This is a genomic window from Lysobacter sp. Soil_N_23, from assembly GCF_057656135.1.
Genome location: NZ_JBDGKY010000020.1, coordinates 1 through 57462, shown reverse-complemented (window position 1 = coordinate 57462; position 57462 = coordinate 1). Strand labels below are relative to the sequence as shown.

General features: G+C 67.5%; 50 protein-coding genes and 1 pseudogene (1 of these 51 only partly in view). 36 read left to right on the top strand and 15 right to left on the bottom strand.

Translation table 11 applies throughout. The features are described 5' to 3' along the window. Together murL and AC3A3X_RS14405 are read right to left on the bottom strand one after the other, a co-directional pair. Positions 1-226, bottom strand: the beginning of a protein-coding gene (gene murL / locus AC3A3X_RS14410) for a UDP-N-acetyl-alpha-D-muramoyl-L-alanyl-L-glutamate epimerase (RefSeq protein WP_487583710.1). Its footprint begins 1154 nt before the window's first position; the window shows 226 of its 1380 coding nt (coding positions 1-226); its start codon is at positions 224-226; the stop codon falls past the left edge of the window. Beyond that, the gene (locus AC3A3X_RS14405; protein ID WP_487583709.1) at positions 223-2835 is read right to left on the bottom strand and encodes a bifunctional aspartate kinase/diaminopimelate decarboxylase; all 2613 of its coding nucleotides are present in this window, start codon (positions 2833-2835) and stop codon (positions 223-225) included. The genes murL and AC3A3X_RS14405 overlap by 4 nt, the downstream gene beginning before the upstream one ends. Before the next feature lie 212 nt (positions 2836-3047). Between AC3A3X_RS14405 and AC3A3X_RS14400 the strand changes: the two genes are divergently transcribed. Then, complete coding sequence (locus AC3A3X_RS14400; RefSeq protein ID WP_487583708.1) at positions 3048-3944, top strand: PhzF family phenazine biosynthesis protein; 897 nt, start codon at positions 3048-3050, stop codon at positions 3942-3944. Between the two features lie 56 nt (positions 3945-4000). Here AC3A3X_RS14400 and AC3A3X_RS14395 read toward each other — a convergent pair whose 3' ends face one another. Beyond that, complete coding sequence (locus tag AC3A3X_RS14395) at positions 4001-4687, bottom strand: alpha/beta hydrolase (RefSeq protein WP_487583707.1); 687 nt, start codon at positions 4685-4687, stop codon at positions 4001-4003. 8 nt (positions 4688-4695) lie between these two features. After that, entirely contained in the window at positions 4696-5133 is a 438-nt protein-coding gene (locus AC3A3X_RS14390; protein ID WP_487583706.1) for an OsmC family protein, read from the bottom strand. 256 nt (positions 5134-5389) lie between these two features. Between AC3A3X_RS14390 and fusA the strand changes: the two genes are divergently transcribed. The 5 genes from fusA to AC3A3X_RS14365 all read left to right on the top strand — a co-directional run bounded on the left by fusA (position 5390) and on the right by AC3A3X_RS14365 (position 10672). Further along, the gene (gene fusA, locus AC3A3X_RS14385) at positions 5390-7447 is read left to right on the top strand and encodes an elongation factor G (protein ID WP_487583705.1); all 2058 of its coding nucleotides are present in this window, start codon (positions 5390-5392) and stop codon (positions 7445-7447) included. Between the two features lie 145 nt (positions 7448-7592). Further along, positions 7593-8882, top strand: coding sequence for a DUF2272 domain-containing protein (locus tag AC3A3X_RS14380; RefSeq protein ID WP_487583704.1), 1290 nt, complete (start codon positions 7593-7595; stop codon positions 8880-8882). Between the two features lie 75 nt (positions 8883-8957). Next, a complete protein-coding gene (locus AC3A3X_RS14375) occupies positions 8958-9551 on the top strand; it encodes a YceB family lipoprotein (protein WP_487583703.1) in 594 nt (197 codons plus the stop codon). A 1-nt stretch (position 9552) separates the two neighbouring features. Next, positions 9553-10236 (top strand): hypothetical protein, encoded by a 684-nt coding sequence (locus AC3A3X_RS14370; protein ID WP_487583702.1) that lies wholly within the window; start codon positions 9553-9555, stop codon positions 10234-10236. Between the two features lie 4 nt (positions 10237-10240). Continuing rightward, entirely contained in the window at positions 10241-10672 is a 432-nt protein-coding gene (locus AC3A3X_RS14365; protein ID WP_487583701.1) for a putative toxin-antitoxin system toxin component, PIN family, read from the top strand. A 658-nt stretch (positions 10673-11330) separates the two neighbouring features. On the opposite strand, the gene AC3A3X_RS14360 is transcribed toward AC3A3X_RS14365, so the two are convergent. From AC3A3X_RS14360 to AC3A3X_RS14350, 3 genes and pseudogenes are all read right to left on the bottom strand, one after another. Then, entirely contained in the window at positions 11331-13562 is a 2232-nt protein-coding gene (locus AC3A3X_RS14360; RefSeq protein ID WP_487583700.1) for a DUF5916 domain-containing protein, read from the bottom strand. A 351-nt stretch (positions 13563-13913) separates the two neighbouring features. Next, complete coding sequence (locus tag AC3A3X_RS14355) at positions 13914-14711, bottom strand: 3-hydroxybutyrate dehydrogenase (protein ID WP_487583699.1); 798 nt, start codon at positions 14709-14711, stop codon at positions 13914-13916. Between the two features lie 356 nt (positions 14712-15067). Beyond that, a pseudogene (locus AC3A3X_RS14350) lies at positions 15068-15529 on the bottom strand (SET domain-containing protein); the annotation flags it as partial. 17 nt (positions 15530-15546) lie between these two features. Between AC3A3X_RS14350 and AC3A3X_RS14345 the strand changes: the two are divergent. The 16 genes from AC3A3X_RS14345 (at position 15547) to AC3A3X_RS14270 (ending at position 32870) form a co-directional block, all read left to right on the top strand. Beyond that, positions 15547-15900, top strand: a complete 354-nt coding sequence (locus AC3A3X_RS14345) for a hypothetical protein (protein WP_487583698.1) — start codon at positions 15547-15549, stop codon at positions 15898-15900. 119 nt (positions 15901-16019) lie between these two features. Then, the gene (locus AC3A3X_RS14340; protein WP_487583697.1) at positions 16020-16475 is read left to right on the top strand and encodes an SUF system Fe-S cluster assembly regulator; all 456 of its coding nucleotides are present in this window, start codon (positions 16020-16022) and stop codon (positions 16473-16475) included. Between the two features lie 44 nt (positions 16476-16519). Next, positions 16520-17983, top strand: a complete 1464-nt coding sequence (sufB, locus tag AC3A3X_RS14335; RefSeq protein WP_487583696.1) for a Fe-S cluster assembly protein SufB — start codon at positions 16520-16522, stop codon at positions 17981-17983. Positions 17984-18120: 137 nt separating this feature from the next. Beyond that, entirely contained in the window at positions 18121-18885 is a 765-nt protein-coding gene (gene sufC / locus AC3A3X_RS14330) for a Fe-S cluster assembly ATPase SufC (protein ID WP_487583695.1), read from the top strand. A 1-nt stretch (position 18886) separates the two neighbouring features. Next, positions 18887-20182, top strand: coding sequence for a Fe-S cluster assembly protein SufD (gene sufD, locus AC3A3X_RS14325; protein ID WP_487583694.1), 1296 nt, complete (start codon positions 18887-18889; stop codon positions 20180-20182). Beyond that, entirely contained in the window at positions 20179-21414 is a 1236-nt protein-coding gene (locus AC3A3X_RS14320; RefSeq protein WP_487583693.1) for a cysteine desulfurase, read from the top strand. The genes sufD and AC3A3X_RS14320 overlap by 4 nt, the downstream gene beginning before the upstream one ends. Then, positions 21411-21980 (top strand): GNAT family N-acetyltransferase, encoded by a 570-nt coding sequence (locus tag AC3A3X_RS14315; RefSeq protein WP_487583692.1) that lies wholly within the window; start codon positions 21411-21413, stop codon positions 21978-21980. Before AC3A3X_RS14320 ends, AC3A3X_RS14315 begins: the two co-directional genes overlap by 4 nt. Positions 21981-22074: 94 nt before the next feature. After that, positions 22075-22398: a Rieske (2Fe-2S) protein gene (locus AC3A3X_RS14310; protein ID WP_487583691.1), complete on the top strand. Its 324-nt coding sequence runs from the start codon at positions 22075-22077 to the stop codon at positions 22396-22398. A gap of 132 nt (positions 22399-22530) precedes the next feature. Further along, on the top strand, positions 22531-24855 hold the full coding sequence (locus tag AC3A3X_RS14305; protein WP_487583690.1) for a TonB-dependent receptor: 2325 nt from the start codon (positions 22531-22533) through the stop codon (positions 24853-24855). A 172-nt stretch (positions 24856-25027) separates the two neighbouring features. Beyond that, positions 25028-27376 (top strand): TonB-dependent receptor, encoded by a 2349-nt coding sequence (locus AC3A3X_RS14300; protein ID WP_487583689.1) that lies wholly within the window; start codon positions 25028-25030, stop codon positions 27374-27376. Between the two features lie 96 nt (positions 27377-27472). Then, entirely contained in the window at positions 27473-28159 is a 687-nt protein-coding gene (locus tag AC3A3X_RS14295; protein ID WP_487583688.1) for a Fe2+-dependent dioxygenase, read from the top strand. A 13-nt stretch (positions 28160-28172) separates the two neighbouring features. Next, complete coding sequence (locus tag AC3A3X_RS14290; RefSeq protein ID WP_487583687.1) at positions 28173-28817, top strand: PepSY-associated TM helix domain-containing protein; 645 nt, start codon at positions 28173-28175, stop codon at positions 28815-28817. Positions 28818-28852: 35 nt separating this feature from the next. Further along, on the top strand, positions 28853-29362 hold the full coding sequence (locus AC3A3X_RS14285; protein WP_487583686.1) for a DUF2271 domain-containing protein: 510 nt from the start codon (positions 28853-28855) through the stop codon (positions 29360-29362). A gap of 51 nt (positions 29363-29413) precedes the next feature. After that, positions 29414-30223: a DUF4198 domain-containing protein gene (locus AC3A3X_RS14280; RefSeq protein WP_487583685.1), complete on the top strand. Its 810-nt coding sequence runs from the start codon at positions 29414-29416 to the stop codon at positions 30221-30223. A gap of 32 nt (positions 30224-30255) precedes the next feature. Then, positions 30256-31224, top strand: a complete 969-nt coding sequence (locus AC3A3X_RS14275) for an FAD:protein FMN transferase (RefSeq protein WP_487583684.1) — start codon at positions 30256-30258, stop codon at positions 31222-31224. Beyond that, positions 31221-32870, top strand: coding sequence for a sulfite reductase subunit alpha (locus AC3A3X_RS14270; RefSeq protein WP_487583683.1), 1650 nt, complete (start codon positions 31221-31223; stop codon positions 32868-32870). The genes AC3A3X_RS14275 and AC3A3X_RS14270 overlap by 4 nt, the downstream gene beginning before the upstream one ends. Positions 32871-32985: 115 nt before the next feature. Here AC3A3X_RS14270 and AC3A3X_RS14265 read toward each other — a convergent pair whose 3' ends face one another. Both AC3A3X_RS14265 and AC3A3X_RS14260 read right to left on the bottom strand, forming a co-directional pair. Further along, positions 32986-33597, bottom strand: a complete 612-nt coding sequence (locus AC3A3X_RS14265) for a HutD/Ves family protein (protein ID WP_487583728.1) — start codon at positions 33595-33597, stop codon at positions 32986-32988. A 285-nt stretch (positions 33598-33882) separates the two neighbouring features. Continuing rightward, entirely contained in the window at positions 33883-34284 is a 402-nt protein-coding gene (locus AC3A3X_RS14260) for a ComEA family DNA-binding protein (RefSeq protein WP_487583682.1), read from the bottom strand. A gap of 297 nt (positions 34285-34581) precedes the next feature. On the opposite strand from AC3A3X_RS14260, the gene AC3A3X_RS14255 reads away from it, so the two are divergent. Further along, a complete protein-coding gene (locus AC3A3X_RS14255) occupies positions 34582-36072 on the top strand; it encodes a M20 family metallopeptidase (protein WP_487583681.1) in 1491 nt (496 codons plus the stop codon). Positions 36073-36224: 152 nt separating this feature from the next. Then, positions 36225-36473: a GlsB/YeaQ/YmgE family stress response membrane protein gene (locus AC3A3X_RS14250; RefSeq protein WP_487583680.1), complete on the top strand. Its 249-nt coding sequence runs from the start codon at positions 36225-36227 to the stop codon at positions 36471-36473. 508 nt (positions 36474-36981) lie between these two features. Here the strand turns inward: AC3A3X_RS14250 and cysN are convergent. Both cysN and cysD read right to left on the bottom strand, forming a co-directional pair. Continuing rightward, complete coding sequence (gene cysN / locus AC3A3X_RS14245; RefSeq protein WP_487583679.1) at positions 36982-38868, bottom strand: sulfate adenylyltransferase subunit CysN; 1887 nt, start codon at positions 38866-38868, stop codon at positions 36982-36984. Then, entirely contained in the window at positions 38868-39782 is a 915-nt protein-coding gene (gene cysD / locus AC3A3X_RS14240) for a sulfate adenylyltransferase subunit CysD (protein WP_487583678.1), read from the bottom strand. The genes cysN and cysD overlap by 1 nt, the downstream gene beginning before the upstream one ends. Before the next feature lie 198 nt (positions 39783-39980). Between cysD and AC3A3X_RS14235 the strand changes: the two genes are divergently transcribed. From AC3A3X_RS14235 to AC3A3X_RS14225, 3 genes are read left to right on the top strand one after another with little or no spacing between them, the layout of a single operon-like run. Beyond that, positions 39981-41825, top strand: coding sequence for an assimilatory sulfite reductase (NADPH) flavoprotein subunit (locus AC3A3X_RS14235; RefSeq protein ID WP_487583677.1), 1845 nt, complete (start codon positions 39981-39983; stop codon positions 41823-41825). 29 nt (positions 41826-41854) lie between these two features. Further along, a complete protein-coding gene (cysI, locus tag AC3A3X_RS14230) occupies positions 41855-43573 on the top strand; it encodes an assimilatory sulfite reductase (NADPH) hemoprotein subunit (RefSeq protein ID WP_487583676.1) in 1719 nt (572 codons plus the stop codon). Beyond that, positions 43570-44310: a phosphoadenylyl-sulfate reductase gene (locus AC3A3X_RS14225; RefSeq protein ID WP_487583675.1), complete on the top strand. Its 741-nt coding sequence runs from the start codon at positions 43570-43572 to the stop codon at positions 44308-44310. Before cysI ends, AC3A3X_RS14225 begins: the two co-directional genes overlap by 4 nt. Before the next feature lie 231 nt (positions 44311-44541). On the opposite strand, the gene AC3A3X_RS14220 is transcribed toward AC3A3X_RS14225, so the two are convergent. After that, positions 44542-45525, bottom strand: coding sequence for a LysR family transcriptional regulator (locus AC3A3X_RS14220; RefSeq protein ID WP_487583674.1), 984 nt, complete (start codon positions 45523-45525; stop codon positions 44542-44544). Between the two features lie 187 nt (positions 45526-45712). Here AC3A3X_RS14220 and cysG point away from each other — a divergent pair, with 187 nt between their 5' ends. The 4 genes from cysG to murU all read left to right on the top strand — a co-directional run bounded on the left by cysG (position 45713) and on the right by murU (position 50078). Next, positions 45713-47137 (top strand): siroheme synthase CysG, encoded by a 1425-nt coding sequence (cysG, locus tag AC3A3X_RS14215; protein WP_487583673.1) that lies wholly within the window; start codon positions 45713-45715, stop codon positions 47135-47137. 44 nt (positions 47138-47181) lie between these two features. Then, positions 47182-48162, top strand: coding sequence for a cysteine synthase A (gene cysK / locus AC3A3X_RS14210; RefSeq protein ID WP_487583672.1), 981 nt, complete (start codon positions 47182-47184; stop codon positions 48160-48162). A 195-nt stretch (positions 48163-48357) separates the two neighbouring features. Beyond that, positions 48358-49380 (top strand): aminoglycoside phosphotransferase family protein, encoded by a 1023-nt coding sequence (locus AC3A3X_RS14205; protein ID WP_487583671.1) that lies wholly within the window; start codon positions 48358-48360, stop codon positions 49378-49380. Then, positions 49377-50078, top strand: a complete 702-nt coding sequence (gene murU / locus AC3A3X_RS14200) for an N-acetylmuramate alpha-1-phosphate uridylyltransferase MurU (protein ID WP_487583670.1) — start codon at positions 49377-49379, stop codon at positions 50076-50078. Before AC3A3X_RS14205 ends, murU begins: the two co-directional genes overlap by 4 nt. Before the next feature lie 128 nt (positions 50079-50206). Here the strand turns inward: murU and hda are convergent, their stop codons facing one another. From hda to AC3A3X_RS14185, 3 genes are read right to left on the bottom strand one after another with little or no spacing between them, the layout of a single operon-like run. Continuing rightward, a complete protein-coding gene (hda, locus tag AC3A3X_RS14195) occupies positions 50207-50908 on the bottom strand; it encodes a DnaA regulatory inactivator Hda (RefSeq protein ID WP_487583669.1) in 702 nt (233 codons plus the stop codon). A 44-nt stretch (positions 50909-50952) separates the two neighbouring features. Continuing rightward, entirely contained in the window at positions 50953-52098 is a 1146-nt protein-coding gene (locus AC3A3X_RS14190) for an AI-2E family transporter (protein WP_487583668.1), read from the bottom strand. A gap of 15 nt (positions 52099-52113) precedes the next feature. Further along, positions 52114-53214, bottom strand: coding sequence for a DUF2066 domain-containing protein (locus AC3A3X_RS14185; RefSeq protein ID WP_487583667.1), 1101 nt, complete (start codon positions 53212-53214; stop codon positions 52114-52116). Positions 53215-53308: 94 nt separating this feature from the next. Here AC3A3X_RS14185 and purM point away from each other — a divergent pair, with 94 nt between their 5' ends. The 5 genes from purM (at position 53309) to AC3A3X_RS14160 (ending at position 57263) form a co-directional block, all read left to right on the top strand. Continuing rightward, positions 53309-54445, top strand: a complete 1137-nt coding sequence (purM, locus tag AC3A3X_RS14180; protein WP_487583666.1) for a phosphoribosylformylglycinamidine cyclo-ligase — start codon at positions 53309-53311, stop codon at positions 54443-54445. A gap of 36 nt (positions 54446-54481) precedes the next feature. After that, positions 54482-55111: a DUF2238 domain-containing protein gene (locus AC3A3X_RS14175; RefSeq protein ID WP_487583665.1), complete on the top strand. Its 630-nt coding sequence runs from the start codon at positions 54482-54484 to the stop codon at positions 55109-55111. Then, positions 55111-55791: a phosphoribosylglycinamide formyltransferase gene (gene purN / locus AC3A3X_RS14170; protein WP_487583664.1), complete on the top strand. Its 681-nt coding sequence runs from the start codon at positions 55111-55113 to the stop codon at positions 55789-55791. Before AC3A3X_RS14175 ends, purN begins: the two co-directional genes overlap by 1 nt. Before the next feature lie 30 nt (positions 55792-55821). Beyond that, positions 55822-56529: a DUF3108 domain-containing protein gene (locus AC3A3X_RS14165; RefSeq protein ID WP_487583663.1), complete on the top strand. Its 708-nt coding sequence runs from the start codon at positions 55822-55824 to the stop codon at positions 56527-56529. 101 nt (positions 56530-56630) lie between these two features. After that, positions 56631-57263 carry a DUF3108 domain-containing protein gene (locus AC3A3X_RS14160; RefSeq protein ID WP_487583727.1) on the top strand — a complete coding sequence of 211 codons (633 nt, stop codon included), beginning with the start codon at positions 56631-56633 and terminating at the stop codon, positions 57261-57263. Positions 57264-57462: the final 199 nt, after the last annotated feature.

The following is a 57462-nucleotide window of genomic DNA, read 5'->3' as shown; positions in this document are numbered from 1 at the left end:
AGCTCACGCCGGTGAACAGGTGCAGCAGGCGCAGCGCGCGTTCGACCGCCACCGCGCGCTCGCCTTCGAGCACGAAGGGCGCGCCGGGCACGGTGACCGTCTCGATCAGCTCCGGGCCATCGTCGAAGGCGTATACCAACTGCGCCACGCCGGACTGCGCATCGAACTCGCAGCGCACGAACCGGAACGTGCGGATGGCGTCGCGTTTGAATTTCCACTCACTCATTCGATTACGTCCTCTGCCGGCAGGGCCCGCAGGTTGTAGGTGTTGGCCATCGCCATGCCGTAGGCACCGGCGTCGGCGACCAGCATCACATCGTCCTCGACGGTGTCGACCGGCAGCGTGCGGCCGCGGCCGAGCACGTCGCTGCTCTCGCAGACCGGCCCGACGACGTCGAACGCCGCGGTCTCGCCATCGTCGAGGCGGCTCAGGTTGAAGATGCCGTGGTAGGCCTCGTACATCGCCGGGCGCATCAGTGCGTTCATGCCGGCATCGCAACCGATACGCAGCACGCCGTCCTTCTCGATCACCTGGGTGACCGCCAGCAGCAGCGCGCCGCTCTCGGCGACCAGGTAACGACCCGGTTCGATCACCAGGCCGTAGCGCGGGTACGCCGACTTGATCTCCTCCAGGCCGCTGCGCCACAGCGCAAGGTCGAAGTCCGGCGCCTCAGGCGTGTACGGGATCGGCAGGCCACCGCCGATGTCGATCGTCTCGATCGTGCCGACGCTGTCGGCCAGGCCGGCCAGATGCGCGTAGACGCCGCGCCAGTGCTGCGGATCCTCGATGCCGCTGCCCAGGTGCGCATGCAGGCCGCTGATGCGCACGTCGAGCTTGCGTGCTTCCTCGATGAAGGCATCGAAGCGCGTCATCGGCAGGCCGAACTTGGCCGCCACGCCACCGGTACGGACCTTCTCGTGATGGCCCTCGCCGTGGCCCAGGTCTATGCGCAGCCAGATCGTGCGACCGCGGAACACCTCCGGCCAACGCTGCAGCGCCTCGATGTTGTCGAGGGTGACGATGATCCCGCGTGCGAACGCGGCCTCGTACTCGCGTCGCGGCGCGAAGCTCGGCGTGAACAGCACACGACCCGGCGACAACTCGGGAAGCGAAGCGAACACGTGCTCGAACTCACCTTGCGACACGCATTCCAGGCCGAAACCTTCGCCGCTGATCGCCTTGAGGATCGCCGGGTGCGGATTGGCCTTGATCGCGTAGAAGCAGCGGTCGACTGCGACCGTGGCGGTCAGCGAACGGGCGCGCTCGCGCACCGTTGCCAGGTCGTAGACATAACGTGGCGTGCCCTGCCCGGCCAGCGCGAGCAACTGCTCGCGGCGGCCGCGCCACCACGCCGGCGCACGCTGCGGCTTGCCGTGGGCGATCTCGCGCCAGCTCGGGCCGAACACGCTGGCATCGCGCACCGGCATCGCCCGCGAGCGGATCAGCTCGGCGTGCAGGTGCGGCAGCAGGCCGTCGGCATCGGCTTCGTCGATGACGAAGGTCAGGTTGAGGTCGTTGGACGACTGCGAGATCAGGTGCACGCGCTCGCGCCCGAACGTCGCCCAGATGTCGGACAACCGGTGCAGCAGCGAACGCATGCCGCGACCGACCAGGGTGATCGCCGCGCACGGCGCGATCACCTTGACCCGGCACACCTCGGCCAGGTCGGCGCTGAGTGCTTCCAGGACGTTGGTGGTGACCAGGTTCTCGCTCGGGTCGAGCGAGACGGTGACGTTGGTTTCCGACGAGCCGATCAGGTCGATCGACAGCCCATGGCGCTTGAAGCGTTCGAACACGTCGGCGAGGAAGCCGACCTGCTGCCACATGCCGATGCTTTCCATCGACACCAGCACGATGCCGTTGCGGCGGCTGATCGCCTTCACGCCCGGCACGGTCGCCGCGGTCGCATCGATGCGCGTACCTGGCAGATCCGGACGCTCGGTGTCGAGGATCGCCATCGGCACGCCGGCATCGCGGCACGGCGCGATCGAGCGCGGATGCAGCACCTTGGCGCCTGTGGTGGCGATTTCCTGCGCTTCTGCATAGTGCAGGCGGGTGAGCAGGCGCGCCTCGGGCACGTCGCGCGGGTTGGCGCTGAACATGCCCGGCACGTCGGTCCAGATTTCCACACGCTGCGCCTTCAGCAACGCGCCGAAGTACGCCGCCGAGGTGTCGGAGCCGCCGCGACCCAGGATCGCCGTGCCGCCGTCGCCATGACGGGAGATGAAACCCTGGGTGATGAGCATCGGCGCCGCCTGCGCCGAGAAGCGCGCGCGGAACGTACCTTCGCCGGGTGCGCCGTCGCCATCGAGCCTGCAGTTCACCGACAGACGCTGCGACCAGGCATTGGCGTTGGGCAACGACACCGCCTCGAGCCACTGGCGCGCATCGCACCAGCCGAAGTCATGCCCCTGCGTGCGCAGGTAGGCGGCGCCGAGCGTGGAGGAGAGCAGCTCGCCCTGCGCCAGCACTTCGGCCTGCCAGTCGAGCGTGCGCTCGCCGGCGCGGACGTCGGTCGCCAAGGCCTGCAGCAGCGCCAGGCGCTCGCCCAGCACGGTATCGGCATCGAGGTCGAGTTCGGCGCAGAATGCGCGGTGACGCTCGACCAGCGCGGCAATGCGCGCATCGATGCCATCGCGGGCTTCAATCGGTGCGCTCGCGATTGCCTGCAGCTCGTTGGTCACGCCCGACAGCGCCGAGACCACGACCAGCACGCGCACACCCTCCTCGGCCATGCGTTTTCCGGCGAGGCGTCCGATGGTGTCCCAACGATTGCGGCGGGACACTGATGTGCCGCCGAACTTGAGTACTACCCAGCGATTCGCTTCCGCCACCGCAACTGCCCTCTGAGGATGGATGTGAGTGATGTTCAGGATTGGTAAGTAATTTCGACTGCAACCGTACGGGCAACGTGCCCCTACAGAACCTAGAATGGCGCGCCAGCTGCGGGCAATGCCCGGGCTGGCCACAAAGAACGACGATTCTAATTGATACGGCCCTGATCGATACGACCCTGATCGATTCGACCACCTCGGACCCCCGCCGAATGACGCTTCGCCGCTACCTGCAACTGGATGTGTTCGCCGACCGGCCCGGCGCCGGCAATCCCCTGGCCGTGGTGCTGGACACCGACGGCCTCGACGACGACCGGATGCAGGCCATCGCCCGCTGGACCCGGCTGCCGGAAACCACGTTCGTCTTCGCTCCGACCCAGGCCGGCGCCAGCTACCGCATCCGCATGTTCAGCCCGCGCCGCGAAGTGCCCTTTGCCGGGCATCCGAGCGTCGGCACCGCGCACGTGGTGCTGGAGGCCGGGCTGGCCGATGCCAGTGGCGGCCAGTTGATCCAGGAAGGCGTGGCCGGCCTGTTGCCGCTGGCCGTCGACGGCAACGGCGCATCGCGCACGATCGCGGTGCGAACGCCGAAAGCACAGGTGGTCGAGATCGTCGATGGCAACGACCCGCGACTGCAGCCGGCGCTGTCCGGACTGGACCTGGGCGCGCTGCCGCCAGCGCTGATGGACGGCGGACGGCGCTGGTGGCTGGCCGAGTTGGCCAGCGAAGCGGCCTTGCGCGGAGCCAGCCCGGACTGGGACGCCATCGCCGCGCTGGCCGAGGGCACCGCATCCATGGGCCTGTGCGCCTTCGCCCGTGCCGATGCCGGGCGTGACTACGACCTGGTCGTGCGTGCCTTCGTCGGAGCGCCGGCGCGGTTCGAGGACGCAGCCTCCGGCGCCGCCAACGCCACTCTCGCGGCCTGGCTCAATCACAACCACGCCCTGCCCGGCCGTCCGCAGGAGGACGGAGGCCACCGCTATACCGTCAGCCAGGGACGTGAAGTCGGCTTCGATGCGCGACTGGAGTTGCGCGTGGACGGGGATGGCGAGGTCTGGTCGGGCGGCCAGATCTGCAACGTGGTCCGCGGCACGATCGACTGGGCCTGAGATTCCACCGTCATCAGATTTCATCGTCATCCCGGCGAACGCCGGGACCCAGGCCGTCACCCTCTCAGCCAAGCCACCACCTGCGCGGCCAAGTTCGCCGCGTCCCGCCCCAGCAGCGGACCAACATGAGTCGAACCTGGCAGCCGTAGCAGGCTGGCGTTCCAGGCAACCGCCATCGCCGCGGTGGTGTCCGCCGGCACGTCCTCGTCCAGCTCCGAGGCGAGCAGGAGCACCGGGCATTGCGGGACGACGACCGTCACCCCGGACTGCGCCTGGCGCAACACCGCCCCGGACTCGTCGCGCCAGCGCCGGAACGCGAACAGCGCGGTCGCATCGTCGGCGTCGGCCAGCGCGCGCCGCGTCGAGGCCAGCCGCGCGTCGCGGCGCCACGGCACGACATCCGGCCACTCGCGTTGTGGCAACTGCGCCGACCACGGCGCCGGTGGCAGCGCATTGACCAGCACCAGCGCATCGGCGGATGCGCCACAACTTGCCGCCAGCAGGCCGCCCAAGCTGGCGCCTATCAGCACGCGCGGTCGCGGCAGCGCTTCCACCGCCATCTGCACCTGGACCCGGTAGTCGTCGAAGGTGGTGGCGGCCAGTCCCGCAGCCACCGGCTGCAGGTCAACGCAAACGCACTCGATGGCGCGCGCAGCAAGCACGCGACGCCAGATGTCCCATTCCCAGCCGCCGCCACCGGCGCCGTGCACCAGCACGGCGTGGCGCACCTGCGCGGGCGGCATCGGTGCCGTCAGCCCTGCAGGGTGGCCGACAGCGTCACCGGCACCGACAGCGATCGCGAGATCACGCAGCCGGCCTTGGCCGCCTCGGCGATCTGCTGGAACTGCTCGGCGCTGATGCCTGGCACCTTGGCGTTGAGGATCAACTGCACGCCGGTGATGGTCGGCCCCGGGTCCATGCCTGGATCCATCGAGACTTCGGCGCGGGTCTGGATCCGCTCGGGCGTGAATCCGGACTTGCCAAGCACCGCCGAAAGCGCCATCGAGAAGCAGCCGGCATGCGCCGCGGCCAGCAGTTCCTCGGGGTTGGTGCCCTTCTCGTCGCCGAAACGCGTCTTGAAGGAGTAGTTCTGGTCGGCGAACAGACCGCTCTGCGGCGTGCTCATTGCGCCCTTGCCGGACTGCAGGTCGCCCTGCCAGACCGCTTCGGCGAAACGCTTGAAGGCCATGTCGTTGCTCCGTCTGCGTGCAAGAGCGCACAGCCTACCGTCCGGGACGTTAGCGCGACATCGCGGGCCCGCGCCGGGAACCAACGCCGAGGCTTGACCCACCCAGCCCCTTGCGCGAGGCTTGCCCTCCCGGCCCCCGCCGGCACCCGCCATGACCGCCCGCCGAGCGCCCAACGCTTCGGCGCGAAGCGCGGACAGCCATGACGGCCTTCCCTCCTATGCACCAAAAGGGTTTTGCACCCGGGAGAAGCCGCTCATGTCCTACAGCACACAATCCATCCGCAACGTGGCCTTGGCAGGCCACCCCGGCGCCGGCAAAACCACCTTGTTCGAAGCCCTGCTGCAGGCCGGCGGCGCAATCCAGACGGCAGGCAGCATCGAGCGCGGCAGCACCGTGTCCGATTTCGATGCCATCGAGAAGCAGCGCGGCCACTCGATCGATTCGGCCATTGCCAGCATCGACCACGCCGCGGCCAGCGGCCAGAGCATCCACCTCAACCTGATCGACACCCCCGGATACCCGGATTTCCGCGGCCCGGCACTGTCGGCCTTCGGCGCGGTGGAAACGGTGGTGATCGTGGTCGATGCCGACAGCGGCGTCGAATACGGCACGCGCCGGATGATGGAGTACGCCAAGGGGCGAAACCTGTGCCGCGCCCTGGTGATCAACAAGATCGACCACGAGGCCGCATCGGTGGAGCGCGTGCTGACCGAGCTGCGCGATACCTTCGGCCCGGAATGCCTGCCGCTCAACCTTCCCGCCGACGGCGGCAAGAAAGTCGTCGATTGCCTCGGCAACACCACCGGCGACAGCGACCTGGGCCCGGTCGCCGACTGGCACCAGAAGATCATCGACCAGATCGTCGAGATCAACGAGACGGTGATGGAGCACTACCTCGACCTGGGCGAAGGCGGACTGTCGGGCGAGGAACTGCACGACGCCTTCGAACAGTGCATGCGCGAAGGCCACCTGGTGCCGGTACTGTTCTGCTCGGCGCGCAACAACGTCGGCGTGAAGAAACTGCTCGATATCGCCGAACAATGGTTCCCCAACCCGGCCGAGTCCAATCCGCCACCGTTCGAGCGTGGCGCCGACCGCCAGCGCTTCCAGGCGGTGCCGGACCAGAAGGCGCACGTCGTCGCCGACGTGTTCAAGATCATCAACGACCCCTTCGTCGGCAAGCTCGGCATCTTCCGCGTCTACCAGGGGCTGGTGAAGAAAGACACGCAACTGTTCATCGACGACGGCAAGAAGCCGTTCAAGGTCGGGCACCTGTTCAAGCTCAAGGGCAAGGACCACGTCGAGATCGAACAGGCGCTCCCGGGCGACATCGCGGCGGTGGCCAAGGTCGACGAGCTGCACTTCGACGCGGTCCTGCACGACAGCCACGACGAAGACCAGATCCGCCTCGCTCCGCTGGATTTCCCCAAGCCGATGTTCGGCCTGGCGGTGGACGCGGCCAGCAAGGGCCAGGAGCAGAAGCTCGCCACCGCCCTGCACAAGCTGGCCGAGGAGGATCCGTGCTTCGTCGTCGAGCACGAGTCCGAGACCAACGAGACGGTGATCCGCGGCCTGTCGGACCTGCACCTGCGCATCAACCTGGAGCGACTGAAAGATCGCTATGGCGTCGAAGTGAAATCGCGTCCGCCGCGAATCGCCTACCGGGAAACGGTCAGCGGCAAGGCCGAAGGCCATCATCGCCACAAGAAGCAGACCGGTGGCGCCGGCCAGTTCGGCGAAGTGTTCCTGCGCATCGAACCGTTGCCGCGCGGCGGCGGCTTCGAGTTCGTCGACGAGGTCAAGGGCGGCACCATCCCCGGCCAGTTCATGCCGGCGGTCGAGAAAGGCGTGCGCCAGGTGCTCGGCAGCGGCGCCGTCGCCGGCTACCCGATCCAGGACGTGCGCGTGATCGTCTACGACGGCAAGCACCATCCGGTCGACAGCAAGGAGGTCGCGTTCGTCGCCGCGGGCAAGAAGGCCTTCCTCGACGCGATCGGCAAGGCGCGGCCGCAGGTGCTCGAGCCGATCGTCGAACTGGAGGTCAATGCGCCCGAACAGCACATGGGCGACGTCAGCGGCGGCCTGGCCAGCAAGCGCGCGCGCATCAGCGGCACCGACAGCGTGCGTGGCAACGAGATCGTGGTGAAGGCGCAGGTGCCGCTGTCGGAACTGGAAGGCTATGCGGCCGAGCTCAAGTCGGTGACCGCCGGGCGCGGGCGCTACTCCCTCGACTTCAGCCACTACGAGCCGGTGCCGGCCAACGTGCAACAGAAGCTGGTGGAGGCCTACAAGCCCAGGCAGGACGAGGACTGATCCCAAGGCCTTGTAGGAGCGAGCTTGCTCGCGAGCGGGCGCCCAGATAGCGGATGCGCCGATCGCGAGCAAGCTCGCTCCAACACAGATGCGGGCTTCACATGCCCTGACCCAAGCTGGCGCTTCCCCCGCACAGGAAGCACACATGCGCCACGGGCCCGGAGTTGTGCTGCACGCTGTGCTGGTCATCGTCATGTTCGCCCCCGCCGCCCCGACCTGGGCGCAGGCGGGCAACAGCCGCTCCATCCCCAACTTCCCGCGCCCGGCCGGATTCCCGGATCCTGCGCTGCGCGTGGAGTACGCGCGCGGCAGCGACGCACCGCCGATGATGGTGCGCACCGGACCCAACTCGTTCGAACCGCTATACCGGCGTGACGGCAACGGCTACACGCCGGCGCGCGCCGCCGGCTACCACATCGCGATGTCGTCGTGCCCGTCGATCCCCGACCGCGGCGGCAGTGCGACCACCCGCATGATCGACCTGGCCGCCGCCGAATGGGCGTACTTCGGCCTGCCGGTGCTGGACATGGCGGTGGAGCCGCAGGCGATCGTGCCGCGCATGCCGCAGGCCGCCGGCGTGGTCGACATCATTGCCCCCGGCCGCAACGCCTCGATCGGCGACCGCGTGCTGCGCCAGGCACCGCGACTGGGCCTGATGGAAGACGACTCGCCGGTGCAAGGCACCATCGCCGGCTACTGGGCCGCCACCGGCAGCGAGGAAGCCCTGCGCGTGCAGAGCATCGTCAACTACGGCTGGCACGAAGCCGGCTGGGCGATGCCCTGGTCGGCGGCATTCATTTCCTGGCTGGCGTGCGAGGCCGGCCTGTCGACCGAGCAGTTCCGGCGCAGCGGCGCGCATTACGAGTACGTGCGCGCCGCGGTGCGTGCCCGCGATGGCCAGGATTCCTCGCACGTTTATGTCGCCTACGACCTGACCGAAACCGTGCCCGCGACCGGCGACCTGTTGTGCACCTCGCGCGGCAATGCCACGTTCGCGTCGATCGCCGATGTGCGCGGTGGCATCAGCGACTCGCTGTCGCTGCACTGCGACCTGGTCGTCAAGACCGATCTCGAGCGCCGCCGGCTGTTCGCCATCGGCGGCAACGTCAACCATGCCGTGACGCTGTCGGTGATCGCGATCGACGGCAAGGGACAACCATTGACCGACCGCGACATCATCGGAGCCCACCGCTGGTTCGCCGTGCTCAAACCGCGCCAGGGTTCGGCGCCGACGCACGACCTCGACGGCACACCGACCGTGCAACAGCTGTACCGCGACTACGCCCGCTACTCCACCAGCACGCGGGCGCCGCCGCCGTTGCCGCTGGTGAGGCGTGGCAAACCCGCGAGTTCGACGACGACCCCGGCCGCCACTCCACCGTCCAAGGGGCAACCCAAGACCCCGCCCCCCAAGGAACCCCAGAAGACACCATGAACCGGGCGCCGGCTTGAGACTTTTCTGATTCATGCGGCACGCGTATCGTCGCGGGCATTACCCGTGGAGTTCCGGATGTCCTCGCGCCGCTCGTTCCTGATTGGTCCACGCAGTGTTTGGCGCGGCCTTGCCGTGGCCGCCCTCGCCTTCGTACTAGCCGCCTGCTCGACGCTCAACGGCCTGGGCGCACTGCTGGGCAACGAAGTCCGGTTCACGCCGATGCAGCTGCAGGCCTCGCTCGACCGCAACTTTCCCAAGCACTACGACAAGCTCGGTGGCCTGGTGTCGCTGACGCTGCTGAACCCGCGCCTGACGATCCCGCAGGGTTCGAACCGTCTGCGTGTCGACTTCGACCTGGGCCTGGGTGCACTGGGCAGCGACAGCAGCCGACCGTCCGGCCACTTCGCGCTGACCAGCGCGCTGCGCTACGACCTGGGCACGCGCGGCCTGCACCTGCAGGAGCCACGCATCGAACAGGTCGACGTGCCCACCCTGGGCGGCGCGATGAATGGCAGCTCGCGCGCCCTGCTCAATTCCTGGCTGGGCGAGTACTCGCGCGAGGAGCCCATCTACCGCTTCGACAACAGCCTGCTCGACAAGCTCGGCTCGCGCCGGATCGGCACCACGGCGATCGAGGGCGGCACGGTCGTCGTGCACCTGGACCAGTGACATGTCCACGTTTCGAACCCTGATCGCCTGCCTGGCCCTGGCCGCGTCGATGGTTGCCTGCAGCGATGACAAGCCACAAGGCCAGCGCAGCGGCGACAGTTCCGAAGCGTTGCCCGCGCCAGCCAGCAAGGCCGACGGCAGCGTGACCGGCATGCCGGACCAACCCGGACCGGGCCAGATCGGACCACCGCCGCAGGCAGTCGACGAGGTTGTGCTCGACGATCAGGGAAATCCCATCGTGTCGACAGACGAGGCCGGCCAGCCGATCCCTGAGCTCGATGCGGCCCCGGACGGCGCGGCGACGGACGAACCGACCGCGCAGGACGCGATGGCCGTCGTCCGCGACTACTACGCCGCCATCAACGGCCGCGACTTCGACCGCGCCTACGCGCTGTGGTCGGACGGCGGCCGTGCCAGCGGCCAGACCCCGCAGCAGTTCGCCGGCGGCTTCAAGGACACCAGCGGCGTCTCGGTCGAGATCCTCGCACCGGGCACCGTCGATGCCGCGGCCGGTTCGCGCTTCATCGAAGTACCGGTGGCGATGACCGCCACCGCCGCCGATGGCAGCCAGCGCAAGTTCGTCGGTGCCTACACCCTGCGTCGCGCAGTCGTGGACGGCGCCACCGCAGAACAGCGGGCGTGGCGGATCGGCTCGGCCGACATCCGCGAAGTCACCACGCCCTGATCCGTTGGACCACGCCCCGCCCCGGATCGTCCTCGACACGAACGTCTGCCTGGACCTGTTCGTGTTCGCCGACCCGCGCGTGGCGACGCTGCGCGCCGCGCTGCAGTCGGGCGACGTGGTCGCGGTGACCGACGCGGAGTGCCGCGAGGAATGGCTGCGCGTGCTGGAGTACCCGCAGCTGCGGCTGGATGAGGCGGTACGTACGGCCGCCATTGCTGCATTCGATGCACAGGTCCAGCTGCTGCCCACGGCTCCCGTGCCGGAAGGTGTGTTGCCGCGCTGCGCCGACCCGGACGACCAGAAGTTCCTGCACCTGGCGCATGCCTGCGGTGCGCGCTGGCTGCTCAGTCGCGACGATGCGCTGCTGGTGCTGGCGCGTCGCACGCAGCGTGATGGGCTGTTCGAAATCCTGACGCCGGATGCGTGGCGGCCGTAACCTTCCGACTTGTCACCGTCATCCCGGCGAACGCCGGGATCCATCTTGAGGTTGCCGTTGGCCTCCGGGCTTCTGCCATGGGAGCGGCGTTGTCCGCAGGGACGGGGAGTGCCCCGTCCCTTAGTCAGACATCCTGTCTGATGCGGGACGCGGGACATCCATGTCCCGCTGCGGCGCACTCCCAGCCCCTGCGGCCAACGCTCTGGCGATTGGCTGCACGGTCTTCGGCGAACGACAAGCAACGAGCAACGACGCTGGGTTCCCGCCTTCGCGGGAATGACGGGCAACTCACATCTCACCGTCATCCCCGCGCAGGCGGGGATCCAAGGACGTTGGCTTCGACTTCGGCTTTGACTCTGCTCTTCGACTTCGAGGTGAGCATTGCAGCCAGCAGCAGTCCCAGACCCGGAGGGCGCCGCACAGGACGTGCGGCGTTTTTCTAAGGGACATGGATGTCCCTTAGAAAAATCCCCTCTGCCACTCCGGTCGTAGGACTGGTTTGTCGAGGAGGCCGTTTCTTTTTGGTTACTTTTTCTTTTGGCCAGAAAAGAAAAAGTGACCCGCCGCTTTAGTGGCGGAAGCTGTTGATGTTGCCTTTAGATCCCACGAGCAGAGGCAAAGTCAAAATGGGTCCCGGCGTTCGCCGGGACGACGGTTGTCAGATCTCGAATCGATAGCTCAGCTTGACCAGCAACTGCTCGTCGTCACGCAGCTCCAGGCTGTCCCGCACCAGCTCCCCGGTGTCCTCCGAGAACGGCTCCTGCTGGTACCCACCGCGCCCATAGACCACATACAGATACGACAACGGCGCCAGCTCATAGCGATAACGAATCTGGAACCCCAGGTTGCGCACGTTGAAATCGTCGACCGCATCGGCGCTGGCGATGGAATTGCCGCCGCCATCGACCCGATAGGCCTGTCGCAACGGCGCATCCAGCCCCAGCGCCTGCAGCTTCACACGCAGCTCCTGCTTGCTGCCGATGTTCCAGTCCATGCCGGCGCTGATCTGCATCATCTTCTCGTCGAACTCGCCGACCAGATTGTCCTGCTGCCACACCAGCCAGCTCGGAATCTGCTCGTAATACGCCCCCAGGTAGACACTGAAGGCGTCATTGATGAAGTACGTCGGCTGCAGGCGGATGTCGAAGCCGATCCTGTCGTTGCCGGCGAGGCCACCGCTGAATGCGTCGGCCTCCAGCTCCCACCCCCAGGTGCCCTTGCGCGGGCGCTGGTACTCCAGGTACGCGTTGAAGTTCGGCGGCAGGTTGACGTTGCCGTTGCCACGCGTGAGCAGGTCGTCGATGAAGGCGCTGTTGATGTTGATCTGCGCGTACTCGAAACTGCCGTTGCGCAGGTTGCCCTGGCGGCTGATGCGCAGCTGCCGTTGCAGGCGCTGGCCGTGGTCGTTGTCGGTGCCGCTGATGCGACCACGCCAGTCCTTGGAGGCATAGCGCGACTCGACCGGCTGGTCGGTGAAACGGCGCATCACCTGCCAGTTGAAGTAGTTGAGATTGGCGCGCGAGAGATAGCCGAAGTCGTTGATCTGCAGCTCTTCGCCGAAATGCATCGCCAGCCACTGCTGGCGCCAGCCGTCGTCCATTTCGTAGTTGACCCACATGGTCGCGCCGGTGTCGTCGGTGGTGCGGCCGTCCTGGTCGATCTGGCTGCCGATGACGCGCGTCTCCACGCTGACACGCTCGTTCGGGCGCCAGTTGTGGTCCACGCCCATCACCGATGCCTCGCGATCGAGGAACGGACGCTCGACTTGGGTCAGCATCACGCCGAGGTTCTGGCTGGCGAAGTCGCGCACCACGCGCAAGGCGCCGAAGGTGCGCCCGACCTCGTCGGCCTCGTCGGCGGCAAACACACCGTACTTGGTCGCGCCGACGCTGCCGTTGAGCTTCACCGCCGCGGTGATGTCGCCGGCGCCATTGCCGTCGTCGGCCGGGCCACCGACACGGCGGGTGTAAAGCAGCTGGCTGAAGTCCGACGGCGTGGTGAACTCGAAGATGCCCTGGTTCTCGGTGAAGAACGGGCGCTTGTCGCTGATGAAGGTTTCGGTGGCGCTGAAGTTCACCACCAGGTCGTCGCTCTCGACCTGGCCGAAGTCGGGGTTGATCGTCGCCGACAGCTGGAACTGGCCGTTGGGCTTCCAGAAGATGTCGGCGCCGCCGTCGAAGTCGCTGTCGCCGCCGACGTTGTCGTACAGCCCGGACACGTACGGCGTGATCGCCAGCAGCGACTGGCTGTACTGCGCCATCTGCAGGGGCTCGAAGTCGGACAGGAAGCGCGGGCGCTCGAAGCTGGCCGCCGGCCACGCCGAGCGCTCGCCGGTGGAGCCGATGACGCGGTCGAAGTAGACCTTGACCGTGCGCATGCCATCGCTGCCATTGCGCATCGGCGCGATGTACCAGGGGATCAGCATCTCCACGTTCCAGCCGGTGTCGTCCTCGCTGACCGCGTGCCGCCAGTTGCCGTCCCAGTCGTCGTTGAACTGCGTTTCGTTGCTGATCACCGCGTCGGCGATGCCGTCGGTCGAGGAGACGGTGAAGTTGTAGCCGGTGCGGCCGTCGCCGTCGTAGTCGATCATCAGGTTGACGCGGTCGACCTGGGCTTCGAAGTCGCGCTGGACCTTCTGCCGTGTCCGCGTCTCGACCGGCTGGTTGTTGCGGAAGGCCACCGCCAGGCCCTCGGGCGTCGCCATCACCCATACCTTGGTCTGCAGCGTGGCCGGCTCGCGGCTGAGCGGCTGCACCTTGCGGAAGTCGGTGATTTCGCGCGCGCCCTGCCATTCGGCCGGATCGATGCGGCCATCGATTTCCACGCCCATCGCCGGGGTGGACAGGGCGGTCAGGATGGCCAGGGTCAACGTTGCGCGGGTGCCGTGCATTTGGAGGGGAATCTCGGAGGGCGGGGTTTCCAGGCCGGTCTTCCCGCCGCAACCGCCGCCATCGAAGGCAGCCATCCGACCAGATCATCCGTGCTGGGCTTGCTGGCGGCACCGTGGTGCCCGAGCGGTGCACAGCCTAAACGCAGTTGCCCCCTAAGCCAGACTGGCGTTAGTCATTGCAACCCTATTTCCCCGACATGCATCACGCCTCAGGTCAAGCAACGCTGAACCAGTCGAATGTCGTCCCGAGCGCAGCGAGGGACCTGTTGTTCGCCGCACAAACAGATCCCTCGCTGCGCTCGGGACGACAGAACAGGACTTGATAGCGTTGCCCGAAGCCCCCTCCACCACCTATTGCATATGCCAGCCGTGGCTGACCACGAAGCTCTGGCCCGTCAGCGCCGCGCTCGGGAACTCGGCGAGGAAACGCACAGTCTGGGCGACGTCCTCGACGGTGGTGAAGATGCCATCGACGGTGTTGCCGAGCATGACCCGGCTCACCACTTCGTCCTCGCTGATGCCCAGTTCCTTCGCCTGCTCGGGAATCTGCTTGTCGACCAGCGGCGTGCGCACGAAGCCGGGGCAGACGACGTGGCTGCGTACCGCGTGCTTCGCGCCTTCCTTGGCCAGTGTGCGCGACAGGCCCAGCAGACCGTGTTTGGCGGTGATGTAGGCCGACTTCAGCGGCGAGGCCAGGTGCGAATGGACCGAGCCCATGTAGATCACGGTGCCGCCGCGGGATTTGCCGTCGGCGCCCACGCCGTACATGTGCGGCAGCACGGCCTTGGTGGTCAGGAAGGCGCCATCGAGGTGGATGGCCAGCATCTTCTTCCAGTCGGCATAGGCGAACTGCTCGATCGGATTGACGATCTGGATGCCGGCGTTGGAGACCAGGATGTCGACGCCGCCCAGCTCGGCGATCACGCGGGCGACGCCGGCGTTGACGGCGGCCTCGTCGGTGACGTCCATCGCCAGGCCCAGTGCGCGTCCGCCGGCTGCCACGATTTCGCCCGCGACCGCTTGCGCGCCGTCGGCATTGAGGTCGGCGATGGCAATCGCCGCACCGGCACGCGCCAGCTCGAATGCGATTTCCTTGCCGATACCGCTGGCGGCACCGGTGACGATGGCGACCTTGCCTTCGAGGCTCATGAGGGGCTCCTTGGATGCGGGGTGGGCACGCCAGTATCGGCCGCGCGCGTTACCTCAAGTGTGGCCGTGCGAGAGGGCAACACACCATTGCCCGAAGGTACGCCTTGCCCGTCATTCCCGCGGCCGCCCTTCCCCGTCATTCCCGCGAAGGCGGGAACCCAGTGACTTCAGGCTCCGCCGACTACGGCAACCGCAAGATGGATCCCGGCTTTCGCCGGGATGACGGTGGCTGGCGGATCCCGGCGTTCGCCGGGACGGTGACCTGATCCGCCAGGAAATCAGGCCAGCTTGGCCCGCTTCGCCTCGTCAGCCATCTTCTTTTTCTTCTTCTCCTGCTTCTTTTTCTTCTTGTCCGACTTGGGCTGCAGCATCGTGCCGGTGCAACCCGGCGACCCGCAGCGGCACTCCCAGATCTTCTTCAGTTCGCTGGTGTGCTTCTCGACCAGGGTGATGCCGTAGTTGTACGACAGCTCCTCGCCCGGGGCGATGTCGCGGATCGCTTCGATGAACACCTTGTCCAGGCGGCGATCCTTTCCCTCGTCCTCTTCCAGCACGGCCTCGCAGTTCGGCGCGCAGCTGTGGTTGATCCAGCGCGCGTCGTTGCCCTTGAAGTTGGCGTCGATGACGTACTCGTCGTTGAGCGTGAACAGGAACGTGTGGCCGGTGTCGATGTCGCCGCTTTCGCCGGCGTCGACTTCCTCGTGGGTGCGGCGCTGGCCCTTGTATTCGATGACGCGCTCGCCCTTGGCGATCGGTTGGACGGCGAATACGCCGTTGCCATGGATGGCGGAGCGACGGGCGGCGATCTTGCGCGGCATGCGGAATCCGGTAGTCATTGCGGGAGGCGGACATTCTGGCCCGGATCGGTCGCGCCGCGCCATCGCGCCTGGCCGTGGGCACGACCTATCCGACCAACCTGCGCCTGAAGCTGTCGACCTTGACCGAGACGCAGTGGCTTGATTACAGCGCCAAGCTGCGCACGCGCCTGCTGATGCCCGATTTCGCGATCCGCGACATGACCCTCGAAGACCGTCGCGCGATCTACCGGTTCGTGCGCTCGCTCGGCCCCGCCGGGCAACCGGCGCCGGCCTTCATCCCGCGGGGACAGAACCCGCAGCCGCCGTACTTCGACCTGGTGCTGCCGGCCGCGCCGCCGGTGGCGTCGAGCGCGACCGCCAGCGAATCCTGAACGGGCTGTCTGAACGGGGTGTTCCAGGGGCGGTACGGAAGCGTTCCGCCCGGGTTCTTGGCTGTGCGGGGCCGAAACCGTACAATTCCGGTACGGATTAACCCGACCGGCCTGCCCCCATGCTCCGCGTCACCAAGCTCACTGACTACGCCACGGTCGTCATGACCGTGCTCGCACACCGTTCCGACGCTGTCCTCAGCGCCTCGGAACTGGCCGAGCGCGCCGGCCTGGAAGCGACGACGGTGTCCAAGGTGCTCAAGCCGCTGGCCCAGGCCGGGCTGGTCGAAGGTTTCCGCGGTGCCAACGGCGGCTACCGCCTCGCCCGCCGCGCCGAGGACATCGGCCTGCTGGAGATCGTGAACGCCATGGAAGGGCCGCTCGGCATGACCGAGTGCAGCGTCCATGCCGGCAACTGCGGCATCGAGCAGTCCTGTGGCGTGCGCGCCAACTGGCGCCGCATCAACGACGTGGTGATCGACGCCCTGCGCGGCGTGACGCTGGCGCAGATGCTGGTGCCGCCACCACCTCCCGAACCCACGGCCAAGCGCATCGACCTGCGCCTGGCCAACGCGTAGCGGGCCGCGCCCGCCATGCAACGACGAATCCTGTAGGCAGCCCAATGGCCACCGAAGTAATCGACACCACATCCTCTCAGAACAGAGAAATCCATGAGCAGCTTGGCCGCAAGTACGAGGCCGGCTTCGTCACGGACATCGAATCCGACAGCCTGCCGCCGGGCCTGAACGAGGACATCATCCGCGCGCTTTCGGCCAAGAAGGACGAGCCGGAGTGGATGACCGACTGGCGCCTGGCCGCGTACCGGCATTTCCTGACCATGCCGATGCCGCACTGGGCCAAGCTCAACATCGCCCCGATCGACCTGCAGGCGCTGAGCTACTACTCCGCGCCCAAGGCCAAGTACGCCTCGCTGGACGAAGTGCCGCAGGAACTGCTCGACACCTACGAGAAGCTTGGCGTGCCGCTGCACGAGCGCGCCAAGCTGGCCGGCGTGGCGGTGGACGCGGTGTTCGACTCGGTTTCCGTCGGCACCACCTTCCGCAAGGAACTGGCCGAGAAGGGCGTCATCTTCTGCTCGCTGTCGGAAGCCATCCACGACCACCCGGAGCTGGTGAAGCAGTACCTGGGCAGCGTCGTGCCGACCGGCGACAACTACTTCGCCGCGCTCAACTCGGCGGTGTTCTCCGACGGCAGCTTCGTGTTCATTCCCAAGGGCGTGCGCTGCCCGATGGAGCTGAGCACCTACTTCCGCATCAACGCCATGAACACCGGCCAGTTCGAGCGCACCCTGATCATTGCCGAGGAAGGCAGCTACGTCTCCTACCTGGAAGGCTGCACCGCGCCGATGCGCGACGAGAACCAGCTGCACGCGGCGGTGGTCGAGCTGGTCGCGCTGGACGATGCCGAGATCAAGTACTCGACGGTGCAGAACTGGTACCCGGGTGACGAGAATGGCGTCGGTGGCATCTACAACTTCGTCACCAAGCGCGGCGAATGCCGCGGCGCGCGCTCGAAGATCTCCTGGACCCAGGTCGAGACCGGTTCGGCGATCACCTGGAAGTACCCCTCGTGCGTGCTGCTCGGCGACGACTCGAGCGGCGAGTTCTACTCGGTCGCGCTGACCCACCACCGCCAGCAGGCCGACACCGGCACCAAGATGATCCACGTCGGCAAGCGCACCAAGAGCAAGATCATCAGCAAGGGCATCAGCGCCGGCCGCGGCCAGAACACCTACCGCGGCCTGGTCAAGGTGCTCGGCGGCGCCGAGGGCGCGCGCAACCACACCCAGTGCGACAGCCTGCTGATCGGCAAGAAGTGCGGCGCCCACACCTTCCCGTACATCGAGGTCAGGCACCCGACCGCGACCGTCGAGCACGAGGCGACCACCTCGAAGATCAGCGACGACCAGCTGTTCTATTGCCGCAGCCGCGGCATCGGCGCGGAGGACGCGGTGTCGATGATCGTCGACGGCTTCTGCAAGTCGGTGTTCCGCGAACTGCCGATGGAATTCGCGGTGGAAGCCAAGAAGCTGCTGGAAGTGAGCCTGGAAGGCTCGGTCGGCTGACATTTGATCCCTTCTCCCGCGCGCGGGAGAAGGTGCCCGAAGGGCGGATGAGGGCAGCTCTTCGCCATTGCCCTCACCCCAACCCCTCTCCCGCACGCGGGAGAGGGGCTCAAGAAAGAACAAACCGGAACCAACCCATGCTCAAGATCGAAAACCTCCACGTATCCGTCGCCGGCAAGGAAATCCTCAAGGGGCTGTCGCTCGACGTCCAGGCCGGCCAGGTGCACGCGATCATGGGCCCCAACGGCGCCGGCAAGTCGACCCTGGGCAACATCCTGGCCGGTCGCGAAGGCTATGAAGTCACCGCCGGTACGGTCACCTTCGACGGCCGCAACCTGCTCGAGCTGGAGCCGGAAGAACGCGCGGCGGCGGGCGTGTTCCTGGCCTTCCAGTACCCGGTCGAAATCCCGGGCGTGAACAACACCTACTTCCTGCGCACCGCCCTCAACGCCCAGCGCAAGGCGCGTGGCGAGGCGGAGCTGGACTCGATGCAGTTCCTCAAGCTGGTGCGGCAAAAGCTGGCCGTGCTGCACCTCAAGGACGAGCTGCTGCATCGCGGCGTCAACGAAGGCTTCAGCGGCGGCGAGAAGAAGCGCAACGAGATCTTCCAGCTGGCCCTGCTCGAACCGCGTCTGGCGATCCTCGACGAGACCGACTCGGGCCTGGACATCGACGCGCTCAAGGCCGTCGCCGACGGCGTCAACGCACTGCGCGACGCCGGCCGCGCGTTCCTGGTCATCACTCACTACCAGCGCCTGCTCGACTACATCAAGCCCGACGTCGTGCACGTACTCGCCGACGGCCGCGTGGTCGAGAGCGGTGGACCGGAACTGGCCCTGCAGCTGGAAGAGCACGGCTATGCCTGGGTCAAGGATCGCATCGCACCGCAGGCGGCGGCCTGACATGAGCGCCCTGCTCGACTCCTTCGCCACTGCCTTCGATTCGCTGGCCGCGCGCGACGCCGCCGGCCTCGGCGACAGCCGCAAGGCCGCGCTCGACGCGGCAATCCGAGACGGCATCCCGCATGCCCGCGTCGAAGCGTGGAAGTACACGCCGCTGCGCTCGCTGGAACGTCGCACCTTTACCGCCAGCGACGCCACCGTTCCGGCCTTCGACGCCGCCCTGCTCGATGGCATCCCGGCCCCGCGCATCGTCTTCGTCAACGGTCGCCTCGATGCCTCCCATAGCGACATCGGCGGACTCGGCGCTGGCATCACGCTGCAGCCGCTCTCGCAGGTGCTGCGCGAAGGCGAACCGCGCGAGGCCAACTTCCTCGCCCGCCGCTTCGACCGCGCCGACGAGATCTTCGCCCGCCTCAACTCGGCGCTCGCCGACGACGGCATCGTGCTGCGTGCCACGCACGGCGCCCGGGCCGCGTCGCCTCTGCACCTGGTATTCATCGGCGCCGCCAGCGATGGCGACCGCGCCTGGCACCTGCGCAACCTGATCGAGTTGCGTGAAGGCGCGACCCTGACCGTGGTCGAGCACCAGCTCGGCGCCGGCGCGCACAGCCACCTGGCCAACGCCGTGACCCACGTCCACCTGGGCCCGAACGCGACGCTCAACCACGCCCGCGTGCAGGACGAAGGCGCCACCGCCACGCTGATCTCGCGCACCGATGCGGTGATGGCGAAAGCCTCCGAGTATCGCCGGCTCGACCTGGAGCTCGGTGCCGGCCTGTCGCGCCATGAGTTCAACGTCGCCCTGCACGGCGACGGCGCGAAGCTCCATGCCAACGGCGTCCTGCTCGCCACCGGCAAGCGCCATCTCGACACCCGCCTGGGCATCGACCACGTCGGTCGCGACAGCAGTTGCGATCTGACCTGGCGCGGGCTCGGCGCCGGCCGCTCCAAGGCCGCCTTCCACGGCGGCATCCTGATCCGCGAAGGCGCCGACGGCACCGCCGCCAACCTGTCCAACAAGAACCTGCTGCTCAGCGAAGGCGCCGAGATCGACACCCAGCCGGTGCTGGAGATCCACGCCGACGAAGTCCAGGCCGCGCACGGCGCCACCGTCGGCCAGCTCGACGCGACCGCACTGTTCTACCTGCGCAGCCGCGGCGTGCCGGCCGAACAGGCGCGGGCGCTGCTGACCGCGGCGTTCTGCCGCGAGACCCTGGCCGTGTTCGACGATCGCGTCCTGCGCGAGACCCTGACCGCCCGCCTCGATGCCGCGCTGGCAACGCTGGAGACCGCATGAACGCCTCCCTCGACAGCACCATCGACTGGGCCCGGATTCGCGCCGACTTCCCGCTGCTGACCCGCCAGGTCCACGGCAAGCCGCTGATCTACTTCGATTCGGCCAACACCGGGCAGAAGCCCGAGACGGTCATCGCCGCGGTCGACGACTTCTACCGCCACCACAACGCCAACGTCAGCCGTGCCGTGCACGCGCTCGGTACCGAGGCGACCGATGCCTACGAGGGCGCGCGCAACAAGCTGGCGAAGTTCTTCAACGTGCGCGGCGACGAACTGGTGCTGTGCAGCGGCACCACCTTCGCCCTGAATCTGGTCGCTTACTCGTGGGCGCTGCCGCGACTGCAGCCCGGTGATGCGATCGTGCTGACCCGCATGGAGCACCACGCCAATATCGTGCCGTGGCAGCTGGTCGCCAAGCGCACGGGCGCGACGATCAAGGTCGCCGAGCTCAACGAGCGCGGCGAACTCGACCTCGATCGCCTGTACGCGCTGCTCACGCCGGAAGTGAAGCTGCTGTCGCTCACCCACGTCTCCAACGTGCTCGGCACGGTCAATCCGGTGCGCGAGATCTGCCGCGAGGCACGCAAGCGCGGCATCGTCACGGTCGTCGACGGCTCGCAGGCCGCGCCGCATCGCGTGCTCGACATCGCCGCGGTCGGCTGCGACTTCTACGCCATCACCGGCCACAAGATGTCCGGCCCTACCGGCACCGGCGCGCTGTGGGCGCGTCGTGAGCACCTGGCGGCGATGCCTCCGTTCATCGGCGGCGGCGAGATGATCAAGGAAGTGCGCTTCGAAGGCACGGTCTTCAACGACCCGCCGCACAAGTTCGAGGCCGGCACGCCGAACATCGCCGGCTTCATCGGCCTGGGTGCGGCGGTCGACTACCTGTCGTCGCTGGGGATGCACAACATCGAGGCGCGCGAACAGGCATTGCTCGCCCACGCCACCGAGGAGCTGTCGAAGGTCGAGGGCCTGCGCATCTTCGGCGAGGCCGGCGAGAAGGCGGCAGTGATCAGCTTCCTGGTCGAAGGCGCGCACGCGCACGACCTGGCCACCCTGCTCGACCTGGAAGGCGTGGCGATCCGCTCCGGCCATCATTGCGCCCATCCGCTGATGCACCACTTCGGCGTCGCCGCGACCTGCCGCGCCTCGCTGGCCTTCTACAACACCCACGACGAGGTCGAAGCCTTCGTTGCGGCGCTGCGCAAGGTCCGTAAACTGCTCGCATGACCGTTCCCCAGACTGCCGCGCTCGACGCGCCCGCCATCCAGTTCCGCAACGCCACCCATGCCGACATCGATGCGCTGGTCGCACTGGTCGAGTCGGCCTACCGCGGCGACGCCAGCAAGCAGGGCTGGACCACCGAAGCCGACCTGCTCGGCGGCCGCCGCACCGGCGCCGACGATATCCAGGCCTGCATCGATCGTCCGCAGAGCGTGATCCTGGTGGCCGAACGCGATACCGCCGACGGTCGCCGCGAGCTGCTCGCCTGTGCCCATGTCGCGGTCGAACACGGCGCCGGCTACTTCGGCATGTTCTCGGTCAACCCGACCCTGCAAGGCGGCGGCATCGGCAAGATCGTCATCAACGAGGCCGAGCGCCTGGTCCGCGAGGACTGGGGCATGGACGCGATGCGCATGACCGTGATCGACGTGCGCGAGGAACTGATCGCCTTCTACGAGCGCCGCGGCTATCGCCGCACCGGCATCAAGAAGCCGTTCCCGTACGGCGACGTGCGCTTTGGCGAACCCAAGCGCGACGACCTGCGTTTCGAAATCCTGGAAAAGCCCCTCTGATGTCGTCCCGAGCGCAGCGAGGGACCTGCTTTGCTGCGCCGGAGCCCTTGAAGCAGGTCCCTCGCTGCGCTCGGGACGACAAGGAAAGGAACACATGAGCGATTGGGTTTTCGTCTGCGCCACCTCGCAGCTGCTTCCGGGCGAGTCGACCGTCGCCTGGGACGGCGATACCCCTATCCTGGTGGTCAACTACGACGGCGATTACTACGCCCTCGAGGACAAGTGCTCGCACGAGGACTTCGAACTGTCCGCCGGCACCTTCGACGGTGAAGAAGCGACGATCGAATGCGTCCTGCACGGCGCGAAGTTCGACGTGCGCGATGGCCGGCCGCTGTGCGCACCGGCCTATGAACCTGTGGCGAAGTTCCCGGTCAAGGTCGAGGACGGCGGGATCTGGACCCGCGACGATCGCGCCTGAACCAAGCTGGCCTTCCGCTGCAAAAACAGCGACCTCTGAGTCCAGGGTGCCACCCATCACAAATGCGAATGGATCGCATTAGGATTTCCCGGCACACGGCGCACCAATGACGCCGCACACTCAGGGAAGTCCATGTCCAACAGGAAGTTCGCAGCCTCGCCGCTTGCCGGCGCAGTCGCGGCGGCCATCGCCGCCATCGTTGTTTCAGCCCCTGCCCTGGCCGATCCGGCCGGTGAGCCGCGGGCCAAGGACCTCGACAAGATCGAGGTGCACGGCCAGTACGTCGAAAAGCCCTCGTCGGTGAAGTACACAGGGCCGCTGCTCGACACGCCGCAGACGATCACAGTGGTCACCAAGGACGTGATGGACCAGCAGAACCTGATCGGCCTGCGCGACGTCCTGTCCACCCTGCCCGGCATCACCTTCGGTGCCGGCGAAGGCGGCGGCGGCTACGGCGACAGCATCACCCTGCGCGGCTTCAACGCCAACAGCGACATCGCCACCGACAGCGTGCGCGACAGCGCCCAGTACACCCGCAGCGACAACTTCAACCTCGATGCAGTGGAACTGATCAATGGCGCCAACTCGGCCTATTCCGGCGCGGGCTCGGTCGGCGGCAACATCAACCTGGTCAGCAAGGTCGCGCGCGAGGGTGATTCCACCGTGCTGCAGGGCGGCGCAGGCACCGACGGCTTCGGCCGCATCACCGTCGACAGCAACACCGACTTCGACAACGGCAGCGCGTTCCGCATCAACGCGATGGTTCACCAGAACGACGCCCCGGGCCGCGACTACGAGACCTTCGAGCGCTGGGGCATCGCCCCGTCGCTGGCCTTCGGCCTGGGCAGCGACACCCGCTTCACCGCGAGCTACTTCCACCAGAGCGACGACAACATCCCGCAGTACGGCGTGCCCTACTTCAGCGCCTACGGCGGTCCATTGCCCGGTGTCGACCTGTCCAACTATTACGGCTACCACAACATCGACAGGCAGGAGATCGATGTCGACATGCTCACGGGCGTGTTCGAGCACGACTTCAGCGACCGGATGACGCTGCGAAGCCTCGCCCGCTACCAGCAGGTCGAGCAGTTGTCGGTGGTCGATGCGCCCCAGGGCACCTGGTGCCTGGAAGGCGGCATCAATCCGGCCACCGGCCGGGCCTGTCCACGCCCGCTCATGCCCAACACCTACCAGCCCGGCGGCCCGCGCGGCTATTCGCGCGACACCCGCAACAGCATCGCCATCAGCCAGACCGACCTGACCTCGCGCTTCGTCACCGGCCCGGTCGAGCACGCGCTCGTCGCCGGCATCTCCTTCTCGCACGAGACCTTCGACCTGGACACGGCCAGCCGGCTGCGCAATCCGGACGGCAGCCCGGTCCCGCTGCCGATCATGAGCCTGACCAGCCCCGACTCGCTCTGGATGGGTCCGGTAAACCGGTTCCTGACCGGCCGCACCGCCGGCACCCAGGACAACCAGGCCATCTACGTGTTCGACACGCTCGAGTTCAACGAGCAGTGGATGCTGAACCTGGGTGCCCGTTACGAGCACAACGAGGGCGACAGCGTCACCTGGCGGGTCAAGACCTACACCGCTCCGAGCGCCGCCAACCCGCGTCCGGACAACACCGGCATCGGCACGATCCTGGGTCGCAACGATGTCGCCGCCAACGAGGACGACCTGTTCTCCTACCGCGCCGGACTGGTCTTCAAGCCTGCCGAGAACGGCTCGATCTATGCGTCGTTCTCCAATAGCAAGACGCCGTCGAAGGCCTCGGTCAACGGCTCATGCACGCTGCCCAGCGAAGCCACCATCATCGCCGGCACCGTCAGCTGCAACGTCGACCCGGAAACCGCGGTCAACTACGAGATCGGCACCAAGTGGGACGTCGCCGATCGCCTTGCATTGACTGCTTCGGTGTTCCGCAACGAACGCGAGGAGTACAAGGTTCCGGACCCGCTCAATCCGCTCAACCCGAGCGGCGAGCAGCAGCTCGACGGTAAGGCGCGCGTCGACGGCGTCACCCTTGGCGCCGCCGGTCAGATCAGCCAGGACTGGTCGATCTTCGCCAACGTCAGCTACCTCGACAGCGAAGTGCTGCAGGGCGTGTCCGACGACCGCCCTGATCCGCTCGAGGGCCGGCCGCTCAGCGGCACACCCGAGCGTTCGGGCAGCCTGTGGACCACCTACGACCTCAGCCAATGGACCTTCGGTTATGGCGTCAGCTACCTGGGAAGCTACGAGTACTACGTCGGCACCGGCGCCAGGGCCGGCACGATCAAGGGTTACACGACGCACCGGGCGATGGTCGGCTATGACCTCAACCAGCAGCTGAGCCTTCAGCTCAATGCCAACAATCTGTTCGACAAGGCGTACTTCATCCGCGGTCGCAACAACGGCTGGGCGACGCCGGGCGATACCCGCTCGGTAGTCCTCAGCGCCGCCTATCGGTTCTGACCGCCCTCATGGCCGGGTGGCCGCGGCAAGGCCACCCGCGCTGCTCCGTTGGTCGGATGGCCCCGGGTTGGCCGACTGCACATTCATTTTTCGTTGCAAATGGGAATCGCTCTCATTACCATTGTCGATCGCAGCGGCAGCGTGCCGCACTCCGACTATCAGGATTCCCCCCATGTACAACAGGAAGTTCGCCGTTTCGCCGCTTGCCGGCGCAGTCGCGGTGGCCGTCGCCGCCCTAGTCGTCTCCGCCCCCGTGCTGGCTGACCCGGCCGGCGAGCCGCAGGCAAAGGACCTCGACAAGATCGAGGTGCATGGCCAGTACGTCGAAAAGCCCTCGTCGGTGAAGTACACCGAGCCGCTGCTCGACACGCCGCAGACGATCACCGTGGTCACCAAGGACGTGATGGACCAGCAGAACCTGATCGGCCTGCGCGATGTCCTGTCCACCCTGCCTGGCATCACCTTCGGCGCCGGCGAAGGCGGCGGTGGCTATGGCGACAGCATCATCCTGCGCGGCTTCAACGCCAACAGCGACATCACCACCGACAACGTCCGCGACAGCGCCCAGTACACCCGCACCGACAGCTTCAACCTCGAGGCGATCGAGCTGATCAACGGTTCGAACTCGGTGTATTCCGGCGCCGGCTCGGTCGGCGGCAACATCAACCTGGTCAGCAAGACCGCGCGCGAGGGCGACTTCACCGTGCTGCAGGCAGGCGCGGGCACCGACAGCTACGGCCGCATCACCGTCGACAGCAACACCGACTTCGACAACGGCACCGCCTTCCGCGTCAATGCGATGGTCCACCAGAACGACGCCCCAGGCCGCGACTACGAGACCTTCGAGCGCTGGGGAATCGCCCCGTCGCTGGCCTTCGGCCTGGGCAGCGACACCCGCTTCACCGTGAGCTACCTGCACCAGAGCGACGACAACATCCCGCAGTACGGTGTGCCGTACTTCAGTGGCTTCGGCGGCCCGCTGCCGGGCGTCGATCCGTCCAACTACTACGGCTACCACAACATCGACAGGCAGGAGATCGATGTCGACATGCTCACCGGCGTGTTCGAACACGACTTCAGCGACAGCACGACGCTGCGCAGCCTGGCCCGCTACCAGCAGGTCGACCAGCTCAGCGTCGTCGACGCGCCGCAGGGCACCTGGTGCCTGGAAGGCGGCATCAACGCCGCCACCGGCCTGGCCTGTCCGAGCCCGCTCACGCCCAACACCTACCAGCCCAGCGGTCCGCGCGGCCATTCGCGCGACACCAGCAACAGCATCGCCATCAGCCAGACCGACCTGACCTCGCGCTTCGCCACCGGCTCGGTCGAGCACGCGCTGGTTGCCGGTATCTCGTTCTCGCACGAAAGCTTCGACCTGGACACCGTCAACCTGCTGCGCAACCCGGACGGAAGTCCGGCCGTGCTGCCGATCATGAGCCTGACCAACCCGGACTCGCTGTGGACCGGTCCGATCAATCCGTTCCTGGCCGGCCGCTCCGAAGGCACCCAGGACAACCAGGCCATCTACGTCTTCGACACGCTCGAGTTCAACGAGCAGTGGATGCTGAACCTGGGCGCCCGCTACGAGCACAACGAAGGCGACAGCGTCAGCTGGAACGTCAAGACGTACACCGCGCCGACGGCGACCAACCCGAGTCCGGACAACACCAATATCGGCGCGATCCTCGGCCGCGCGCCGGTCGCCGCCAACGAGGACGATCTGTTCTCCTACCGCGCCGGCCTGGTCTTCAAGCCCCGCGAGAACGGCACGATCTATGCGTCGTACTCCAACAGCAAGACGCCGTCGAAGGCCTCGGTCAACGGCTCGTGCACGCTCACCAGCACCACCGGCACCGCCAACTGCAGCGTCGATCCGGAAACCGCGGTCAACTACGAGATCGGCACCAAGTGGGACATCGCCGATCGCCTGGCGCTGACCGCCTCGGTGTTCCGCAACGACCGCGAGAACTACAAGGTGTCCGATCCGGGCAATCCGGACAACCCCAGCGGCGAGCAGCAGCTCGACGGTGAGGCGCGCGTCGACGGCGTCACCCTCGGCGTCGCCGGCCAGATCACCCACGACTGGTCGATCTTCGCCAACGTCACCTACCTCGACAGCGAAGTGCTGCAGAGCGTGTCGGACAACTGCCTGGCCAACCCCAGCGCCGCCTGCGGCAACTCGGCGGCCAACCCGGACCCGCAGAAGGGCAAGCCGATCAGCGGCACGCCGGAGCGTTCGGGCAGCCTGTGGACCACCTACGACCTGAACCAGTGGACCTTCGGCTACGGCATCACCTACCAGAGCAGCTTCTACGACTCCCGCGTCGCCAATGCGCCCGACATCAAGGGCTACACCACCCACCGGGCGATGGTCGGCTACGACATCAACGAGCGCCTGAGCCTGCAGCTCAATGCCAACAACCTGTTCGACAAGGAATACTACATCCGCGTCCGCAACAACGGCTGGTCGACGCCGGGCGATACCCGCTCGGTGGTATTGAGTGCCGCCTACAGGTTCTAATCCGATATTGAAGAGTGAGCCCTGATGGGTACGTCCTGACGGGTCCCCCGCGCCGCCCGGCCCCTGGCCGGGCGGTCGCATTGAAGGAGTCAGCCGATGTTGTTGCAGGTCCCGCAAGTCCTCACCGTCGAGCAGGTGGCGCATTTCCGCGCGCGGCTGGCGCAGGCCGGTTGGGCCGATGGCCGCATCACCGCCGGCTACCAGTCGGCACAGGCCAAGGACAATGCGCAGCTGGCGGAGACCGACCCGGTCGCGCGTGAACTGGGCGCACTGATACTCGAAGCGCTGGCGCGCAACTCGACGTTCTTCTCCGCGGCGCTGCCGCAGCGGATCTACCCGCCGTTGTTCAACCGCTACGGCGGCGGCCAGTCGTTCGGCTTCCATGTCGACAATGCGGTGCGTTACGACCGCAGCGGCGGTGGCGCCGAGCCGATCCGCACCGACCTGTCGGCCACGCTCTTCCTCACCGCGCCGGAGGACTACGACGGCGGCGAACTGATCATCGAGGACACCTACGGCGTGCAGCAGGTCAAGCTGCGGGCCGGCGACATGGTGCTCTACCCTGGCACGAGCCTGCACAAGGTCACCCCTGTGACCCGTGGCGAGCGCATCGCCTCGTTTTTCTGGATCCAGAGCCTGCTACGCGAGGATGCGCAGCGCCGCCTGATGTTCGACCTGGACGTATCGATCCGGCGCCTGACCCAGGACGTTCCCGATCACCCTGCGCTCGTACAGTTGACCGGCGTTTACCACAACCTGCTGCGGCGCTGGGCAGAGACCTGATGACGGCGGGACCATGAGCGCCTCTTCCGCCGCACCCGACATCGCCGCACGCCAGCAGCGCCGCGGCTTCTGGCTGCGCACGCTGCACCAGTGGCACTGGATCAGCTCGGCGGTGTGCCTGGTCGCGATGCTGCTGTTCTCCGTCACCGGCATCACCCTGAATCACTCCAGCGTCATCGAGGCCAAGCCGCAGACGCTCAACCGCACGGTCGACATGCCGCCGTCGCTGTTGAAGGCGCTGGGCAAGCGCGAGGACGGCAGCGCGCCATTGCCGGGCAGCGTCAGCGACTGGCTCAACGACGTGCTACCCGTCGCCATCGGCGAGCAGCCTGCGGAATGGTCGGAGCAGGAGGTCTACCTGTCGCTGCCGCGTCCCGGCGGCGATGCCTGGCTGAGCATCGACCGCACCACCGGCGCAGTCGAATACGAGCGCACCTCGCGCGGCTGGATCGCCTACCTCAACGACCTGCACAAGGGTCGCAACGCCGGCGCCGCATGGCGCTGGTTCATCGACATCTTCGCCATCGCCTGCCTGGTGTTCTGCATCACCGGTTTGTTCCTGCTGCAGATGCATGCGCGCCAGCGCCCTTCGACATGGCCCTACGTGGTGCTTGGCCTGGTGCTGCCGTTGCTGCTGGCGCTGCTGTTCATCCACTGATCGCTGTCAACGCTTCCACGCCCCCCGGAGATCCCATGCGTGTCCAATTGACCATTGCGCTGAGCGGCCTGCTCGCCCTGCCGGCCCATTCGGCGGAGATCAACCTCAACCTGCAGATCCCGCAGCTCAACGTCGCCGAGTATCACCGGCCCTACGTGGCGATCTGGGTCGAGGGCCCGGACCAGAAGGCTGCCGCCAACCTCGCCGTCTGGTACCAGCAGAAGGCGACCAACGAAGGCGCCGGCACCAAGTGGCTGCCGGACCTGCGCCAGTGGTGGCGGCGCAGCGGTCGCACCCTGAAGGTGCCGGTCGACGGCGTGACCGGCCCGACCCGTCCGGTCGGCAAGCACGCATTGCAGTTCACCGACAGCCACCCCGAGCTGGCCTCGCTGCCGGCCGGCGATTACACGCTGGTGGTGGAAGCCGCACGCGAAGTCGGCGGGCGCGAGCTGCTCAAGATTCCGTTCAAGTGGCGCGGCGCCAGCGACGGCAGCGCGCAGGGCAACAGTGAGCTCGGCCTGGTCACGCTGGCCAGCAAGCCCTGATTCGCCCCCTGATCCGCCCCCACCCCCATTCGTTCCGCTGGAGTGTTCCCCATGAAGCAGACCCTCAAGTTCGCCGCACTCGCACTCGCGCTCTCCCTGCCGCTGGCCGCACAGGCCCACAAGGCCTGGCTGCAGCCGTCGCAGACCGTGCTCGCCGGCAACAACCCGTGGGTGACCGTCGATGCGGCGGTGTCCAACGACCTGTTCTACTTCAACCACGTGCCGTTGAAGACCGACAACCTCAGCATCACCGCACCCGACGGCAGCCAGGTCGCCGCACAGAACAGCGCCACCGGCAAGTACCGCACCGTGTTCGACGTCGAGCTCAAGCAGACCGGCACCTACAGGATCGGCGTGGTCAACGACTACGTGGTCGGCCAGTGGGACGAGGACGGCAAGCCCAAGCGCTGGCGCGGCACCGCCACGGCATTCGCGACCGAAGTGCCCAAGGGCGCGAAGAACCTGCAGGTCTCGCAGTCGATCAGCCGCGTCGAGACCTTCGTCACCAACGGCTCGCCCAACGACACCGCGCTCAAGCCAGGCGGCAAGGGCTTGGAGCTGGTGCCGATCACCCATCCCAACGACCTGTTCGCCGGTGACGAAGCGAAGTTCCGCATGCAGATCGACGGCAAGCCGGCGGCCGGCATCGATGTCGAGATCGTGCGCGGCAACACCCGCTACCGCAACGCGCAGGACGAGATCAAGGTCAAGACCGACGCCAAGGGCGAGTTCACCGTGACCTGGCCGGAAGCGGGCATGTACTGGCTGGAAGCCACCAGCGAGGACAAGAAGACGACGGTGCCGCAGGCCAAGCAGCGTCGCGTCAGCTACGTCGCCACGCTGGAAGTGCTGCCGCAGTAAGGCGACGAAGCCAAGACATCGAAGCAAGCGCAATGCAAGCTGCAGGCAACAACCGTGGCGCCGTCGACCTCCTCGGCGGCGCCACCATGGGAACCACCTGGTCGGTGAAGCTGGTCACGCGCCCGCACACCGACCTGCACGCGTTGCACTCCCGCATCCAGGCACGCCTGGATGACGTGATCGCACAGATGAGCAACTGGACCGTCCACTCCGACCTGAGCCGCTTCAATGCCGCCGAGGCCGGAAGCTGGCACCCGCTGCGGGACGATTTCTGGACGGTGCTGACATGTGCGCTCGAGATCGCACGTACCAGCGATGGTGCATACGACCCGACGATCGGCGCCATCGCCGATGCCTGGGGCTTCGGCCCCTCCGGTCGCAGTGGCGTGCCACAGGACGTACCGGCGGAAGTGCTCGCGTCGGTCGGCTGGCAACGTCTGGTCCTCGACGCGCAGACACGGCGTGCATTGCAGCCGGGCGGCACGCAGCTGGATCTGTGCGCGATCGCCAAGGGCTTCGCCGTCGACGCGGTGGCCGCGCAACTGCAGTCCGACGGCATCGACAGCGCACTGGTCGAAGTCGGTGGCGAGCTGTACGGACGCGGCCGCAAGCCCGACGGCGCGCCGTGGCGCGTGATCGTCGAGGCCTGTGCCGGCGATGAAGATGACGACAACCAGGCGCGCGTGCTCGATCTCGACGGGCTGGCGGTGGCGACGTCGGGCGACCGCTGGCATCGCGGCGAACGCGACGGGCAGCGCTACAGCCACACCATCGACCCGCGCAGCGGTCGACCGGCACTGGGCGCTCCGGCCGCGGTCACCGTGGCCGCCGCCAGCGCGATGCTCGCCGACGGTTGGGCCACGGCGCTGACCGTGATGGGTGCGCAGGACGGTCACGCATTCGCGTGCAGGCACGGTCTGGCGGCGCGATTCGTCGCATCCGGCAATGGCGGCCAGGACGAGCGCATGACACCGGCGTTCGCGGAGCTGCTGCGGGCATGAGCACCGGTATCACCACCCGTCGGGCATGGCTCGGCAATGCACTGGTGCTGTCGGGCCTGCTGGTTCTGGCGCTTGCATTCGGCCATTGGCAGACCGATGCATGGTGGCTGGCATCACCGCGCCTTGGCAGTTGGCTGCTCGCCGCGCTCGTCGTGCTGGCGTACCTGGGGCTGTGCGCGGCGATTGTTTCCAGCGCGAGAACGCAGGCGCGATCGGCTTCCATTGGCAACGACGACGGCGGCGGCGACAGGGGCGCCGATGCGGTCCTGCTGTCGTGGGCCAGCCAGACGGGATTTGCGCAGCAGCTGGCCGAACATACCGCGGACGCGCTGCGTGGTGCGGGCATGGCGGTTCGCGCGATGCCATTGCATCGCGTCGATGCCGACGTGCTGCGAAGTCACCGGCGCGCATTGTTCATCGCCAGCACGACAGGCGAAGGCGATCCGCCCGACCACGTGCTCGGTTTCACCCGCCATGTGCTCGACCAGTCGATCGCCCTGGAAGGGCGGGAATACGCAGTGCTGGCGTTGGGCGACCGCGCCTACGAGCAGTTCTGCGGCTTCGGCCGCCGCCTCGACCAGTGGTTGCACCACCACGGCGCCAGGCCGCTGTTCGACCGCATCGATGTCGACGCCGGCGACGCAGGAGCACTGCGTCATTGGCAGCATCGGTTGGGGCAGCTCAGTGGCCACGCCGACTTCGCCGACTGGAGCGCACCGGCCTACCAGTCTTGGCGCCTGGCCGAACGTCGCTGGTTGAACAAAGGCAGTGTCGGCGGTCCCGCCTACCACGTCGCACTCGTGCCGCAGGACATTGCCCATCTTGCTTGGACTGCCGGCGACATCGCCGAGATCGGCCCGCGACATCCGGATGATGCAGTCGCGCAATGGCTCGCCGCCAGCGGGCTCGATGGGAATGTCGCAGTCAAGGCTGGTGATTGCGTCGAGCCGCTGTCGACGGTGCTGGCGCGATCGCGGCTTCCGTCCCGGCGCGATGTGCTGGGTCAGGGCGCGCAGACGGTGGCGGACAACCTGCAGCCATTGCCGCATCGCGAATACTCGATCGCCTCATTGCCCGGCGACGGCAACCTGCAACTGCTGGTGCGGCAGATGCGTCACCCGGACGGTCGCCTCGGCAGCGGCAGCGGCTGGCTGACGGCCAACGCCGTGCAGGGTGAGCGCATCGACCTGCGCATCCGCCGCAACACGTCCTTCCATCCACCGGCCGACGATCGCCCGGTAGTGTTGATCGGCAACGGCACGGGCCTGGCCGGCCTGCGTGCGCTGCTCAAGGCACGCATCGCCGCAGGTCACCATCGCAACTGGCTGCTGTTTGGTGAGCGCCAGGCCGGGCACGATTTCCACTATCGCGACGAGATCGAAGGCTGGCTGCGCGAAGGGCGTCTGAAGGAACTCGATCTCGCGTTCTCCCGTGACGACCCGTCTCGACGAACCTATGTGCAGCATCTGCTGCGCGAGCGGATCGAACAGTTGCGCACGTGGATAGCGCAAGGGGCATCGGTCTATGTCTGCGGCAGCCTCGAAGGCATGGCGCCGGAAGTCGATGCGGTGCTGCGTGAAGCGGTCGGGCTCGACGTGCTGGAAACCATGGCCGCTTCCGGGCGTTATTGCCGCGACGTGTATTAGGGCAACGCTGATCAAGCTTGTTTTGTCATCCCGAGCGCAGCGAGGGATCTGTTTTCCTCGGCGAGACAGCAGGTCCCTCGCTGCGCTCGGGACGACATAGCTCTCCCACCTTCGATCACGCTTGCGGCAGCGGTTCGATCCGGATCAGCAGGACTTCGCCGCCGCCATCGAGGACATGCCGGACGCGCTGTGACCCGGCTGCGATGATCGCGGTGTCCTGCGCCGCCAATGGCGGCAGGCCGGAGTCGTCGGCGAACCGCGCCTGCCCTGCGATCAGGTGCACGACCCAGGTGCTCTCCGGGTCGGCAAACAACACCATCGGCCCGACCAGCGGACGGTGCCACAGATCCGCGCGCACCCGGTCGCGGCGCCACATCAGGTTGAAGTCATGAGTGAGCCCATCGACAAGCTCACCGCTCACGCCGCGCTCGCCGGCAAACCGCATCCGATCGTGCGGTGGCAGCAGCTCCTTCACTTCGCCATCGTCGAATCGCAGGCGCAGGCCGTTGCCAGCCAGCAGGACCAGTTCGCGGTCGATTCCGGGGAACGCGGAGAACGGGGCGTCACTTTCGATCTCGGCGATCGAAAGGCGCCAGTCCCAAGGCGCGCCGGCGATGGGAGCGTGGGCGAGGATCTCGCGCGTCCACCCCATCTGGTTCCGCCAGCGCTCGCGGCGGTACTCGTTGGCCGGGATTACCCAGGACCGGCTGCTGCGTTCGGGTGCCATCACCAGTGAGGTCGCCTGTGCGGAGTCTCGTGGCCGACAGTCTAGCGGCGGTCGCTCCACGGCTGCTCTGCCGGGACAGGAGGATGTGGTTGGCGCGCGCCGGGTGGCGCAGCGGGTGACGCGAACCGGACCGACTCGCGCGGGGCGAGGCGCCACCCCGTCGCAGTCCGTTGCAGCGGAGTGGCAGTACTTCCTTGTCCAGGGATACTCCCCTGACTCCCTTCGGGCGTCCGTGCCGGTTCGCCTGCCGCCGCCGCTCGCGTCGACGGTGGCGGCAGGCGAGCTTCAGCGGCTGGCTGTCCTGGCAGGCGCGACAGGCTTGGCGACGGGCTTGGCTGCGGGCTTGCCGGCCGCAACCGGTTTCGCCAGGGCCGGCTTCGTTGCCGCCACCTTCGCCGGAGCGGCGGCGCCGGTGAAGACAATGCGGTCGAGGTTCTTCTCGACGGTCTTGAGGCCGACGCCCTTGACCAGCGCCAGTTGCTCGGCGCTGCGGAAGGGGCCGTTCGCCTTGCGGTAGGCGACGATCGCCTCTGCCTTGCCCGGCCCGATGTTGACCATGACGCGGTCGATGGTGGCGGCATCGGCGGTATTGATGTTGACCTTCTCTGCGGAAACAGCAGTGGTTGCCGTGACTGTCATCAACACCGACAGCAGCAGCGGCACGACCCTCCTGATGGTTGATTTCATGGTGTGACTCCTTGGGTTGCGATTGGATTCCGTTCCTGCCGCGTTGGCCCGTGACTGAGGACAACGCGGGCAGCCAGTCTCCGCGCGGGCAATAGCCCGGCCTATCGCCACGGCCTTCGCGACCGGCCCGGCGCACCCCGCTGCGGGCGGTGGGAAAAGGCCTACCGGCCGCGACAAATCGGCGACCGGACCCGTCCGCCCGCGGCCAAGCGGCCCCATTGCGCATCGGATCGACCGCGCAGGAGGCGTAAACTGGCGGCTTTCCCAAGTTCCTTCCCCTGCTCCGAGGCCCCCTCCATGGACACCAGCAAGGTCGACCGTTTCGTCGCCGACAAATGGGATGACGAGATCGTTCCGCAACTCGTCGAGTACATCCGCATCCCGAACAAGTCGCCTATGTTCGATGCCGACTGGGTCAAGCATGGCTACATGGAAGACGCGGTCACGCTGATGGAGCGCTGGGCCAAGGCGCAGCCGATCCCCGGCATGCAGGTCGAGGTGGTGCGCCTGGAAGGCCGCACGCCGCTGATCTTCATCGACGTGCCGGCAAGCAACGGCGGCAGCAACGACGACTGCGTGCTGCTCTACGGCCACCTCGACAAGCAGCCGGAGATGACCGGCTGGGATCCCGAATTCGGCCCGTGGACGCCGGTCATCAAGGGCGACCGGCTGTATGGCCGCGGCGGCGCCGACGACGGCTATGCGATCTTCGGCTCGCTGACCGCCGTGCTGGCCCTGCAGGAACAGCAGCTGCCGCATTCGCGCTGCGTGATCCTGATCGAGGCCTGTGAAGAATCCGGCAGCTACGACCTGCCCGCCTACGTCGATCATCTTGCCGGCCGCATCGGCAAGCCGTCGCTGGTGGTGTGTCTGGACTCGGGCTGCGGCAACTACGACCAGCTGTGGTGCACGACGTCGCTGCGCGGCCTGGCCGGCGGCAACTTCACCGTCAAGGTGCTCAGCGAAGGCGTCCACTCCGGCGATGCCTCCGGCATCGTGCCGTCGAGCTTCCGCCTGCTGCGCCAGCTGCTCTCGCGGCTGGAGGACGAGAACACCGGCAAGATCCGCATCGAGGACCTGTTCGTCGAGGTGCCGGCCGAACGCATGGCGCAGGCACGTGAGGCGGCGAAGGTGCTCGATACGGCGATCTTCGACAAGTTCCCGCTGCTGCCGGGCATGAAGCCGATGGCAGATGATCTGACCGAGCTGGTGCTCAACCGCACCTGGCGCCCGGCGCTGTCGGTCACCGGCGTCGACGGCATGCCGCCGCTGGCATCGGCCGGCAACGTGCTGCGCCCGCACACCTCGGTGAAGCTGTCGCTGCGCTTGCCGCCGACCCTGGACGGCAAGCGCGCCGGTGAAGTGCTCAAGGAGTTGCTGCTCCGCGATCCGCCCAACGGCGCCCAGGTCACCCTCGACCTGGAGAAGTCGTCGAGCGGCTGGAACGCACCGGCGCAGTCGCCGTGGCTGACCAAGGCCATCGACACATCCAGCCGCGAGTTCTTCGGCCAGCCGGCGATGTACATGGGCGAAGGCGGCTCGATCCCCTTCATGGGCATGCTCGGCGAGAAGTTCCCGGGCGCGCAGTTCATGATCACCGGCGTGCTGGGCCCGCACAGCAACGCGCACGGTCCCAACGAGTTCCTGCACATTCCGATGGGCAAGCGCGTCACTGCCTGCGTCTCGCGGGTGATCGCCGAGCATCACCTGGCCAGCCAGCGCGGCGAGACCAGCGGCGTGGCGGCGGTGGCCGGTGGGCAGGAGCGCGGCGACCACGGTTGCTGCTGAGGGCCTCGCGCCTCGCGCCTCACCCCTCCCCCTCTCCCTGGCCGCCTTTGGCGGCCTGTCCCTCCCCCGCAAGGGGGGAGGGTTTTGCTTGGCGGGAGAGGGGCCGGTGCTAGGATGCGCTCGCGTCACCAACCACTTCAGGAGGGAGCGATATGGGCAGCATCGTCTATACGATCATCATTGGTGCGGTTATTGGAGTCCTGGCGCGTTTCTTCAAACCCGGTGCGGACCCGATGGGTTGGATCCTCACCATCCTGCTCGGCATCGCCGGCGCCTACATCGGCAGCCTGCTCTATGCCGGCGGCGGCTTCATCGGCTTCATCGTCTCGATCATCTGCGCGGTAGTCCTGCTCTTCGTCTACGAGTTCATCCGCAGCAAGACCGCCAAACCGGCGGCGTGATTGCACAAGCGATGCAAAAACCCCGGCCTTGGCCGGGGTTTTTGTTTGGTCGACGGTCTGGGGGAGCAACGTCCATGGGTTCCCGCCTTCGCGGGAATGACGGCATCGGAGCGACGACGATGGGTTCCCGCCTTCGCGGGAATGACGAGCATAAGAGCAACGTCACTGGGTCCCCGCCTTCGCGGGGATGACGGTCTTCCAGCGACGGTGGGAGCCCCTCTCCCGTTTACGGGAGAGGGGTTGGGGTGAGGGCCACCGAAGACCATGCAACGAAATGCCGAAGCGTCGTCCGCCGGGTCGGGGATTGCGCAGCAGTGGGCCATGGATGGCTCACGCCCCGCATTCGGACAGGATGTCCGACTAAGGGGCGGAGCAATCCCCGGCCCGGCGGACGACGCCGTTCCGCAGACGCAAGCCCAACACGCAACAGCAAGAGCAACAGCAGGTCCCTCACTGCGTTCAGGACGACACGCTGTCAGACTTCAAGCTGCCAACTGTCACGCCCCGCTTACTCCAGCAGAAAGTCGATGACCCGTTGCGCCAGGTGCTCTGCAGTGTCGTTGACCGTATCGAGCTGCAGCTCGGCCGCCTCCGGGACCTCATACGGCGAGTCGATGCCGGTGAAGTTGCGCAGCTGGCCGGCGCGCGCCTTGGCATACAGACCCTTGACGTCGCGCTCTTCGGCCACCGCCAGCGGCGTATCGATGAAGACTTCGACGAACTCGCCGGGAGCGAACAATTCTCGCGCCATGCGCCGTTCTGCGCGGAAAGGCGAGATGAAGCTGACCAGCACGATCAGACCGGCATCGGCCATCAGCTTGGCCACCTCCGCGACGCGGCGGATGTTCTCGACGCGGTCCTCGTCGGTGAAGCCCAGGTCCTTGTTGAGGCCGTGGCGGACGTTGTCGCCGTCGAGGATGAAGGTGTGGTAGCCCAACGCGTGCAGGCGCTTGTCGACCAGGTTGGCGATGGTCGACTTGCCCGAACCCGACAGACCGGTGAACCACAGCACGCGCGGCTTCTGGCCCTTGATGCGGGCACGCGCGGTCTTGTCGACGTCCAGATGCTGCCAGTGGATGTTGCCGGCACGCCGCAGGGCAAACTCGAGCGTGCCGGCAGCAACGGTGGCGTTGCTCTGGCGATCGATCAGGATGAAACCGCCCAGCGTGCGGCTGTCGGCATACGCCTCGAACGGCACCGGCTGGTCGAGGTAGAGGTTGCAGTAGCCGACTTCGTTGAGCTCCAGGTGCTTGGCGGCGAGCGGCTCCTGGGTGTTCACGTCGATCTTGTGCTTGATCTCGGTAACGCTGGCGCTGACCGTGCGCGTGCCGATCTTCAGCCAGTACGGCCGGCCCGGCAGCAGCGCGTGGTCGCCCATCCACAGCATGTGCGCCGCGAACTGGTCGGACACCTGCGGCGGCTTGTGCGCATCGGCGATGACATCGCCGCGGCTGATGTCCAGTTCGTCGCGCAGCGTCAGCGTCACTGCCTGGCCTTCGCCGGCCAGGTCGAGGTCGCCGCCGGCGGTGACGATCCGCGCGACCTTCGAACGCCGGCCCGAAGGCAGCACCACGATGTCGTCGCCCGGCTTCACCGCACCTGCGGCAACGGTACCGGCAAAGCCGCGGAAATCCTGGTCGGGACGGTTGACCCACTGCACCGGCAGGCGGAAGCCGATGTCGGAAGCACCGCGGGTCGCGTCGACGTTTTCCAGGTACTCGAGCACGCTGGGACCGTCGTACCACGGCGTGTTCGCCGAACGCTGCATCAGGTTGTCGCCCTGCAACGCCGACAGCGGCACGGCCTGCACGTGGGCGATGCCAAGCTGATCGGCAAGCGCGCGATAGCCGGCGACGATCTCGTCGAACACGGCGAAGTCGAAGCCGACCAGGTCCATCTTGTTCACCGCCAGCAGCACATGGCGGATGCCCAGCAGCGAGGCGATATAGCTGTGCCGGCGGGTCTGCGCGAGCAGGCCCTTGCGCGCATCCACCAGGACCACGGCGACATCCGCCGTGGAGGCGCCGGTGGCCATGTTGCGGGTGTACTGCTCATGGCCCGGGCAATCGGCGACGATGAACTTGCGCTTGTCGGTGCTGAAAAAGCGGTAGGCCACGTCGATCGTGATGCCCTGCTCGCGCTCGGCCGACAGGCCATCGAGCAGCAGCGCATAGTCGACCTCGCCGTTGCGGGTGCCGTGGCGACGGCTGTCGGATTCCAGCGCCGACAGCTGGTCGTCGAACAGCGCGCGGCTTTCATACAGCAGTCGCCCGATCAGGGTGCTCTTGCCATCGTCGACGCTGCCGCAGGTGATGAAGCGCAGCAGACCCTTGGTTTCGTGGCGTTGCAGGTAGGCGGCAACTTCGGAGGCGGCGGCTTCTGAGACAGTGCCCATCAGAAATACCCCTCCTGCTTCTTCTTCTCCATCGACGCGGTCGGATCGTGATCGATCACCCGGCCCTGGCGTTCGGAGGTCGTGGCCACCAGCATCTCGGCAATGATCTTCTCCAGCGTGTCGGCCTGCGATTCGATTGCGCCGGTCAGCGGGTAACAGCCCAGGGTGCGGAAGCGCACCTGGCGCAGCTGCGCGGCCTCGCCTTCGCGCAAGGGCAGGCGCTCGTCATCGACGAGGATCCAGGCACCGTCGCGCTCGACCACCGGCCGCTGCGCGGCGAAGTACAGGGATGGCACCGGGATCCGCTCGCGATAGATGTAGAGCCAGATGTCGAGTTCGGTCCAGTTCGACAGCGGGAACACGCGCACCGACTCGCCCTTGTGGATGCGGGTGTTGTACAGGCTCCAAAGCTCCGGACGCTGGCTCTTCGGGTCCCAGCGGTGCTGGTCGTTGCGGAACGAGAAGATGCGTTCCTTGGCGCGCGATTTTTCTTCGTCGCGACGGGCGCCACCGATGGCGGCGTCGAAGCCGTGCAGGTCGAGCGCCTGCTTCAGCGCCTGGGTCTTCATCACGTCGGTGTGCACGGTGGCGCCGTGGCTGATCGGGCCGATGCCCTGCGCCACGCCGTCGGGATTGGTATGCACCCGCAACTCGACGCCGGTTTCGCCGGCACGGCGGTCGCGGAAGGCGATCATCTCGCGGAACTTCCAGCCGGTGTCGACGTGCAGCAGCGGGATCGGCGGCTTGCGCGCCGGCGCGAAGGCCTTCAGCAGCAGGTGCAGCAGCACCGAGCTGTCCTTGCCGATCGAGTACAGCAGCACCGGGTTGCGGAACTCGGCCGCGACCTCGCGCAGGATGTGGATGCTCTCGGCTTCGAGGCGATCGAGATGGCTCAGGTCGACAGGCAGGGTCATCGTCAGCAGGTTGGTGGCGGGCGTCAGGGCCGGGAGCTACCGGCTATCGACGGTCGCGGCTATCTGACCACATTGTAGGAGCGGCGTACGCCTGCCCCGGAAATAAGCCCCCGGCATGAGCGCATTACCCAACGTCCTTTCATATGGGCGACGGCGGGGCCTAGCCTGCATGGGTCCCCGCCGCCCAGTCACGTGCCGATGTCGGCTTCACCGATCAATCCGCTTGCCGGCACCTCCCTCGGCCCTCCCCTGCCCGAGGATCGGCTGGCGGCGCTTGCGCACGTCACCGACGGTCTCGATGCGAACGGCCTGTGGTGGCTGTCGGGCTACGCCGCCGGTCTGGCCAGTCGCTCCGCCGGGACGGCGGCCGCGGTTGCCGTACCGGTCGCGGAAACCCAGGCGGCGGGGCGACTGAGCATCGTCTACGGCAGCCAGACCGGCAACGCCAAGCGCCTGGCCGAGCAGCTGGCCCGCCAGTCCGAGGCCACCGGCCTGGCCGTCCGCCTGCTGCGCGCCGACAACTACCCGACCCGCGAACTGAAGGACGAGCGCAACCTCTACCTGGTCATCAGCACCCAGGGCGACGGCGATCCGCCGGACGATGCCCGTGCGCTGGTGGAATTCATCGCCGGCAAGCGCGCGCCGCAGCTCAAGCAGCTGCGCTTTGCCGTGCTCGCCCTCGGCGACTCCAGCTACCCGCAGTTCTGCGCGATCGGGCAGAAACTCGACGAGCGCCTGGCCGAACTCGGCGCAACCCGGCTGCTGCCCCGCGGCGATGCGGATCTCGACATCGAGACGATCGCCACCCCGTGGCTGGCGCAGGCGCTGGCCAAGGCCAAGGAAGCCTTGAAGCCCACCGCGCCGCTGGCGACGGTGACGCCCTTGCGACCGCTGCCAACAACCCCGACGCATGGCCGCGACGCGCCGTTCGCGGCCGAGCTGCTGCTCAACCAGCGCCTGGTCACGCGCGCCAGCAGCGTGGGTCGTCCCGGCCCGGACAAGGACGTGCGCCACATCGAGCTGTCGCTGGAAGGCTCGGGCCTGCACTACGAGCCCGGCGATGCGCTCGGACTGTGGCCGTCGAACCCGCCTGCACTGGTCGATGCGGTGCTGTCGACGCTGCAGCTCGACGGCAACGAAGAGGTCAGCGCCGGCGGGCAGCAGCTGCCGCTGCGGACATGGCTGGCCGACAAGCGCGAGCTGACGCAGCTGGCGCGCCCGTTTGTCGCCACTCTTGCCGCGCAGGCGCGCAGTGACGAGCTCAATGGCCTGCTGGCGCCGGGCCAGCAGGCGCAGCTGACCCGCCTGCTCGGCGAGCAGCAGGTGATCGATCTGCTGACGCAGTACCGCGCCGACTGGAGCGGCGAGGAACTGGTTGCGGCGCTGCGGCCGCTGACGCCGCGCCTGTACTCGATCGCTTCCAGCCAGAAGCAGGTCGGCGACGAGGTCCACCTCACCGTCGCCCACGTCGAATACGACAACGGCCAGGGCACGCGCTGGGGCGCGGCCTCGCACCACCTGGCCGCCAGCGCCGAGGGTGCACGGCTGCCGGTGTTCATCGAGCACAACGAACGCTTCCACCTGCCGGCGGACGCATCGCGCGACGTGATCATGATCGGTCCCGGCACCGGCGTCGCGCCGTTCCGCGGCTTCCTGCAGGAACGCGCGGCGATCGGCGCGCCCGGTCGCAACTGGCTGCTGTTCGGCAATCCGCATTTCCGCACCGACTTCCTCTACCAGGTCGAGTGGCAGCAGGCGCTCAATGACGGCCGCCTGCACCGGCTCGACCTGGCCTTCTCGCGCGACCAGGACCGCAAGGTCTACGTCCAGGACCGCCTGCGCGAGCACGGCCGCGAACTGTTCGCCTGGCTCGAGGCCGGCGCGCACCTCTACGTCTGCGGCGATGCCACGCGCATGGCCCGCGACGTGCACGCGGCGCTGCTCGAAGCCATCGCCGAACACGGTGGCAAGTCCGCCGACGACGCCAACGACTACCTCAATGACCTGCAGCAGCAGGGACGCTACGCGCGAGACGTGTACTGAGAAGGCGTGAACTGAGAAGGCATGAACTGATGAGCAACCACTCGGTCGAGGACATCAAGCACGAAAGCGCCCGCCTGCGCGGGACGCTGCTGGCGTCCCTCGCCAATCCGGTCACCGGCGCGCTCGCCGACGACGACCAGACCCTGATCAAGTACCACGGCAGCTACCAGCAGGACGACCGCGACATCCGCGAGGAGCGCCGCGTCGCCAAGCTCGAGCCGGCCTACAGCTTCATGATCCGCACGCGCACGCCCGGTGGCGTGGTGACGCCGGCGCAGTGGCTTGGGCTGGACACGATCGCCACACGCTTTGCCGAACGCGGTCTGCGCATCACCACGCGCCAGGCGTTCCAGTTCCACGGCGTGATCAAGACCGAGCTGAAGCCGACCATGCAGGCGATCAACGCCGCGCTGATCGACACCCTCGCCGCCTGCGGCGACGTCAACCGCAACGTCGCAGTCGCTGCCAATCCGCTGCTGTCGCGAGCGCACGCCGCAGTGCATGCGCAGGCGGCGGCGTTGTCCGAGCACCTGCTGCCGAACACCCGCGCCTACTACGAGATCTGGCTGGACGAGGAACGCGTGGCCGGCAGCGGCAGCGAGGACGAGCCGGTCTACGGCCCGACCTACCTGCCGCGCAAGTTCAAGATCGGCTTCGCGATCCCGCCCTACAACGACGTCGACGTGTTCGCCCAGGACCTGGGCTTCATCGCCATCCTCGACGATGACGGCGCCCTCGCCGGTTACAACGTCAGCGTCGGCGGCGGCATGGGTGCGACCCACGGCGATCCGGAGACCTATCCGCGGCTGGGCGACGTGATCGGCTTCGTCACGCCCGACCAGGTCATCGCCATGGGCGAGGCCGTGGTCACCGCGCAGCGCGATCACGGCAATCGCAACGTGCGCAAGCGCGCGCGCCTGAAGTACACCATCGACGACCATGGCCTGGACTGGTTCAAGGCCGAGGTCGAACGGCGCGCCGGCTTCAGCCTGCTGCCGGCACGCGCGTTCTCGTTCGTGCACAACGGCGACCGCTTCGGCTGGATCGAAGGCGACGAGGGCCTTGCGCACCTGACGCTGCGAACGGTGGCCGGCCGCATCTGGGACCACGAAGGCGTCACCCACCTCAGTGGCCTGCGCGCGATTGCACACGTGCTGGACGAGGCGGCCAACGCAGCGGAGTTCCGCCTGACGCCGAACCAGAACCTGGTGATTGCCGGAGTTCCGGCCGGACTGCGCGCGCGCATCGACGCGCTGGCGACGCAGTACGGACTGGACGGTTATCGCACCGCCAGCCCGTTGCAGCGAAATGCCCTGGCCTGCGTCGCGCTGCCGACCTGCGGCCTCGCGATGGCCGAGGCCGAGCGCTACCTGCCCGAGCTGACCGGGAAGGTGCAGGCGCTGCTGGATGGCCACGGCCTGCACGACGCGCCAATCCACCTGCGCATCAGCGGTTGCCCCAACGGATGCTCGCGTCCGTACCTGGGCGAGATCGCCCTGGTCGGCAAGGCACCGGGCCGCTACAACCTGATGCTCGGCGCCGACCACCGCGGCCAGCGCCTCAACACCCTGTACCGCGAGAACATCGCCGAGGCGCAGATCCTCGCCGAGCTCGATCCCCTTTTTGCGCGCTATGCCGGCGAGCGACACACCGATGAAGGCTTCGGTGATTTCCTCGTCCGCACGGCCGTGATTGCACCACCCAGGCCCCCGATTCCGTTGCACCTGCGTAGTGAGAACGCTGCATGAGCACGCCTCCCGATCCCATCACCGCCGCCGAATCGCCGCAGGCGCTGGCGGAACTCAACCATTGGCTGGGCCAACGCAGCGCACCCGAGCGCGTCGCGTGGGCGCTGGAGAACACGGCCGGCACGCACGCGCTGTCGTCGAGCTTCGGCGCGCAGGCGGCGGTGTCGCTGCACCTGGCCACGCAGCAGCAACCGGACATGCCGGTGATCCTGATCGACACCGGCTACCTGTTTCCGGAAACCTACCGTTTCGTCGACCAGCTCAGCGAGCGCCTTGGCCTGAACCTCAAGGTCTATCGCCCGCAGATCGGCATTGCCTGGATGGAGGCGCGGCTGGGCAAGCTGTGGGAGGGCGGTCTGGACGGCATCGAACGCTACAACCGCATGCGCAAGGTCGAGCCGATGCAGCGCGCCCTCAACGAACTGGGCGTGCGCACCTGGATCGCCGGTCTGCGCCGCAGCCAGGCGCGCACGCGCGCCAACATCGACTTCCTCGAACTGCGCGACGGACGCTGGAAGCTGCATCCGATCGCCGACTGGAGCGACCGCGAAGTCTGGCAGTACCTGCAGGAGCACGACCTGCCCTACCACCCGCTCTGGCACCAGGGTTACGTGTCGATCGGCGACATCCACACCACGCGACCGCTGGAGGCCGGGATGAACGAGGAAGACACGCGTTTTTTCGGCCTGAAGCGTGAGTGCGGGCTGCATTTCGACAGCGAGCCGAATGCGGCTTGAGCTGTGCCCGCGAGGCGGAATTGCCCTCCATCACGTCTTTCCCGCGAAGGTGGAATGCCACTCCATCACGTCATTCCCGCGAAGGCGGGAACCCAGGGACGTTGCTTTCTTGCCGTCTTACAGCAACAGCCACGTCAAAATGGGTCCCGGCGTTCGCCAGGACGACGGTGACAGGGCTGATGGGGTGTGGGCCTGGGTCCCGGCGTTCGCCGGGACGACGGTGATCGACAATCAGGTCGTGATCGGCTGGCTCAGCTCGCGCCACGCCGGCGCATCGGGCCAGCTCGGTTCCAGATTGCCTTCCAGCACGCGCCGGAGGTCGCGACGGTCCAGTTGCGGCGCAATGCCATGCATCAGCGCCAATGCGTACTCGCGCAGTACCCGCGCCCGTGGAATGACGGCCCAGGTGATGCACTCGGGCAATGCGTCCGGCGCCGGCAATGCCTTCAGGTCGGTGTCGCGCACGCCCACCGCCATCTCCGCCAGCACGCCGACGCCCAGACCGGCACGCACGTAGGTCTTGATCAGGTCGGCGTCGCGCGCCGTCATCGCCAGCTGCGGCTCCAGGCCCGCGGCGGCGAAGGTGCGATGCAGCGAGGATTCGGGCTTCGTCGATGATTCGTAACTGATCAACGGATGCGCGGCCAGCTCTGCCAGCGTCGGCGCGCGCTCGAGCCTGGCCAGCGGATGCGTCAACGGCACCAGCACGACGCGACGCCAGCGGAACAGCGGCACTGCGACGCCGCCCTCGGGTTCGCTGCCTGCGGTGCTGATCACGGCCAGGTCGGCTTCGCCGCGTGCAAGCTGCTCCAGCACTTCGCCATCGGCCGCCGCCTGCAGGTGCACGCTGACCTGCGGAAACTCGCGCTTGACCGCTGCAATCACTTCGGGCAGCACGAAGCGGGCCTGGGTGTGCGTGGTGGCCAGGACCAGGCGGCCACTGTGCTGGCCACGCTCGTTGGCAGCGTAGGCGCGGATGTTGCTGGCCTCCTCGAGGATGCGGCGGGCGTGCATCAGCACGCGCTCGCCGGCCGGAGCGATCGCTTCCAGGCTGCGGCCCTTGCGTGTGAACAGCTGGAAGCCGAGCTCGTCCTCCAGTTGCTTGAGCTGCTTGGACAGGCCCGGCTGGGTCGCATGCACGCGCTCGGCGGCCAGGGTGATGTTGAGCCCGGAGTCGGCAATGGCAACGAGGTAGCGGAGCTGGGTGAGGGTCATGGCGGAGCGATTGTATATCGCTCAATACGAATAGAGGGATGGAAGAAACTACCCCGGCGCGGACCCGCTGTCCAGCACCGCGGCCATCATTCCGAAATGACATACCGCCAGAGGGCGGCGTCATTTCCGCCGGTGCGGGGGCGTGGGTAGGTTCACGGTATCGCCGCTCCATCCCGCATTCGACCTCATGGCCAGTCCACTGTTTCCCGTATTTGCCGACCTGCGCGGCCGTGATGTGCTGGTCGTCGGCGGGGGTACGGTGGCCCAGCGCAAGGCGGAGGCCCTGCTCGATGCCGGTGGCCGGGTCCGGCTCGGCGCACCTGCCTTGAACGACGCCCTGGCCCGCCACGTCGCCGAAGGCCGGATCGAGCACCTTCCCGGCCCCTTCCAGGCACACTGGCTCGATGGCGCCTGGCTGGCCATCGCCGCGACCGATGACGACGCGGTCAACCGCGTCGTCGCCGAGGCCGGCCATGCCAGGCGCATCTGGGTGAACGTGGTCGACGATGCCGACGCCTCCAGCGTGCAGATCCCGGCGCGGATCGAACGAGGCCCGTTGCAGGTGGCGATTTCCAGCGGCGGCGGCGCGCCGATGCTGGCCCGCCACCTGCGCGAGAAGCTGGAATCGGAGCTCGACGAATCCGTCGGTGCGTTGGCCGAACTGCTCGGCCGCGAGCGCTCACGCATTCGCGCGCGCTTTCCCCAACTGGGCCAGCGCCGACGATTCTTCGAGCGCCTGCTGGCCGGCCCGCTGCCGGGCTTGCTGCGGCAACGCCGGAAGTTGGCCGCCGAACGCGAATTCAGCGCGGCATTGGGCGAGGGCCATGAAGCCGGTTCACGCGGATCGGTCGCCTTGGTGGGCGCAGGCCCTGGCGATCCGGGCCTGCTGACGCTACGTGCCCTGCGCGTGCTCAACGAGGCCGACGTGATCCTGCACGACCGCCTGGTCAGCAAGGACGTCCTGCAACTGGTCCGCCGCGATGCGCAGCGGATCGAAGTGGGCAAGCAGGCCGGCAACCATCACACCACCCAGCAGCAGATCCACGCGCTGATGCTGGAGCACGCGCGCGCCGGCAAGCGCGTGGTGCGGCTCAAGGGCGGCGACCCGTTCGTGTTCGGGCGCGGCGGCGAGGAACTGGAAGTGCTGCGCGCCGACGGCATCGATTTCGAAGTCGTGCCCGGGATCACCGCGGCGCTGGCGTGCGCGGCCTATGCCGGTGTGCCGCTGACCCATCGCGAGCATGCGCAGTCGGTGCGACTGGTCACCGCGCACTGCAAGGACTCGCTCGATACGCTCGACTGGCAATCGCTCGCACTGGAGCGCCAGACGCTGGCGGTCTACATGGGCGTGGCAGGCCTGGATGGCCTGCGTGACCGCCTGATCGCGCACGGCCGCGCGCCGTCGACCCCGTTCGCACTGATCGAGAACGGCTCGCGGCCGGAGCAGCGCGTCGTGGTGGGCACGCTGGCCAACCTGGCCGAGCGGGCCCAGCAGTACCAGGTGCAGTCGCCGGCACTGCTGATCATCGGCGAAGTCGCTGCGCTGGCGGGAAAGCTGCACTGGTTCGGGCAAGCGCCGCTCGGCGACACGGCGCTGGCGTTGGCGGCCTGATCCCTGCGCGCCGCCATCCCCTCTGATTTCACAGGAGCAAACCCATGGCCCTCTACGACAGCATCCTCGACACCATCGGCAGCACGCCGATCGTCCGCCTCCACCGCATCGCGCCGGCACACGTCACGCTCTACGCCAAGGTCGAATCGTTCAATCCCGGCGGTTCGGTGAAAGACCGCCTCGCCCTCGCAATCGTGCTCGATGCCGAGCGCAAGGGCCTGCTCAAACCCGGGCAGACGATAGTGGAAGCGACCTCGGGCAATACCGGCATCGCCCTGGCGCTGGTGGCGGCGGCGCGCGGGTATCCGTTCGTGGCGGTGATGACCGAAACGTTCTCGGTGGAACGACGCAAGCTGATGCGCGCCTACGGCGCCAAGGTCATCCTCACGCCTGCGGCCGAACGCGGCAGCGGCATGGTGCGGCGCGCGGCCGAGCTGGCGCAGAAGCATGGCTGGTTCCTCGCCCGTCAATTCGAGAACGAAGCCAACCCGGCCTACCACCGCAGCACCACTGGCCCGGAGATCCTGCGCGACTTCGCCGGCAAGCGCCTGGACTACTTCGTCAGTGGCTGGGGCACGGGCGGCACGATCACCGGCGCGGGCGAAGTGCTCAAGCTCGCGCGCCCGGACCTGAAGGTCATCGCCAGCGAACCGGCGGGCGCTGCTTTGCTGTCGGGCAACACATGGCAGCCGCACAAGATCCAGGGCTGGACGCCGGACTTCCTTCCGCAGGTGCTCAGTCGCACCATCGCCGACGAGGTGCTGCCGGTCGACGACGTGCTGGCGCGCGACACCGCACGGCGCCTGGCTGCGGAGGAAGGTGTGTTCGTGGGCATTTCCGCTGGTGCGACCGTCGCGGCGGCGCTGAAGGTGGCCGAGCGGGCGCCGGAAGGATCGGTGTTGCTGGCAGTGCTGCCCGATACCGGCGAGCGCTATCTGTCGACGTTCCTGTTCGAGGGCGTGGCCGAGGGCTCGGATGACGAGTGGCTGGACTCGCTGGAAGGCAAGGAGGCTGTTGCGGCCTGAGGCGCTCCCGCCGCCGTCGCCCTCACCCCAACCCCTCTCCCGCAAGCGGGAGAGGGGTTTTGTAATTCCCTTCTCCCGCTGGCGGGAGAAGGTGGGCCCGCAGGGCCGGATGAGGGCCGCTCCTGCTCCTGCATTCCCCAGCGCGCAGCGCCCCGCTACGCTGTGCGCATGCGGCAGTCGCCGCGTGGAGAATGCATGACCGCAGCACCCGTCTCATCCAACGGGCTCCCGCCCGATCGCGAGTCCGCGCGCCTGGACTGGGCACGCGCCGCGAGTGGCGATCCCGAGCTGTTGCTGCAACGCGCCTCGGTCGACGCCGGATTCCGCAGCTATTGGCGCGCCAGCACCGCCGCCGGCACGCGCATCGTCATGGATTCGCCGCCGGACCTCGAAGACGTCCGCCCGTGGCTTCGCATGCGCAACCTGCTCGAAGGCGGCGGCGTGCGTGTACCGAAGGTGCTGGTCGAAGACGTCGAGGCCGGCTTCCTGCTGATGGAAGACCTCGGCGGCCCAACCCTGGCCAAGGTCATCGACGACGACAGCGCCGATGCGCACTTCGCCGCGGCCATCTCGCAGTTGCTGAAGCTGCAGGCGATCGCGCCACCGCCGGGCATGGGCGAGTTCGGCGAGGCGCTGCTGCAGCGCGATGCCGGCTTGTTCGAAGAGTGGTTCCTGCGCCGCCACCTGGGCATCGAGTTCGACTGCGGCGAAGCCGAACGCCTGCAACTCGTGCAGCGCAGGCTGATGGACAACGCCTTGTCGCAGGCACGCGTGCTGACCCATCGCGACTTCATGCCGCGCAACCTGATGCCGGTGGCGGACGGCCCTGCGGTGCTTGATTTCCAGGATTGCGTCAGCGGCCCAGTCGCCTATGACGCCGTCAGCCTGTTCAAGGATGCGTTCCTGAGCTGGCCCCTGGCGCGCGTAGACGAATGGCTGGCGCAGTACCACGCACGGGCGCTCGCCGCCGGCGTGCCGGTGCCGCCGCTGGCACAGTTCCGCCGCGATGCCGACTGGCTCGGCATCCAGCGCCATCTCAAGATCCTGGGCATCTTCGCCCGCCTGCACCACCGCGATGGCAAGTCGCACTACATCGACGACGCCCCGCGCTTCATTGCCTATCTCGACGAAGTGTTGCCGCGCTATCCGGAGTTGTCGCCGCTTCGCGACCTGCTCGATTCGCGCATTCGCCCGGCGATGGCGGGAGGCGGCGCATGAAGGCATTGATATTCGCCGCCGGTCTGGGCGAACGCATGCGGCCGCTGACCAACCACACGCCCAAGCCGCTGCTGGTCGCCGGGGGCAAGCCACTGATCGTCTGGCATCTGGAGAAGCTCGCCGCTATGGGAGCACGCGACGTCGTGATCAATACCAGCTGGCTGGCGGATCAGTTCCCGCAGGCGCTTGGCGATGGAAGTCGCTGGGGTTTGCGCCTGCACTACTCCTACGAAGGCACCACGCCGCTGGAGACCGGCGGCGGCATGCTGCATGCGCTGCCATTGCTGGGCGACGGCCCGTTCCTGCTGGTCAACGGCGACATCTGGACCGATTTCGACTTCGCCCGCCTGCCGCGCGAACCGGCAGGGCTCGCCCATCTGGTGATGGTCGACCGTCCCGGCCATGCCACCAACGGCGACTTTGCGCTGGACGATAGCGGCCATGTCCGCACCGATGGTTCCAACCTGCTGACGTATGCGGGCCTGGGAATCTATCGGCCTGCATTGCTGGCGAATTGGCGTGAGGCTGTTGCAGCGGAACCCGGTGTCGGCGAGCAGCCGCCGCGATTTCGACTCGCACCGATCCTGAAAGCGCTGATGCCGGATGGATTGATCAGTGGCGAACATCACCGCAGCCGCTGGACCGATGTCGGGACGCCGGAGCGGTTGGCCAGCCTGGATGCGGAATTGAGCGCCTAGGCCGCATGGGGCAACGATGGACAAGCCGAATGTCGTCCCGAGCGCAGCGAGGGACCTGTTGTCTCGCCGCGGAAAACAGATCCCTCGCTGCGCTCGGGATGACAAAGCAGGACCTGATCAGCGTTGACTCAGCTTCCCAGCGTCTGCCGCAAAAACGGCACCGTGATCCGCCGCTGCGCCGCCAGTGATGCGCGATCGAGGCGGTCGAGCAACGCGGTCAAACCACCCAGGTCGCGACCGACCCGCTTGAGCAGCCAGTCCAGCGCCGCTTCTTCCAGCACCAGCCCGCGCCGCTGCGCACGCTGACGCAGTACCTCGCGCCGGCCTTCATCATCCAGCGGCGCCAGCGTGATCCGCGTGCACTGACCCAGGCGCGAGCGCAGGTCGGGCAGGCCCAACCCGATCGCATCGGGAATGTCGCGTGCGGCATAGACCAGTGCCACGCCGGCAGCGCGCGCACGGTTGTGCGCATCGAACAGGGCGACCTCATCCTCGCGGTTGCCGGCGATGACCTCCAGGCCGTCGATCGCGATCAGATCGTTGCCTTCCAGCGCTTCCAGCGCGTCGCGCAGGCGGCCGGCCGCGGCCAGCAACGGCAGGTAGGCGGCACGACGTCCGGCCGCTTCGGTCGCCGCGCACGTCGCCAGCAACAGATGGGTCTTGCCGACCCCCGACGGGCCGGCGAGGTAGACGTTGTCGGTGCGCGCGGCGGCCGCGCCCGTCGCCAGCGCATGCAACTGCTCCACGGTCCCGGCGGGCGCGTGGACAAACGTGTCGAGTCGCTGGTCGGGCGGATAGCGCAACGCCAGCGGCAACTGCGGGACGCTCACTGCGGGCCTCTCACAACCGGATCTTTCACAGCCGGATCTCTCACTCACTCCTGCCTGTCGTCCAGCGATGGCGCCAGGTGCGGATCGGCCAATGGGTCCAGCGCGCTTTCACCGACATACAGCCGGCTGTGCCGGTAGCGCTCCTGCGCGTAACGCAGCAACACGTTGACCACCGCGGCCACCGGCAACGCCAGCAGCATGCCGAGGAAACCGAACAGCTGGCCGCCGGCGAGCACGGCGAAGATCACCGCGACCGGGTGCAGTCCGATGCGGTCGCCGACGAGTTTTGGCGTCAGCACGTAGCTCTCGATCACCTGGCCGATGCCGAACACGACCAGCACGCCGGCCACGTGCTGCCAGTCGCCGTACTGCACCAGCGCCGCGATCACGCCGAGGATGATGCCGCTGGCCGGGCCCAGGTACGGCACGAAGGTCAGCAGGCCGGCGATCAGGCCGATCAGGATGCCCAGGTCCAGGCCGACCGCCCACAGGCCCAGGCCGTACATCACGCCCAGCACCAGCATCACCAGGAACTGGCCGCGCAGGAATGCGCCGAGCACGTCGCTCGACTCGCGCGCCAGCCGCCCGACCGTGGGCAGGTGGTTGCGCGGAATCAGCGATGCCACCCGATCGACCAGCAGGTCCCAGTCGCGCAGGAAGAAGAACGCGATCACCGGCAGCAGCGCAACGTTGGCGACCATGGCCAGCACCGCCGAACCCGAGCGCGACAGGTAACCCAGCATCGTCGTTGCGACACCACCGGCCTGGTCCCAGTTCTCGCGGACCAGCTGCGCGAAGTGGGTGAAGTCGAGCGAGTCGGTGATCTCGAAACCGCTGCGGCGTTCGATCCACGGCAGTGCCGTCATCATCAGCCACTCGCGATACTTCGGCAGCGACGAAACCAGCGTGGTGATCTGGCGTTCGAGCAATGGCAACAGGATCAGCAGCCCGGCCAGCACGAGCAGCGCCATCATCGTGAACACCAGCGCGACGGCGGTGTTGCGCGAGCGACCGGCACGCTCGATCCGGTCGACCAGCGGATCGCCCAGCCAGGCCAGGATCAAGGCGAAGGCGAACGGCGACAGGATCGGCGCCAGCAACCACACCAGCCAGCACACGCCCAGGCCGAGCGCAGTCCATTGCAGCCGGCGCAGGAACAGCGCGATCTCGTCCAGTGATTGCGTTTGCATGGCGTCCCCTGTCCTTTAACGCAGCCGGTAGACCGGCGGCTGTCCTTCGAGGCCTTCCATCACCTCGATCACGTCGTCGCGCACCAGCATGCGGTTGAAGCCCGGCAGGCCGCTGACCAGCTCCAGGTCGTATTCCAGGCCCAGCGGTGTCGCCCGCGTCGGTGTCAGGCGGCGCACCACCGACAGCTTCTGCAGGTAGCCGGCGAGGCGGATGAAGTCGTCGCTGCTGTCGATACCGGTGAAGGTCACGCGGTAGTTGCCCGGCTGGCCGGAGACCACGCTCTTGGCATAGCGCTTCATCAGCGCATCGGCGGCGCCGTCGGCGCCGTTGGCCATCAGCTGGCGTGGATCGGTGCCGGTCTGCGACCAGTTCGACAGCACCTTGCCGCCATCGACGAAGGTCCAGTCGGCCTTCCAGCCGGCGGTGGCGTCGCGGTACAGCTTGCCGATCAGCTGCATCGGCGGGCTGTAGCGGGCCGAGGCGCGCGCGACCGCGGCGCTGTCGCCGCGCCAGATCGCGCCCACGGCGGCCTGTTCGGCGGCATTGCCGGTCGGCAGGCCGAGCTTGTAACCGCGCTCGGTGGCGCGGTTCAGGGCCGGCCGGGCCGCGTTCACCTGCGGCAGGCCGACCAGGCGCGGGCCGCTGCCGTCGTCGATCGCCAGCCACAGCACCGGCTTGGGCCGCGGTTGCGGCCAGACCGGGATGCCGAGGGTGGCAGCAAGCTCGTTGACCGCCTCCTCGTCGTATCGGACCACCAGGGTAGTGCGGAAGCTCGGCGCGCCGGTCGGGCCCAGGCCCTCGTCCTGACGGTAGTCGTAGCTCTCGACGTAGGTCTTGGCCTGGCGCAGTTCCTGGCCGACACCGGGCCGCGAGGCCGCGCCGCGATCGCCGGAAAGCTTGCCCAGCACCGACGCCAGCCCACGGGCAAAGGCGGAATTGCGCTCGCCCTCGCCCTGGCCGTTGACCTGCACTTCAGTGGCATAGATGCCTTCGGCGCGGGCCCGATCGCCTTCCACGCGCTGCGCGGCGGCGCCGAAGCTGGTCAGCATCAAGGCCAGCAGCAGCGTGGCTGCCAGGCCCAGGACCCTGGAGGGGACATTCGTATGGATCGTCATGCGGCCCAGCATGCCTGTTGCGCCGCTTGCAGAGCGTGTTTCCGTGCCAATTACCCGAACCATCGCTATCCCTGGTGGTGCGTATTGAGCGGAAATGGTGCCGCAGTGGCGTCTTGACGTCCATTCGAAGGCGTCACGACTGGTAAAATCGCCGCTTCATATCCCGCGACCGCCGAGGCCGCCCGTGTCCAGCATTCCCCCCAGCCCCACCACGATCACCTACCGCGATGCCGGCGTCGACATCGACGCGGGCAACGAGGTCGTCGAACGCATCAAGCCGCTGGTCAAGCGCAGCTTCCGTCCCGAAGTGATGGGTGGCCTGGGTGGCTTCGGCGCCCTGTTCGACCTGTCGGGCAAGTACAAGGAGCCGGTGCTGGTCTCGGGCACCGACGGCGTCGGCACCAAGCTCAAGCTGGCCCAACAGCTGAACCGGCACGACACGATCGGCATCGACCTGGTCGGCATGTGCGTCAACGACGTGCTGGTGCAGGGCGCCGAACCGCTGTTCTTCCTCGATTACTTCGCCACCGGCAAGCTCGACGTCGACACCACCGTGGCCGTGGTCGGCGGCATCGCCAAGGGCTGCGAGATGTCGGGCTGTGCGCTGATCGGCGGCGAAACGGCCGAGATGCCCGACATGTACCCGCCGGGCGAATACGACCTGGCCGGCTTCTGCGTCGCCGCGGTCGAGAAGTCCAAGCTGCTCGACGGCGCCAAGGTGCGCCAGGGCGACGTGCTGCTCGGCATCGCCTCCAGCGGCCCGCACTCCAACGGCTACTCGCTGGTGCGCAGGATCTACGACCGCGCCGGCCGCCCGGCCGACCTCGACCTGGGCGGGGTCAAGCTGATCGATGCGCTGATGGCGCCGACCGCGCTGTACGTCAAGCCGATCCTGGAACTGCTCGGCAAGCACGACCTGCATGCAATGGCGCACATCACCGGCGGCGGTCTGACCGAGAACATCATCCGCGTGATCCCCGATGGCCTGGGCCTGCAGATCGAGGCCTCCAGCATCGTCCTGCCGCCGGTGTTCGAGTGGTTGCAGCGCGAAGGCGCGGTGCCCAACGACGACATGTGGCGCACCTTCAACTGTGGCGTCGGCTTCGTGCTGGTGGTCGCCCCGGGCGATGTCGCCGCGGTCAGCGCCGACCTCGACCGTCTGGGCCTGAGCCATCGCCCGATCGGCGAAGTGGTCAAGGCCGGCGACGGCGAGCGCGTGCACATCGGCTGATCGCCGACCCAGCTCCCGAAACCAGGCCCCGAAACCATGCAGCGCGACAAGCAGATCGCACTCGGCCTGACCGTGGCCGTGTTCCTGGCGACCTGGATCGCACCGCTGTGGCCTGTGGAACAGGCGCTCCACAGCAGCCTGACCGTGGTCGGCCTGTTCTGGTTGTGGCGCCATGACCAGCGCTGGCCGATGCGGACGATCGATTTCGCGCTGGTTTGCGGCTTCATCACAGTGCACTGCGTGGCCGCGCGCTGGCTCTATTCCAACCTGCCGTACGACGAATGGGTGCGCGCACTGACCGGCTGGTCGCCACAACAGGCGTTCGGTTGGCAACGCAATCATGCCGACCGCCTCATCCATCTGCTGTTTGGCGTGTGCTTCGCACCGGCCCTGCGCGAGCATGTGCAGCAGCGCTGGCCGCGCTTGTCGCCGCGCCAGGCCTTCGCGCTGGCACTGATGCTGATCATGTGCGCGAGCTTGGTCTATGAATGGCTGGAATGGGGTATCGCCCTGACCATGTCGCCCGAAGCCGCCGAAGCGTACAACGGCCAGCAGGGCGACCTGTGGGACGCCCACGCCGACATGCTGCTGGCGACGCTGGGCGCCCTGGTGGCATGGCCACGTCGCGCCGAGACAGCCTACGCCGCCTCGGCGGAGGTCGCTTGATGTCCACTCGCATCGCGGTGCTGGCCTCGGGCCGCGGCAGCAACCTGCAGGCCATTGTCGATGCGATCTCGACCGGGGAACTGTCGGCCGAGATCGTCGGCGTGTTCTCCGACAAACCGGCGGCGGCGGCGCTGCAACGGGTCGCCCCGGCGCTTCGCTGGAGCGCCGACGCCAGAACCTTCGCGACCCGGGAAGCCTTCGACGCCGACCTCGCCGACGCCGTCGCCGCTTGCCAGCCGGACTGGGTGGTCTGCGCCGGCTACATGCGCATCCTCGGCGACGGCTTCGTCAGCCGCTTCCGCGGCCGCCTGCTCAACATCCACCCCTCGCTGCTGCCCAGCTACCCGGGCCTGCGCACGCATGCGCGCGCGCTGGCAGACGGCCAGCGCGAGCATGGCGCCAGCGTCCACTTCGTCATCCCCGAACTCGATGCCGGCGCGGTGATCGCGCAGGCGGTGGTGCCGGTACACGCCGATGACGATGCCGACGCCCTGGCCACCCGGGTGCTGGCGGTCGAGCATCCGCTGCTGCTGGCGGTACTGCGCCTGGCCGCTGCCGGCCGACTTGCTGAACACGGGACAACCATCACCCTCGACGGTCATGCGCTGTTTACCGCACTGCGCTTAGATTCCGCCGGTGTTTTGCACGTTCCCGACGACCCGGCATCCGTGGCAGTCTGAGAATCCGGTCCGTCCTCCCCCGAAGGTTTGATGAAGCCACTCCTGCGCGCCTTGACCCTGTTGCTGTGCACTACGGTTTCCGCTCCCGCGCTGGCACTGGAATCGTTCGTTGCCGACTACCAGGTCTTCAACGCCGGCAAGGCGTTGGGAGAGGCGACGATGCAGGTCGTGCCGGACGCCGGACGCTGGCGGATCGATCTCAACATGCGCGGCACCCGCGGCCTGATGGGCCTGGCAGGGGTCAACGCGCAGCAGAGCACGGTGTTCGACACGGTCGGCGATACCTATCGCCCGCTCAGCCAGAGCACGGTGCGCAAGGCCCTGTTCGTCGGCAAGCAGATCACCGGCAGCTACGACTGGGGCAACCACTCCGCGCGCTGGACCGGTGACGTGAAGAAGACCCGGCAGGCGCCCGTGCCGCTGCGCGATGGCGACATGAGTGGCCTGCTGATCAACCTGGCCATCATCCGCGACGCACAGCCCGGACGCACGCTCGACTACCGCTTCGTCGACAACGGCCGCGCCCGCGACCACCGCTATGCGGTCGCCAACGACCTGGAGAGCGTCTCCGTCGATGGCATGAGCTTCAATGCGATGCGCGTCGCACGCGTGCAGGGCAACGAGGAAACCGTGGTGTGGGTCGTCGATGGCGTCCCCACGCCGGTGCGCATCCTGCAGCGTGAGAACGGCGAAGACACCTTCGACCTGCGCCTGGTCGACTACAGAGGAGCCCAGTGATGGCCGCCAAGCTGACCACCACCCTGACCCGCCCGCGCTTTCAGGGTTCCCGCCTTCATGGCTCCCGCCTTCGTGGCTTGTTCGCCGCCGCGCTGCTGGCAATGGCCAGCACACCCGCGCTGGCGATCAAGCCCTTCACCGCCGACTACCAGGCCAGCTACATGGGCGTGATCGGCACCGGCCGCATGACCCTCGCGGCCGACGGCGCCAACCGCTGGACGTACAGCCTGGCGGTCAGCGCGCCGCTCGCCGACGTGCGCCAGACCACCGTGTTCGAGGAAAACGGCGGGCAATGGCGCCCGCTGTCGGGCACCGACAGCAGCAAGGTCCTGGGCAAGGGCAAGACCAAGAACGCCACCTACGACTGGAGTCGCGGAGTCGCCAGCTGGACCGGCGACGTCAAGCCCGAGCGTGCCGGCCCGATCAAGCTGCAGAGCGGCGACCTCGATGCCTTGCTGATCAACCTGGCGGTCGTGCGCGACCTGGCCGCGGGCAAGCCGATGAGCTACCGCATGGTCGAGGATGGCCGCGTGCGCCAGCTCGACTACACCGTCGCCGGCAAGGAGCAGATCACCGTCGACGGCAAGCCGGTGCAGGCGACCAAGGTCATGGCCAGCCACGGCGAGAAGCAGACCATCGCCTGGATCGTCGACAACATGCCGGTGCCGGCGCGGATCCTGCAGCGCGACAAGGGCCAGGACGCGATCGACCTGCGCGTGCAGTCGGTGCGCTGACAGCGCCGCACTGCGAGCAACGTCACTGGGTCCCCGCCTTCGCGGGGATGACGTTCAAAGGGCACGTCCATGGGTTCCCGCCTTCGCGGGAATGACGGGCATTGGATCAACGTCACTGGGTCCCCGCCTTCGCGGGAATGACGGGCATTGGATCAACGTCACTGGGTCCCCGCCTTCGCGGGAATGACGGGCATTGGAT

Bases quoted from the DNA above. Each gene is read 5' to 3' on its own strand.
- AC3A3X_RS14400 (WP_487583708.1), top strand. From the start codon at position 3,048: ATGACGCTTCGCCGCTACCTGCAACTGGATGTGTTCGCCGACCGGCCC.
- AC3A3X_RS14395 (WP_487583707.1), bottom strand. From the start codon at position 4,687: ATGCCGCCCGCGCAGGTGCGCCACGCCGTGCTGGTGCACGGCGCCGGT.
- AC3A3X_RS14390 (WP_487583706.1), bottom strand. From the start codon at position 5,133: ATGGCCTTCAAGCGTTTCGCCGAAGCGGTCTGGCAGGGCGACCTGCAG.
- fusA (WP_487583705.1), top strand. From the start codon at position 5,390: ATGTCCTACAGCACACAATCCATCCGCAACGTGGCCTTGGCAGGCCAC.
- AC3A3X_RS14380 (WP_487583704.1), top strand. From the start codon at position 7,593: ATGCGCCACGGGCCCGGAGTTGTGCTGCACGCTGTGCTGGTCATCGTC.
- AC3A3X_RS14375 (WP_487583703.1), top strand. From the start codon at position 8,958: ATGTCCTCGCGCCGCTCGTTCCTGATTGGTCCACGCAGTGTTTGGCGC.
- AC3A3X_RS14370 (WP_487583702.1), top strand. From the start codon at position 9,553: ATGTCCACGTTTCGAACCCTGATCGCCTGCCTGGCCCTGGCCGCGTCG.
- AC3A3X_RS14360 (WP_487583700.1), bottom strand. From the start codon at position 13,562: ATGCACGGCACCCGCGCAACGTTGACCCTGGCCATCCTGACCGCCCTG.
- AC3A3X_RS14355 (WP_487583699.1), bottom strand. From the start codon at position 14,711: ATGAGCCTCGAAGGCAAGGTCGCCATCGTCACCGGTGCCGCCAGCGGT.
- AC3A3X_RS14340 (WP_487583697.1), top strand. From the start codon at position 16,020: ATGCTCCGCGTCACCAAGCTCACTGACTACGCCACGGTCGTCATGACC.
- sufB (WP_487583696.1), top strand. From the start codon at position 16,520: ATGGCCACCGAAGTAATCGACACCACATCCTCTCAGAACAGAGAAATC.
- sufC (WP_487583695.1), top strand. From the start codon at position 18,121: ATGCTCAAGATCGAAAACCTCCACGTATCCGTCGCCGGCAAGGAAATC.
- sufD (WP_487583694.1), top strand. From the start codon at position 18,887: ATGAGCGCCCTGCTCGACTCCTTCGCCACTGCCTTCGATTCGCTGGCC.
- AC3A3X_RS14320 (WP_487583693.1), top strand. From the start codon at position 20,179: ATGAACGCCTCCCTCGACAGCACCATCGACTGGGCCCGGATTCGCGCC.
- AC3A3X_RS14315 (WP_487583692.1), top strand. From the start codon at position 21,411: ATGACCGTTCCCCAGACTGCCGCGCTCGACGCGCCCGCCATCCAGTTC.
- AC3A3X_RS14310 (WP_487583691.1), top strand. From the start codon at position 22,075: ATGAGCGATTGGGTTTTCGTCTGCGCCACCTCGCAGCTGCTTCCGGGC.
- AC3A3X_RS14305 (WP_487583690.1), top strand. From the start codon at position 22,531: ATGTCCAACAGGAAGTTCGCAGCCTCGCCGCTTGCCGGCGCAGTCGCG.
- AC3A3X_RS14300 (WP_487583689.1), top strand. From the start codon at position 25,028: ATGTACAACAGGAAGTTCGCCGTTTCGCCGCTTGCCGGCGCAGTCGCG.
- AC3A3X_RS14295 (WP_487583688.1), top strand. From the start codon at position 27,473: ATGTTGTTGCAGGTCCCGCAAGTCCTCACCGTCGAGCAGGTGGCGCAT.
- AC3A3X_RS14290 (WP_487583687.1), top strand. From the start codon at position 28,173: ATGAGCGCCTCTTCCGCCGCACCCGACATCGCCGCACGCCAGCAGCGC.
- AC3A3X_RS14285 (WP_487583686.1), top strand. From the start codon at position 28,853: ATGCGTGTCCAATTGACCATTGCGCTGAGCGGCCTGCTCGCCCTGCCG.
- AC3A3X_RS14280 (WP_487583685.1), top strand. From the start codon at position 29,414: ATGAAGCAGACCCTCAAGTTCGCCGCACTCGCACTCGCGCTCTCCCTG.
- AC3A3X_RS14275 (WP_487583684.1), top strand. From the start codon at position 30,256: ATGCAAGCTGCAGGCAACAACCGTGGCGCCGTCGACCTCCTCGGCGGC.
- AC3A3X_RS14270 (WP_487583683.1), top strand. From the start codon at position 31,221: ATGAGCACCGGTATCACCACCCGTCGGGCATGGCTCGGCAATGCACTG.
- AC3A3X_RS14265 (WP_487583728.1), bottom strand. From the start codon at position 33,597: ATGGCACCCGAACGCAGCAGCCGGTCCTGGGTAATCCCGGCCAACGAG.
- AC3A3X_RS14260 (WP_487583682.1), bottom strand. From the start codon at position 34,284: ATGAAATCAACCATCAGGAGGGTCGTGCCGCTGCTGCTGTCGGTGTTG.
- AC3A3X_RS14255 (WP_487583681.1), top strand. From the start codon at position 34,582: ATGGACACCAGCAAGGTCGACCGTTTCGTCGCCGACAAATGGGATGAC.
- AC3A3X_RS14250 (WP_487583680.1), top strand. From the start codon at position 36,225: ATGGGCAGCATCGTCTATACGATCATCATTGGTGCGGTTATTGGAGTC.
- cysN (WP_487583679.1), bottom strand. From the start codon at position 38,868: ATGGGCACTGTCTCAGAAGCCGCCGCCTCCGAAGTTGCCGCCTACCTG.
- cysD (WP_487583678.1), bottom strand. From the start codon at position 39,782: ATGACCCTGCCTGTCGACCTGAGCCATCTCGATCGCCTCGAAGCCGAG.
- AC3A3X_RS14235 (WP_487583677.1), top strand. From the start codon at position 39,981: ATGTCGGCTTCACCGATCAATCCGCTTGCCGGCACCTCCCTCGGCCCT.
- cysI (WP_487583676.1), top strand. From the start codon at position 41,855: ATGAGCAACCACTCGGTCGAGGACATCAAGCACGAAAGCGCCCGCCTG.
- AC3A3X_RS14225 (WP_487583675.1), top strand. From the start codon at position 43,570: ATGAGCACGCCTCCCGATCCCATCACCGCCGCCGAATCGCCGCAGGCG.
- AC3A3X_RS14220 (WP_487583674.1), bottom strand. From the start codon at position 45,525: ATGACCCTCACCCAGCTCCGCTACCTCGTTGCCATTGCCGACTCCGGG.
- cysG (WP_487583673.1), top strand. From the start codon at position 45,713: ATGGCCAGTCCACTGTTTCCCGTATTTGCCGACCTGCGCGGCCGTGAT.
- cysK (WP_487583672.1), top strand. From the start codon at position 47,182: ATGGCCCTCTACGACAGCATCCTCGACACCATCGGCAGCACGCCGATC.
- AC3A3X_RS14205 (WP_487583671.1), top strand. From the start codon at position 48,358: ATGACCGCAGCACCCGTCTCATCCAACGGGCTCCCGCCCGATCGCGAG.
- murU (WP_487583670.1), top strand. From the start codon at position 49,377: ATGAAGGCATTGATATTCGCCGCCGGTCTGGGCGAACGCATGCGGCCG.
- AC3A3X_RS14190 (WP_487583668.1), bottom strand. From the start codon at position 52,098: ATGCAAACGCAATCACTGGACGAGATCGCGCTGTTCCTGCGCCGGCTG.
- AC3A3X_RS14185 (WP_487583667.1), bottom strand. From the start codon at position 53,214: ATGACGATCCATACGAATGTCCCCTCCAGGGTCCTGGGCCTGGCAGCC.
- purM (WP_487583666.1), top strand. From the start codon at position 53,309: ATGGTGCCGCAGTGGCGTCTTGACGTCCATTCGAAGGCGTCACGACTG.
- AC3A3X_RS14175 (WP_487583665.1), top strand. From the start codon at position 54,482: ATGCAGCGCGACAAGCAGATCGCACTCGGCCTGACCGTGGCCGTGTTC.
- purN (WP_487583664.1), top strand. From the start codon at position 55,111: ATGTCCACTCGCATCGCGGTGCTGGCCTCGGGCCGCGGCAGCAACCTG.
- AC3A3X_RS14165 (WP_487583663.1), top strand. From the start codon at position 55,822: ATGAAGCCACTCCTGCGCGCCTTGACCCTGTTGCTGTGCACTACGGTT.
- AC3A3X_RS14160 (WP_487583727.1), top strand. From the start codon at position 56,631: ATGGCCAGCACACCCGCGCTGGCGATCAAGCCCTTCACCGCCGACTAC.